The 44122-nt window shown below is 39.1% G+C and carries 38 protein-coding genes and 1 other annotated feature; of the genes, 24 read left to right on the top strand and 14 right to left on the bottom strand.

Annotation, left to right across the window (positions count from 1 at the left end):
• Nucleotides 1-158 precede the first annotated feature (158 nt).
• From JOD14_RS08580 to JOD14_RS08620, 9 genes are all read left to right on the top strand, one after another.
• Nucleotides 159-731 carry a TraX family protein gene (locus JOD14_RS08580; protein WP_204654413.1) on the top strand — a complete coding sequence of 191 codons (573 nt, stop codon included), beginning with the start codon at nt 159-161 and terminating at the stop codon, nt 729-731.
• A gap of 122 nt (nt 732-853) precedes the next feature.
• Nucleotides 854-2518, top strand: a complete 1665-nt coding sequence (locus JOD14_RS13555) for a metallophosphoesterase (RefSeq protein WP_204654414.1) — start codon at nt 854-856, stop codon at nt 2516-2518.
• Between the two features lie 249 nt (nt 2519-2767).
• Entirely contained in the window at nt 2768-4165 is a 1398-nt protein-coding gene (locus JOD14_RS08590) for a pyruvate carboxylase subunit B (RefSeq protein ID WP_204654415.1), read from the top strand.
• 47 nt (nt 4166-4212) lie between these two features.
• The gene (locus JOD14_RS08595) at nt 4213-4491 is read left to right on the top strand and encodes an OadG family transporter subunit (protein WP_204654416.1); all 279 of its coding nucleotides are present in this window, start codon (nt 4213-4215) and stop codon (nt 4489-4491) included.
• 18 nt (nt 4492-4509) lie between these two features.
• Entirely contained in the window at nt 4510-4863 is a 354-nt protein-coding gene (locus JOD14_RS08600) for a DUF2118 domain-containing protein (RefSeq protein ID WP_239576149.1), read from the top strand.
• A gap of 12 nt (nt 4864-4875) precedes the next feature.
• Complete coding sequence (locus JOD14_RS08605; RefSeq protein ID WP_204654417.1) at nt 4876-6006, top strand: sodium ion-translocating decarboxylase subunit beta; 1131 nt, start codon at nt 4876-4878, stop codon at nt 6004-6006.
• 30 nt (nt 6007-6036) lie between these two features.
• On the top strand, nt 6037-6849 hold the full coding sequence (locus tag JOD14_RS08610) for an aldo/keto reductase (RefSeq protein WP_204654418.1): 813 nt from the start codon (nt 6037-6039) through the stop codon (nt 6847-6849).
• Between the two features lie 46 nt (nt 6850-6895).
• Nucleotides 6896-7128 (top strand) — a binding site (T-box leader).
• A 62-nt stretch (nt 7129-7190) separates the two neighbouring features.
• Nucleotides 7191-8375 carry a MalY/PatB family protein gene (locus JOD14_RS08615; protein WP_204654419.1) on the top strand — a complete coding sequence of 395 codons (1185 nt, stop codon included), beginning with the start codon at nt 7191-7193 and terminating at the stop codon, nt 8373-8375.
• A 21-nt stretch (nt 8376-8396) separates the two neighbouring features.
• Nucleotides 8397-9494 (top strand): PLP-dependent transferase, encoded by a 1098-nt coding sequence (locus tag JOD14_RS08620; protein WP_204654420.1) that lies wholly within the window; start codon nt 8397-8399, stop codon nt 9492-9494.
• A 75-nt stretch (nt 9495-9569) separates the two neighbouring features.
• Here the strand turns inward: JOD14_RS08620 and JOD14_RS08625 are convergent, their stop codons facing one another.
• The gene (locus JOD14_RS08625; RefSeq protein ID WP_204654421.1) at nt 9570-11666 is read right to left on the bottom strand and encodes a cellulase family glycosylhydrolase; all 2097 of its coding nucleotides are present in this window, start codon (nt 11664-11666) and stop codon (nt 9570-9572) included.
• Nucleotides 11667-12258: 592 nt separating this feature from the next.
• Nucleotides 12259-12867: a TetR/AcrR family transcriptional regulator gene (locus tag JOD14_RS08630; protein ID WP_204654422.1), complete on the bottom strand. Its 609-nt coding sequence runs from the start codon at nt 12865-12867 to the stop codon at nt 12259-12261.
• Between the two features lie 224 nt (nt 12868-13091).
• Between JOD14_RS08630 and JOD14_RS08635 the strand changes: the two genes are divergently transcribed.
• Nucleotides 13092-13724 (top strand): ECF transporter S component, encoded by a 633-nt coding sequence (locus tag JOD14_RS08635; RefSeq protein ID WP_204654423.1) that lies wholly within the window; start codon nt 13092-13094, stop codon nt 13722-13724.
• 92 nt (nt 13725-13816) lie between these two features.
• Here JOD14_RS08635 and JOD14_RS08640 read toward each other — a convergent pair whose 3' ends face one another.
• Nucleotides 13817-14986 carry a SulP family inorganic anion transporter gene (locus tag JOD14_RS08640; RefSeq protein ID WP_204654424.1) on the bottom strand — a complete coding sequence of 390 codons (1170 nt, stop codon included), beginning with the start codon at nt 14984-14986 and terminating at the stop codon, nt 13817-13819.
• Between the two features lie 182 nt (nt 14987-15168).
• On the opposite strand from JOD14_RS08640, the gene JOD14_RS08645 reads away from it, so the two are divergent.
• Together JOD14_RS08645 and JOD14_RS08650 are read left to right on the top strand one after the other, a co-directional pair.
• On the top strand, nt 15169-15375 hold the full coding sequence (locus JOD14_RS08645) for a DUF1659 domain-containing protein (RefSeq protein ID WP_204654425.1): 207 nt from the start codon (nt 15169-15171) through the stop codon (nt 15373-15375).
• A gap of 29 nt (nt 15376-15404) precedes the next feature.
• Complete coding sequence (locus tag JOD14_RS08650) at nt 15405-15626, top strand: DUF2922 domain-containing protein (RefSeq protein ID WP_204654426.1); 222 nt, start codon at nt 15405-15407, stop codon at nt 15624-15626.
• A 77-nt stretch (nt 15627-15703) separates the two neighbouring features.
• Here JOD14_RS08650 and JOD14_RS08655 read toward each other — a convergent pair whose 3' ends face one another.
• The 9 genes from JOD14_RS08655 to JOD14_RS08695 form a co-directional block, all read right to left on the bottom strand.
• The gene (locus tag JOD14_RS08655) at nt 15704-17194 is read right to left on the bottom strand and encodes a nucleotidyltransferase domain-containing protein (RefSeq protein WP_204654427.1); all 1491 of its coding nucleotides are present in this window, start codon (nt 17192-17194) and stop codon (nt 15704-15706) included.
• Nucleotides 17195-17284: 90 nt separating this feature from the next.
• Nucleotides 17285-18571, bottom strand: coding sequence for a Glu/Leu/Phe/Val family dehydrogenase (locus JOD14_RS08660; protein WP_204654428.1), 1287 nt, complete (start codon nt 18569-18571; stop codon nt 17285-17287).
• A 244-nt stretch (nt 18572-18815) separates the two neighbouring features.
• On the bottom strand, nt 18816-19916 hold the full coding sequence (locus tag JOD14_RS08665) for a mandelate racemase/muconate lactonizing enzyme family protein (protein ID WP_204654429.1): 1101 nt from the start codon (nt 19914-19916) through the stop codon (nt 18816-18818).
• A 27-nt stretch (nt 19917-19943) separates the two neighbouring features.
• On the bottom strand, nt 19944-20627 hold the full coding sequence (locus JOD14_RS08670; RefSeq protein ID WP_204654430.1) for a rhamnogalacturonan acetylesterase: 684 nt from the start codon (nt 20625-20627) through the stop codon (nt 19944-19946).
• Nucleotides 20628-20675: 48 nt separating this feature from the next.
• On the bottom strand, nt 20676-21395 hold the full coding sequence (locus JOD14_RS13245; RefSeq protein ID WP_204654431.1) for a prolyl oligopeptidase family serine peptidase: 720 nt from the start codon (nt 21393-21395) through the stop codon (nt 20676-20678).
• Nucleotides 21396-21419: 24 nt separating this feature from the next.
• Nucleotides 21420-22808, bottom strand: a complete 1389-nt coding sequence (gene uxaC, locus JOD14_RS08680) for a glucuronate isomerase (RefSeq protein WP_204654432.1) — start codon at nt 22806-22808, stop codon at nt 21420-21422.
• Nucleotides 22809-22906: 98 nt separating this feature from the next.
• On the bottom strand, nt 22907-24412 hold the full coding sequence (locus tag JOD14_RS08685; RefSeq protein ID WP_204654433.1) for a UxaA family hydrolase: 1506 nt from the start codon (nt 24410-24412) through the stop codon (nt 22907-22909).
• A complete protein-coding gene (locus JOD14_RS08690; protein WP_204654434.1) occupies nt 24413-25834 on the bottom strand; it encodes a tagaturonate reductase in 1422 nt (473 codons plus the stop codon).
• 68 nt (nt 25835-25902) lie between these two features.
• Nucleotides 25903-26910, bottom strand: a complete 1008-nt coding sequence (locus JOD14_RS08695; RefSeq protein ID WP_204654435.1) for a LacI family DNA-binding transcriptional regulator — start codon at nt 26908-26910, stop codon at nt 25903-25905.
• Nucleotides 26911-27171: 261 nt separating this feature from the next.
• On the opposite strand from JOD14_RS08695, the gene JOD14_RS08700 reads away from it, so the two are divergent.
• The gene (locus JOD14_RS08700) at nt 27172-29433 is read left to right on the top strand and encodes a helix-turn-helix domain-containing protein (protein ID WP_204654436.1); all 2262 of its coding nucleotides are present in this window, start codon (nt 27172-27174) and stop codon (nt 29431-29433) included.
• Between the two features lie 216 nt (nt 29434-29649).
• Here the strand turns inward: JOD14_RS08700 and JOD14_RS08705 are convergent, their stop codons facing one another.
• Nucleotides 29650-30546 (bottom strand): carbohydrate ABC transporter permease, encoded by an 897-nt coding sequence (locus tag JOD14_RS08705; protein WP_204654437.1) that lies wholly within the window; start codon nt 30544-30546, stop codon nt 29650-29652.
• A gap of 272 nt (nt 30547-30818) precedes the next feature.
• Here JOD14_RS08705 and JOD14_RS08710 point away from each other — a divergent pair, with 272 nt between their 5' ends.
• The 10 genes from JOD14_RS08710 to JOD14_RS08755 all read left to right on the top strand — a co-directional run bounded on the left by JOD14_RS08710 (nt 30819) and on the right by JOD14_RS08755 (nt 41958).
• The gene (locus JOD14_RS08710) at nt 30819-31784 is read left to right on the top strand and encodes an ABC transporter permease (RefSeq protein WP_204654438.1); all 966 of its coding nucleotides are present in this window, start codon (nt 30819-30821) and stop codon (nt 31782-31784) included.
• A gap of 19 nt (nt 31785-31803) precedes the next feature.
• Nucleotides 31804-32427, top strand: a complete 624-nt coding sequence (locus tag JOD14_RS08715; protein ID WP_204654439.1) for a YesL family protein — start codon at nt 31804-31806, stop codon at nt 32425-32427.
• A 27-nt stretch (nt 32428-32454) separates the two neighbouring features.
• The gene (locus JOD14_RS08720) at nt 32455-33555 is read left to right on the top strand and encodes a glycoside hydrolase family 88/105 protein (protein WP_204654440.1); all 1101 of its coding nucleotides are present in this window, start codon (nt 32455-32457) and stop codon (nt 33553-33555) included.
• An 84-nt stretch (nt 33556-33639) separates the two neighbouring features.
• Nucleotides 33640-34893, top strand: a complete 1254-nt coding sequence (locus tag JOD14_RS08725) for a glycoside hydrolase family 28 protein (protein WP_204654449.1) — start codon at nt 33640-33642, stop codon at nt 34891-34893.
• 6 nt (nt 34894-34899) lie between these two features.
• The gene (locus tag JOD14_RS08730) at nt 34900-35799 is read left to right on the top strand and encodes a dienelactone hydrolase family protein (protein ID WP_239576150.1); all 900 of its coding nucleotides are present in this window, start codon (nt 34900-34902) and stop codon (nt 35797-35799) included.
• Nucleotides 35769-36686 (top strand): pectinesterase family protein, encoded by a 918-nt coding sequence (locus JOD14_RS08735; protein WP_204654441.1) that lies wholly within the window; start codon nt 35769-35771, stop codon nt 36684-36686. The genes JOD14_RS08730 and JOD14_RS08735 overlap by 31 nt, the downstream gene beginning before the upstream one ends.
• Nucleotides 36670-37065: a DUF4064 domain-containing protein gene (locus tag JOD14_RS08740; RefSeq protein ID WP_204654442.1), complete on the top strand. Its 396-nt coding sequence runs from the start codon at nt 36670-36672 to the stop codon at nt 37063-37065. Before JOD14_RS08735 ends, JOD14_RS08740 begins: the two co-directional genes overlap by 17 nt.
• Nucleotides 37066-37094: 29 nt before the next feature.
• Nucleotides 37095-38666, top strand: a complete 1572-nt coding sequence (locus JOD14_RS08745; RefSeq protein WP_204654443.1) for a glycoside hydrolase family 43 protein — start codon at nt 37095-37097, stop codon at nt 38664-38666.
• A 59-nt stretch (nt 38667-38725) separates the two neighbouring features.
• Entirely contained in the window at nt 38726-40240 is a 1515-nt protein-coding gene (locus JOD14_RS08750) for an extracellular solute-binding protein (protein WP_204654444.1), read from the top strand.
• A gap of 209 nt (nt 40241-40449) precedes the next feature.
• Nucleotides 40450-41958: a type 2 periplasmic-binding domain-containing protein gene (locus JOD14_RS08755; protein ID WP_204654445.1), complete on the top strand. Its 1509-nt coding sequence runs from the start codon at nt 40450-40452 to the stop codon at nt 41956-41958.
• Nucleotides 41959-41987: 29 nt separating this feature from the next.
• On the opposite strand, the gene JOD14_RS08760 is transcribed toward JOD14_RS08755, so the two are convergent.
• On the bottom strand, nt 41988-42818 hold the full coding sequence (locus JOD14_RS08760; RefSeq protein ID WP_204654446.1) for a sugar phosphate isomerase/epimerase family protein: 831 nt from the start codon (nt 42816-42818) through the stop codon (nt 41988-41990).
• 179 nt (nt 42819-42997) lie between these two features.
• Here JOD14_RS08760 and proC point away from each other — a divergent pair, with 179 nt between their 5' ends.
• On the top strand, nt 42998-43810 hold the full coding sequence (proC, locus tag JOD14_RS08765) for a pyrroline-5-carboxylate reductase (protein WP_204654447.1): 813 nt from the start codon (nt 42998-43000) through the stop codon (nt 43808-43810).
• The last annotated feature ends 312 nt before the right edge of the window (nt 43811-44122 follow it).

Raw genomic sequence — 44122 nt, forward strand, 5'->3', positions numbered from 1 at the left:
AATTTTCTGGAAAAAGGTCATCCTCTGCGCGAGCACTCTTCGTTTTTAACATTTTTTTGAAAAGTAAATTATCTGAATATTCTTATTTTATTTACACACCATTAGTGACTCGTAGTAAGAAAAAGTACTTCTGGCGCCTCTTTTTGGGTGGGGTATTCATGTATGGCATCAATATTAGTCACAATTTATGGAGTGGTCGTGATTTGACGCATCCGATTACCGGAGAATTTGATTTTTTCCTCTTATTACAAGGGCAAAATATTTTAACGACTTTGGCTTTATTATTGCTCCTAATTTGGGGGATTGATACGATCCGTAAAGGGCAGATCAGTAAGTTTCAACGTGTAGGTATCATTTTCGGTTTGATCGTGTTATTGCCATTTTTAGTGATTAGTGAAGGCGGCCTCTATGAACTACCCATCGCCTTGATTTTCTATTTTTTTAGAGGCAATTTTAAACGGATTGCGCTGGCGGTGTCTTTGGTTTGTGGTTTACTTTTAGCGCATACGTTATTTAACTATTTCACGATTTCAGATATAGGCAGTCTCTACCAAGTTTTAACTTTTAGTAATGAGTACATGATGATTAGTGTTTTACCATTTATTTATTACTACAATGGTGAGCGCGGTGGTACGGGGGCTCGTTGGCAAAAAGAACTGTTTTATTATTTTTATCCGATTCACTTAGTGGTGATTTATTTGCTACAAGATTTTTTAATTGGATCTTTTTAGTAGAAAGAGAAGAGGGTAGGCGTTGCTTTTTGATTATTTGGAGCGAACGCCTGTCATCGTCTCTTTTTTGTTCATGGTATAATCAAAGCATTCAACTGAACGAAAAGAAGGGGGGATAGCCAGTGTTAGAAGAAGAAAAAAACGCCATCGTTCCTCAAAAAGACTGGCAAAATTGGCCACTTGAGTTAACGCCTTATTTCGCTCGTTACCCAGAAAATAAGCGACGTCCGGTCAACAAAACACTTTTTCGCGATGACGATTTTGAATTGGTCTATCATGTAAAAGAAAAGAAATTACAGATTCGTTCGCGTGGGGACTTGGTGTATTCCGCCATTCCTTATGATACGGCGCGTCATTATATTCAGCGAGCCGCGGTGCAATACTTGCTCCATCCAAATGAAGTGCGGCAATATATTGAACGGCATGAACCAAACGTGCGTAAGTATTTAGCCTTGAGTCTTTTTCAAGTCAGTCAGCAAGTGTTAGCAGAAAATTCGCTTGAAGTCAGCCAGGCGTATCACGCAATTTTTCAAGACCCGTTACTTGAGATTCAAATCTTAGGCCGCTTGCTGCAACACGATGAGACAGGTCCGTTGTCTGCCAATTTAGCAGGAAAATTTTTATACACTGAAAATGTTAAAACAGGTATCTCCGGGTATGTTTTTTCGTACTTAAATTTTTTATTAAAGCTCACACAATCGTTGCCGATTACTACGAATGGTAAAAAGATTGAATGGTTAGATTATACAGCAGACGGTGTCAAAACAGCGCAATTGCCGCAATTTATTTATGCCGATTCAGATGTCACACAAGCTTTGGCGTTATTGCCACGCGTGCAGCAACCACCGTCTAGTAAACCAAGCTTTCTTGCTCAAACTAGCCAGCCAGCGCCATTGCGTCGTTCGGTATTTGGGCGAGAGCTTTCAGAGGTTCGAAAAAATTACCTTGCTCATAGTGTAAAGCCAGCTAAGTTAGAAAACTATTTTGAAAAAGTTTTACCCAATGAAAATTTCAATGTGATCAATGTCGTTTCTGATTTGCATGTGACAAACGGAGAAATTCCTTTTATCAATCATAGGTTTAATCTTATCGCAGGTGATTTGACAGACGCACCAATGCAAAATGCTACCCTTACCGGTCTTTATGTCTTAGGCAATCATGAGTTAATCGCTGCTTTACCAACAGAAACAGCGACAAAAGAAGAAAGAGAAAAGTGGGCACCTTTTCAAAAGTATCAGTGGTTTCAGCAATTATTAGCAGAGCCAGAAGAGGCGTGGTATTTACTGCCAATTGGCGACCACCCTTTTTATCAAATGGTACAAGAGACCTTACAACCAAGGTTTCCGCAATTAAGAATTTTGCATAATCAAAGTTTCGTTCACGATGGGGTTCGTTATTTAGGCTTAACCATTCCGGTTGCCTCTGTGCAAAGGAAAAAGGATTGGCAACGTTATTTATTTCAGACGTTAACGCACTTACTAGGAGAAGATAAGCAAACGCCAACCGTTATCATTTCGCATGCGCCTTTATGCAATGAATTAAGCCGTCTATCACCAAGAAGTCCGGCCTATAACCCAATGTATACTTGTGCAGATAAACGAATTGAAAGCCTATTTCAAGCGTATTCGATAATTGGCGTCATCCATGGCCATCACCATATCCCTGCCTCGTTTGGTCGGTACAAGCAAGTGGAGTTTGGGGGCAAAGAATTATTTGTTGTGTGTTCCATTTACTCAGACATGAATACGGGATTTGATTTAACCGAGCTTCTTCCAAAAACAAACTAAAATTAGCTAACGCATCAATGGTTATTTATTTTCGTTGATGCGTTTTTTTAGTTGTGGACAAATTATTTTTAGCTTTACTTTTTATTTCCATGATTTTAAGATAAGACAGTTCTAAACCAACAAATGTAAGCGCTTGTGTTATAATTAGCATATAAGAAATAGACTCGTTTCGATCATTGCTTTCATTTATAACAGCAGTCATTTTGATTGCTTAAAAGAATTGAAAAAATAAAAAAGTGAGGTGAGAACATGGAACAAAGAAGAATTGGCTTTACCGAAACAGTGCTACGTGATGCCCACCAAAGTTTGATGGCAACGCGTATGCCACTTGCCGATATGTTACCGATTTTGCCAGTGTTGGACACGATTGGCTTTGATTCCATTGAATGTTGGGGTGGAGCGACTTTTGATGCGTGTATTCGTTTTTTAGAAGAAGATCCTTGGGAACGGCTACGACAAATGAAGCAAGCCATGCCAAAGACGCCACTCCAAATGCTTTTACGCGGTCAAAACTTATTAGGGTATCGGCATTATGCGGATGATGTCGTTGAAAAGTTTGTTGAACGCTCGGCTGAAAATGGGATTGATATTTTCCGGATTTTTGATGCCTTAAATGATGTTCGCAATTTAGAGACCTCGTTAAAAGCAGTGAAAAAAACTGGGAAAGACGCCCAATTAGTCATTGCCTATACAATTAGCCCCATCCATACAATGGATTACTACGTAGCTTTGGCGCAAGAGATGGTGGCAATGGGGGCAGATTCTTTGTGCATTAAAGACATGGCGGGTATTTTAACCCCAGCGCGAGGCAGTGAGTTGGTCCAACGGTTGAAAGAAGTCGTAACCTTGCCCATTATTATTCATACGCACGGAACAAGTGGTGTAGCGTCCATGACCTATCAAGCCCTTGTTGCAGCTGGTGCGGATCGAATTGACACGGCCTTATCACCGTTTAGTGAAGGAACGAGTCAACCGCCAACAGAAGCGTTAGCCATCGCTTTTAAAGAAATGGGCTATCAAGTAACGCTAGACTTGGCAGCGCTAGAAGTAGCGGCGAGTTATTTTCGTCAATTAAAAGACCGCTATTTGGCAGAAGGGTTACTAGATCCTAAAATGCTATCGCCCGATCCAAGAGCCTTAATTTACCAAGTGCCTGGTGGGATGTTATCGAATATGTATGGGCAATTAAAAGAGGCCAATGCGCTGGATCGCTATGAAGAAGTGTTAAAAGAAGTCCCTCGTGTCCGCAAAGATTTAGGCTATCCACCATTAGTGACCCCGCTTAGTCAAATGGTCGGGACACAAGCGGCGATGAATGTCATTACGGGTCAATCTTATCAGATGGTTTCAAACGAAATTAAGGCTTATTTAGCTGGTGAGTATGGTCGTTCGCCGGTGCCCATTGCGCCTGCATTTCGCCAGGCAATCATTGGTGATCATCCGGTGCTAACCGATCGCCCAGCCAATCATCTAGCCCCAGAATTCCAGCGCTTAACCGCCGAAATTGGCCCGCTCGCACAAAATGAGGAAGATGTCTTAATTTATGCGTTATTTCCACAAGTGGGGAAACAATTTTTGGAAAAAAGGCAACAAGCTCCTGTTTTAAAACAATCTGAGGCCATCATTGAAGTGACAGGAATTTTCTAATCGCTGAATCAAGGTCGCTAGAATTAGTAGAAAGAAAGGTGGACGCGATGCAATATTCATTAATGGAGGTTTTGACGTTAACGCTGTTTTCAATGACGGTAGTTTTTCTAGTCTTACTAGGTTTAATGGTTTTAATGATGGTGAGTGCCAAGTTTTTTGGTGCAAAAGAACCAGAGCCCTTACCGACACCTGAACGAGTAAAAAACAACGCTTTATTTCAAACAGATCCGTTAGCAAAAGTTGCAGCGATTATTGCTTTAGCACAAGCAAGTGAGGGAGCTAGCGGAAAAACTTTTAAAATAAAACAAATTGAAAAAATGGATTAGGCGAAAGGGGCAAAGAAAATGACGATTAAAAAGTATGCAGTAACAGTTGATGGTCAAACGTATCAAGTGACATTAGAAGAGTTAAGTGACAGCGCAGTCCAAGTGTACGAAAAAGCATCGAATCAGGCAAGTCACACCAGTCAAAGGGCGATGACCTCAAATGAACACCCTGTTGTTGCCCCTATGGCAGGCACGATATTAGAAATAACCGTAAAAGTTGGTGATTCGGTAAAAAAAGGCGAAACGCTTTGCTTGCTAGAAGCGATGAAGATGGAAAATCAAATTGTGGCGCCTGTCGATGGTGTGGTGACGAGTGTGCATGTTACGAAAGGTCAAGGAGTTGAATCGAATCAGTTGCTCATCGTGATTTAGGAGGGAGCGCACATGGGTGAAATTATACAACAAATAATAGAAACGTCTGGTCTTGCCAATTTGACTTTTAATAATGTTTTTATGATTTTACTAGCCTGTTTATTTTTATACTTGGGAATCAAAAAACAATATGAACCTTATTTAATGATTCCAATTGCCTTTGGGATTTTACTAGTGAATTTACCACTAGCGGGCATGATGGCCAATCAAACCAGTGAAAATCCAGGCGGTTTACTGTATTATTTATATCAGGGAACGACACTAGGTATTTATCCGCCGCTAATCTTTTTATGTTTAGGTGCTTCAACCGACTTTGGTCCGCTACTAGCAAATCCCAAGACCATTTTACTTGGCGGCGCAGCGCAACTAGGTATTTTTGTCGCGTTTTTTTTAGCGATTGTATTGGGGATGACCCCACAAGAAGCGGCTTCAATTGGGATTATTGGTGGCGCAGATGGTCCAACGGCGATTTTTTTAACCACTCGTTTAGCCCCAGAGTTACTGCCGCCAATCGCTTTAGCTGCTTATTCGTATATGGCGCTCGTTCCGATTATTCAACCACCAATTATTCGCCTATTAACAACAAAAGAAGAACGTCAAGTCGAAATGGCTCAAATTCGTAAAGTTAGCCAGAAAGAAAAAATCGTATTTCCGATTATCGTGACGATTTTTGTCAGTTTGCTCGTTCCTAGTGCCACGACTTTAATTAGTATGTTAATGCTAGGAAATTTGATTCGAGAAAGTAAATTAGTCCCTAAATTAGCCGAGACTTTGCAAAATTCGATGATGTATATGATTACAATCCTACTTGGCCTAACTGTCGGGGCAAAAGCAGATGGCGATTTGTTCTTATCAGCGACAACTTTAAAAATTATTTTCTTAGGATTGGTTGCTTTTTCAGTTGGAACAGCCGGTGGGGTCTTATTAGGGAAAGTGATGCATCGTTTAAGTGGTGGAAAAATTAATCCAATGATTGGTGCAGCGGGTGTTTCCGCGGTGCCCATGGCTGCTCGGGTCGTTCAAATTGAAGGACAAAAAGAAAACCCAAATAATTATCTACTGATGCATGCAATGGGGCCAAACGTGGCAGGCGTGATTGGTTCAGCGATTGCGGCGGGGATTTTACTCGCGTTCTTCTCTTAAAGAAATGAAAAATAGAAAAGAGGTTAAATAGTGGAATATCTTACGTTAAATACAGGCATCAAAATCCCGATAATCGGGAGTGGCACCAATACTTTTGGGAAAGAAAATCGTGATTATATGGGCGAAATTAATCACGATACGAAAGAACTATTAGTCGCGATTGCTTTAGGTTATCGTCATTTTGATACGGCGATTGCTTATCGCAATGAAGCAGTGGTTGGCCAAGCTATTAAACAAAGCGGAATTGCCCGGGAAGAATTTTTTATCACTTCTAAAATTCCAGGAAAAGCTGAATACACGAATAGTGCGCATGCAGTAGAGCAAGCCGTCCAAGAAAGTTTGTGGGCGCTTGGAACGAAAGATTCGATCGATTTATATTTAATTCATCATCCGTGGGAAAACTTAGAAGAAATGTTAGCAGTCTGGCGCGTCTTAGAATCTTTTGTCGATAATGGGGTATTAAAAGCAATCGGCGTGTCAAACTTTACCGAAAAAGAATTAGGATTTTTAGTGGAACATGCGCGAATTCAACCAGCCGTCAATCAAATTGAATCACATCCAGGCAAATGGAACCAAGCATTAATCGATTATACGAAACAACAAGGAATTGTACCGGAAGCTTGGGGGCCTTTAACGCGAGTTAGTGAAGAAGCGAAGAGTATTTTAACAACCATTGGTGAAAAATATGGCAAAACTTGGGCGCAAGTGATCTTACGTTATCAAATTGAACAAGGCGTAATCGTCATTCCTAAATCCCATCAGCCTGAGCGTCAAGCGCAAAACTTAGAAATTTTTGATTTTGCTCTAACGAAAGAAGAACGAGCAAAAATCGGACAATTATAAACAATAAAGCCATTGACATTCGTTTTTCACTCAAGCTATAATAGTTGTTACAACGAAGAAGAGAAGAGTAGTTTAGTCAATCAGCCAAAGAGACCCTGATTAGGTGAAAGCAGGGACTGAAAAGCTAAATGAAGATGAACTCAGAGTTTTTAGATCGTTCACGCGGTCTAAACGGGCGTAACCGTTATCTTACTAGGTTTATTTTTAATGAACCGATGGAGGCATTGTTTGTAAAGACAATGCGAATTTGGGTGGTATCACGGAGATTTCGTCCCTTTAATGGCAGTATTGTGCGGTCATTAAAGGGGCGTTTTTGTCTTATTTTAAAAGGAGGGAAAAAATTGGATAAAGAGCAATTCATTCAACAATATGCCGTTGAGCGTCAAGGGACCAATGCCGTTAAATGGGACGCTTTAAAAGAACGGTTTGGTGCCGATGATTTATTACCGATTTGGGTAGCAGATATGGAATTTTCAACACCTGAAACGGTTAAACAAGCTTTAATTCAGCGAATCGAACATGGGGCATTTGGTTATACGCAGGTTGCGCAAGGATATTTTGAAGCTTACCAAGGTTGGCAAGACCGTCATGAACAGACGAAATTTGAAAAAGATTGGTTATATTTTTCAACGGGTGTTGTTCAATCTTTTTATGATTTAATTGCGTGTTTTAGTGAAGAAGGCGAGGGTGTCTTAATCCAGCCACCTGTTTACTACCCGTTTTTTCATGCGATTCAAGATCAAAAACGAGCACTTATTTCATCAGAGTTAATTTTAGTAGAGAATCGCTATGTGCCAAATTTTGTCGATTTTGAAGAAAAAATCAAAACCCATCGCCCGAAAATCTTCCTCTTATGTTCGCCACACAATCCACTCAGTCGTGTTTGGCATAAAGAAGAAATTGCCCAATTATTAGAGATTTGCCATCGTTATCAAGTGCTAGTCATTTCAGATGAGATTCATTCAGATTTAATTTTACCAGGGCATGCCTTTGTTTCAACGGTAACCGTCGCTAAAGAACTCGGTTACTTAGATGAAGTTTTCGTGTTAAACGCGCCTTCAAAAACTTTTAATTTAGCCAGTTTATTAAACTCGCATGTCTGGATTCCAGGCGAAGAAAAGCGCAATCTTTATGAGAACTGGGTCAAACGTTACAAACAAACAGAAAATAGTTTACTTGGTCAACTCGCTGCAAAAACAGCTTATGAGACAGGTGATGAATGGTTAGAAGGTTTACTGGCTGTGGTGGCTAGTAATTATGCATACGTAAAGGAAACCTTTGCCAAAGAATTACCCAAAATAATTGTCACCCCACTTGAAGGCACGTATTTAGCTTGGATTGATTTACGAGCGTACGTTTCAGAACAAGAGGTGAAAAAAGTGGTACAAGACACGGCCAAATTAGCCGTTGATTTTGGTGAGTGGTTCTCACCAAATGCCCAAGGGTTTATCCGGTTAAACTTAGCGACGATTCCACAAAATGTCGAACAAGCCGTTCAGCAACTCGTGGCAGCCATTAAAAAATAAACAAACAAAAAGGAGAACAACATGACAAATAAAAAGTTAGCAACCTACTTAGCCCAACTTGGCAATCGCCGGGATTTTCAAACCGGAGCGGTCAGTGCCCCAATCTATTTATCGACCACTTTTGCACACCCTAAATTAGGAGAGAGCACCGGTTATGACTATACGCGGACGAATAATCCGACGCGAGAGATTTTAGAAGAAGGGCTTGCTTTGTTAGAAAATGGCGCACGAGCCGTGGCGACTAGTTCAGGTATGAGCGCGATACAACTCGCTTTTAACTTATTTCCTGCTGGTAGCCAATATTTAGTTTCACGTGATTTATATGGTGGTAGTTTCCGCTATTTTGCAGAATTAGAGGCTCAAAAAGTGGCGCAATTTCATTATTTTACCGATTTAGCTAGCCTTAAAACACAACTCAATGACCAGATCGCTGCGGTTTTTATTGAAACACCAACGAATCCTTTAATGAATGAAATAGCAATCCGTGAAGCAGCAGAACTTGCGCATTCATTTGGTGCTATTGTGATTGTTGACAACACTTTTCTAACGCCATTAAGGCAAAAGCCACTAGACGAAGGAGCGGATATTGTTGTTCATTCTGGGACAAAATATTTAAGTGGGCATAATGATCTTTTAGCTGGAGTAGTTGTTGCAAAAGACGCACAAGTGGGTGAAAGATTGGCTTGGTTAGCCAATACGACCGGCCCGACGCTAGCGGCTTTTGATAGTTGGTTATTTATTCGAAGTTTAAAAACGTTTGAGTTGCGTTTTAATCAACAAGAAAAAAATGCTTTGAAAGTCGTCGCAGCATTAAAAAATGCAACTGGGGTGAAGGAAGTTTTATACCCAGAAAAAGGGGCCATGATTAGTATTCGAGTAACTGATGCAAGTAAAATTAGTGATTTTTTAAGTAAACTAACCGTATTTAGTTTTGCGGAAAGTCTAGGTGGCGTTGAAAGCTTAATTACTTATCCAACGACCCAAACCCATGCGGATATTCCTGAAAGCTTACGCGAATCATATGGTTTAACCCCTGATTTGTTACGTTTATCGATTGGCCTAGAAGATGCGGACGACTTAATTTTAGATTTAGAAACAGCCTGTAGTGTTTTTAATTAACATGAAAAACCACGTTCTATTTTAAGAGCGTGGTTTTTGCATTTATATTTTTTTAAAATTAGCGAGGTAGCCAATTTATTTTGTTTGGCGAATGATTAGGCCAATAAAAGCACTTAGGCTAATGAAGACGCCGATTGTTATCAAGAAAACCGTTCCTTGCTTTGAGCCAGTTTGGGGCAGCTTTTTTTGTTTGTTATTTGTTTTGTCTTTTACCGAAGCCCCTTTTGTAGATGATTCATTGCTAGAACTGCTCGAGCTTGTTGTATCAGACTGATTGCTAGAACTGCTAGACTCAGTAGTATCGGACTCATCGCTAGAGTTGCTGGATTCCGTAGTAACGGATTCATCGTCGGCTTGCTTTGAGTCGGTTGTTGTAGAAGTATCAGTTGAGTCACTAGACGAGTCAGAATCTGAAGAGTCATTTGGTTCAGTTGGATTTTCAGGTAATTCAACGAGGCTCGCACCACTGATCTTTTGATTATCATCAACAACAATCTTATATTCAATTTGTGTACCAGCAAATGTTTCAATTGTTAAAAAGTAAGTCCCCTCAATTAATAAATGAGTCATTTTTTCTGGTAAAGTTAGCGATTGTTCTTCGTAGTTAGGATAAAATTCATCGCGGAAAGTTAGATATTTCCACCAGCTATTTGTTGAGACGACTTCACCAATATCGTTTACCAATTTGGCACGTCGAATAAGTTGGCCATTTGATTGAATCGGAATAACAAAGCTCTCTCCAACGATACCTGTTGCCGGTAGAAATTCAAAATTTGCTGCTAAGTATAATTCTTGTATCCAAGAGGCGCCTTGATTAAATTGCAAAAGCAACTGTCCTTTATAACCAAAATCATTGAACTGTAAATCTTGTAAAAAAGTAGAAGAGAGTACAATTCCCTCTGTAACCACTTGATAATCGACTTCATTTGTTAACGTTTTTGTTATAGAAAGATCAGATGCAGCGGCCTCTTTAAATTGAATTGCTTCTAAAGAATTATTTTGCCATTTAATTGGGATAAAAAGCGAAGTTGTTTCTTTTGTGATAAATGATTTATCGTGGATAGGGCTATAAGAAGAACTAGCTTGCATTGATTGTTGAATTGCTTGTCCTAAGTAAGGGACTTTCCATTGATAAGTGTGACGATCAAAATGTTGACCATTGTCCCATAACATAAGGGAAATACCTGTTTCACGCGCTTTCTCAGACATGTAAGCGACGTATTTTACCAATTCCCCTAATTCATTTACATCATCCCCACGATCATAGCCCAATAAGCCATACTCACCAATTACGACCCCAATTCCTTTTGTTAGAAAAGTTTGATTTAATTTTTGATATAAGTCATCGACACTTGTTCGCGCACTAGCAGAAGAATCATCATATAAAGGTTCATCGAAATTAGTAATGCCCATGTTATTGCTAAAAACCCATTCGCTATAGTAATGAACCGTTGCAAGAATATTTTCATCTTGATAACTAGCGATTTCATTCGCAGTTAGATCAAGTTCGTTTTGATCGGTTTGTGTAATTAAAGTAGGTAAGATTAACATACGGGAAGAGTTATTCCCACCAGAGTTTCTAACAATTTGGTAAAAAGCCTTGTTAATTGCTTGTAATTTTTTATGGGCATCTCCTTCATTAAACAAAGGTTCGTTAATTGATTCAAAAGAAATGAAAGAACTAAAGTCTTTGAAGTGATCTGCTAGTTGTTGCCACAAAGCAAGGTAGCGTTGATATTCTTTTGAATTTAAATTACCATCCCAGTACTGTAGCCATTCCCAAGAATCATGATGTAAGTTAATCATCACATAAAGCCCATTTTCTTCTGCTTTTTTTACAACAGCAGTATAACGATTTAAAAATTCAGAATCAATATTATTTGACTCATCTTGTCGATCAATCACCGAGAAAGGTAAGCGAATACTCGTAAAGCCTTGTTCTTTAATTGAATGAATCAGTTCATCTGTTACTTGAGGATTTCCCCAAGATTCTTCGTAAAGGTTTTGGTTTAGATCAAAACCGTCAAAGGTGTTTCCGAGATTCCAACCAAACCCCATTTTTTTCATATAATCAACGGAAGGGAACTCACTTGCCTGTGCGACGCCGCCATTTGCTAAGAAAATTGTACAACCAACCAATAACGTCAAAATAACCTTAGAAACTTTACTCATAACTTCCTCCTTTAAGCGCTTTCATTTTGTGAACGTATATAATTTACCAAAGATAGAAAGTGATTAAACTAGATAAATTAGTCACGTTTCTGTAAAAATTATAGATTTCTTATGCAGATTAGCATTTTCTTGAAAAATAAAATAAAAGAAATTATTAAAAATTGATTGTAAAAAAGGGCACAACTACCATCATTTTATTGGTGAAAATAAAATGATGGTAGTTGTGCTCTCTTCATGTGATTGTTAACAATCCTCTTAATCTTTCTACAATCTCACTTTACCAAGAAAAATTAAAAAATAAAACAAAAAAGATAACGATGCAAGTAACGCTAAGGTCAATGCTATTTTCTAAACGCCTAGTCGCACGCTTCAATATCAAACCAGGGTCCGTTGAAAAAAAGTTAGAACGATATTGAATTGGCAGTAAATTTCCTAACAAGATACCAATTAAAACAAGATAAAAAGGCCAGTTTGTTGAAAGATGAGGGTACAAAAAAGTCAGTATAATTGCAACCAGATAAATGCTAAACTGCATCGTTTTAATGCGGTAGAATTTTTTAAGGTCCATGTTGTATATGCTCCTCTTGAAAAATTATTTGTTCACTTTTTTAGGCAATAACGACTTCATAATTTTAATTTGATTGTTAATTTGCTCTTTTGTGACTGCTCCGGTAATCGCTAAAACGCCCAAACCTTCAATGACAAACATATAATTTTCAGCGATTTTGTCTAAATCATCATCAACAATGACGCCTTGTTTGACACCGAGCTTCAAAATTTCATAAATGGTTTGTTTGGTCGATTGCAGTTGTGATTGCTGAAAAGCGTGATCCTCTTCAGTTTTGTGCGTGTAGTAGTATTCATAGGTTGCGCGTAACATGCTGTGGCCCACGTGGTTTAACAATCGGTCTTTGTGTTCGGCAAAGTACTTATCTAGTAATTGTTCAAAAGGTTCATTGGCCTGAACCGCTAGTCGAATGCCATCAAATTTACTACTCGTTCGTTGTTTTAAAACCTCAATAAAAATTGAATCCACGGAGTCAAAATATAAGTAGATTCCTCCACGGCTAATTTGACATTCTTCGATAATATCTTTCATAGTGACATCAATGAAGCCTTTTTGGCGAAAAACACGTCGGGCACCATCTAAAATTAATTGCCGTTTTAAAGCTTTTCGTTCCTCATTTGTAAGAATTTCCATAAAAAATCACCTCTTTTTCTAAAAAAAGTAATGACACGCATGTCAATAAAGTGTATAATCACCATAATGACACGCATGTCATTAGAGTGCTTTTGACTTTTGTATTTGTAAGATTCAACCAATTAAGCGCAAACGATGGTTAAATTGTTCGTCTTTCATTATACACTATTTTAGAGAGTAAGCTAAGGCAGTCATAAAATGAATCCAAAAAGGTGGAGAAAAAAATGCAAGAAAGTTTAAAAACGAAAAAATTTGTTTATACCGCAATATTGTTAGCTATTATGTTTATGCTTTATTTAACGCCCCTTGGTTTTTTACAAATTGGCCCTTTTGCCATTACGACGATGCATATTCCCGTAATTGTTGGGTCAATCATTTTAGGCTATAAGCGCGGAGCCTTTTTAGGCCTTGTTTTTGGTTTATTAAGTGTCTATCGTTCAACGGTCTTAATTACCCCAACGAGTTTTGTTTTTTCACCATTTATTCCCGCACCAGGGAGTGAACATGGCAGCTTGTGGGCTTTGGTTGTGGCGATTTTACCTCGTATTCTAGTTGGGATTACGCCGGCATTAGTCATTGCTTTTTTCCCTAAAACCAATTTAAAACGAACAGTTGGTTATGGCTTAGCTGGTTTAGTTGGGTCTTTAACAAATACCATTTTTGTCTTAGGTTTAATGGGAACGATCTTTGGACAACAACTTGGTTATGAGTCTTTGCAAGCGGTCGTATTATTAATCGGTGGTGTGATTGCTTCAAATGGGATTGTTGAAATGCTTGTGGCGATGTTTGTGACGGCTTCATTAGCCAATGTCTTTTTAATTGTTGATAAGCGCTTAGTCAATCCGACAGCGCTCTAACCTTTAGACTGTTAAAAATAGAGATAAATAAAAAAAGCGGTAGACAAAAATTTGTCCACCGCTTTTTTTGAGGCATTTCAACTTAGAATGAATTACTTATTTCGTTCTTTTTTGAAAAAGAAATAAGCCAGGCCACTTAAAGCAACACCTAATAAAATACCGACGGCTAAGTTTCGAGTGTAAACAATGCTGGCCACGGTTAAAAGCATAATGGTGCTTTCAATCAGTTCAAACGAACGAAACAATCTTAAGCTGTCCCATTCAAAGGTCGCAACAGCAACAGTCATCATAATACCAATTAAGGCGGCTGTTGGAATGACGAGCATTAGATCTTTCAAAACAAAAATAAACAATAGCAGGGTTAGACCAGAGACAAGCGTGGATAGGCGTTTACGTCCGCCAGATTTCACATTGATGACTGCTTGTCCAATCATTGCACAACCGGCTTGGCCACCAAATAAACCCGTTACAAGATTGGCGAGTCCTTGAGCTTTGACTTCGCGTTGACTGTCACTTGTACTATTCGTCATCCGATCAACAATTGGGATGGTGAGGAGCGACTCAATGAGACCAACGATGGTTAAAGCAAAAGCAGTTGGAAAAATGATTCGCAAAGTCTCAAAAGAAAAAGGTACATTTGGCAACATCATTTTTGGTGTGATTGTTTGCATCTCGCCTAAATTACCCACTGTTTGTAAGTGGTCTTTAAAAAAGAAAGAAAGAAGAGTCATGATTAAAATAACAATTAAAGCAGGAGGTACAACCGTAATAAATTTAGGAATTAGATAAATTAATGCAATACTACTAACTACCATGAGATAAGACCAAATCGTTTGGTTAGGTAGTTGCTGTACTTGGGCTAGAAAAATTAAAATGGCCAGGGCATTTACAAAACCAAACATCACCGTCTGAGGGATATAACGAATTAATTTGTGTATACCAAGATAACCGAATAATAACTGGAGCCCTCCAGTTAAAATCGTTGCCGCTACCATATATTCTAGGCCATGTGATTGAATTAAAGCCGCCATCACTAAGGCCATCGATCCGGCAGCTGCTGAAACCATGGCTGGACGTCCACCGGTAAACGTAGTAACTAATAATAACAGTGCGGAAGCAAATAACGCTGAAATGGGGTTTACCCCTGCAATAATTGCAAAGCCAATGACTTCAGGTAAAATGGCTACAGAAGAAACAAGCCCAGCAAATAAATCACTTCTTTCATTACCAAGCCATTCTTCTTTTTTTAAATGAAACAACATTTCTTAAAATCGCTCCTTTTCTATGACAAAGTGACACAACAATTCTTTCATAATAACACAAAAAAACGTAGATAAATAAAATTAAAAATTTTTTCAAAAAAAGTGAGACATTCTTTTTGTTCGACTCGTTTATAGAGATGTAAGGCGCGCGACTTACCAAACAACACGAGGAGGAAACAAACATGAAAGTACATAAGCAAACAAAATTAACGGTGCAATTAAACGTCGATGGAGAAGAAAAATTACAAACACAAACTTTTGCAAATGTGAAACCTGACGCGGAGGCAGAAAGTATTTTAGCGTTAGGAGAAGCCGTAGCAAGTTTTAATCCAGAGGACAGTACTTTTGAAAGTGTCATCGAAACGGTTCAATTTGAGTATAGTAAATAAAAACTAAAAAATAGCTGGAGGCAATCAATATGAAAAAATTACATTTAACTTTTTTAAACGAAGAAGGAAAAAAACACAAATTAATTCCTAAAACAGCAGCAACGAATTTAAGTGCCGAACAAGTCGAAGCGGTGATGAATCAGTTCACCAATTTAGACTTGTTTGAAAAAGAAGGGGTCGGCTTATTCCGAGCAGTCGCTAGTGCAAAGTATGTAGAAACAATTGAAACACCACTTTTTGAAAAAGAATAAACCAAAACAAAGACTCGTACTGTCTTTTTAAAATAAATAAATCCAGGACCGCCAGTTCGAAGGGTGGTCCTGGATTTTTAACCTATTTTTTGTGGTTGTGCTAAACGTAACGTCTCTGGAGGATCAATGATAGAGTGGATTTTAATCGCAAAAGAATCGCCTTGCCGAATATTTTCATCTGTTACCAAATGGATATCTAACAATCGGTCTAATTGATAACCCGTTTGTAAATAATTCATGCTGGCCAATGCTTGGCTCCAACCGTCTAGCCAATCTTCCAGACTACGTTTTTGAGTTGCTGTCTGCTCTCCTACATGAATCAACAAGTCAATATCACTTCCCATACCAGCTTCTCCGGTGTTCGTACTGCCAAATAAGTAAAGACCTTTGACACAAAAAGCGTCCATATCTAAAGCATTTGCGACTTGCTTGGCCATGTAGTGTCGCCACTGCCAATGACTTGTTTTGTCTTGTTTTTGGCGGTCTTTGTTTGGTAAGAAAGAATCGCTTACCGTTGGCGGTGCTTCGGTAAAAAAAGCAATCGCTTGATCAATCACGGTATTCATATGCAAGGAAAGTGTTTTTCCAGCAGAATTTGCCGGTATTTCAATGACTTTAATAATATCCGCTAACCAATCAAATGTTGGCAACAAAGTCGAAAGTAAGTTCTGGCTGTGGCGCAAGTAACTTTCTTGAAAGGTATTTCCTTGATTGCTTAAATCAAGGGAGAAGCGAGCAACTTGTTTGTCTGTTAATTTTTGTGAAAAAAAAGCCGGTAAATAAGAATCTGTCGTCGTTTTTTGTCTTTCTGGTATCATTTCAATTAGCGCTGCCGCACTGGAAAAATTAACCGTGGAAGAATCTTTTTTAGCCTGTAAGGCAATTTTTTGAAAACAAGTATTGCGCGCGATAAAAAGAAAGTGTCGCCACGGTAAAAGGTCGTTTAAGCGTTCGAGGACCTCTTCGATTGCCGAGAACTCGGCATCAATGAGTGGGGCTAATTCTTTCGTTTCATTAATATAGACGAGGTGGGTAATTCCGTCGATTAAGCGATTCGCCGTAACCGCGTTTCCAGCAAACAAAATATTTTTTGATTTGAGATTTTTAGGGATGGGGGCGGGCTGTTCATCAGAAACGTCTCCTAATTTAGGCGATTGTTCTTGAATCCATTGACTAAAGAGTGTTCGCTGTTTATCAAGCGCAAAAATTGAAATTCGATTGGCAATCGTATCAAGTAATTTCACTTCATTGATAAGTAATTCACAATCGTTTGGTAAAAGCGCTTGAATATATCCCATCGTAATTTCACCAACGCAAACATATCCAGCCATCAGAGGCGAACGATGCAATACTTTAGCGCGTGCAAAATCTTCTGTAAAATAAGCGTCTGTCCCAATCGTAATTTTAATGCGGCAAGCAGTAGGTAGCATAAAACCTTGAGGGATTAACTCGGTCAATTCTTTCATTTGCTCAGGAAATGGTTGTTGTGTCTTTTTTAATATTTCTTCTACTTGATAGATACATTCGAGCTCTTTGGCGCGCTCATATAACTGGGTGTTGTCATCCATCAAAATAACCTCCATCATTTTCGAATTGTGTTCTTTTTTTAGATAATAGAGTAGAAAGGAGATGTCAGCCTGACATCTCCTTCGTATTATTTAGGCCCAACCACGTAAGCGAACGGCTTCAGCCACTCGTTGAATCGCGATCGTATAGGCTGCATCACGCATGTATAGATCTTTTTCTAAAGAAAGTTCATAGACCGCATAAAAAGCTTTGGTCATGGCACTTTCTAACTTTTCAAAGACCTCTTCAATCTCCCAGAAATAGTTCATGCCACATTGTACTTGTTCAAAGTAGCTACAAGTAACCCCACCTGCATTACAAAGAAAGTCAGGTAAGAGGGTAATGCCGCGTTCACGAATAAGAGGATCACAATCTGGGGTGGTTGGTCCATTGGCTGCCTCGCAAATAATTTTCACTTTTTCAGAAATATTTGGGAAAACAGCAGGCGTAATTTGATTTTCTAATGCTGCTGGAATTAAAATGTCGACTTCTTGTTTTAACCAATCTTCGCCTGGTAAAACTTCATAGCCTAAATCAATCGCTTTTTCTTTATCAATCCCACCAAAATCATCTTTGATTTGAGCGAGTTGCTCAATGTCACAACCTGCTTGTTTTTTAAAGGTATAAGCTTGATTATCGGATTGATTCCAACAAGAAACAGCAATCACTTTTCCGCCTAATTCCGTATACATCCGAGCCGCATACTCTGCCACATTACCAAAACCTTGGATACTGGCCGTTGTTTCTTGGGTCGGAATATTTAATTCTTTTAATAGATTTTTTAAGACATAAACCACGCCATAGCCAGTCGCCTCTTTACGGCCAAGGGAACCACCCATACCGACAGGCTTACCTGTAATCATACTAGGAAAGCGGCCATTGTTAATGGTTTCATACTCATCAAGCATCCAAAGCATGTGTTGACCGTTTGTCATCACATCGGGTGCAGGCACATCTAGATTCGGTCCAACTTGAGTAAAGAGTTGGCGAATATAACCACGACATAAACGTTCTTGTTCAGTCAGAGAAAGATGATGTGGATCGCAGACGACGCCACCTTTCCCACCGCCAAGGGGAATATCGACAACGGCACATTTCCAAGTCATCCACATCGAAAGAGCCCGAACCGTATCGGCTGTCTCGTGCGGGTGAAAACGAATGCCGCCTTTACCTGGCCCTCTAGCATCGTTGTGTCGAATTCGATAAGCCTTAAAGACTTGTGTCGTTCCGTCATCCATTTTTACTGGAATCGTAAAATGGATTTCTTGCATCGGTTGCCGTAGTAATTCACGCGTACCGCTATTTAATTCAAGTAAGTCTGCTACTTGATCAAATTGGATTTGCGCATTTTCAAACGGATTGTAAGCAGTTGTAGCCATGATTTACATTAACCTCCAATTGATACCTTTTTCTCAATATCATCCTTTTTATATAGCAATAGTCGCAAAATTGCGACTATTGAGTTTTAGAATAGCATTCTTTTTAAAATAGAGCAAATATTATTTTTTATTTATTTAAAGCGGTAACATTCGTTTTTTATTAAACAGATGTTACCGCCTCGTTGTGTATACTTTTTTTTGTGAATAAGCAAACTTTTTTTAATTGAAAAGAACAATGATTTGATTAAAAAGGCATGCGGTGAGGGGCGAGTTTTTCCCAATCAAAAGTGACGCCAGTTCCAGGTGTCTCTGGGGCAACTGCTAAGCCGTCTTCTTGATCAATTACAAGTGGGCGCGTCGTGTATTGATCAATTGGGAAACTATGCATTTCTAAGTAACCCGCATTTGGCATTGCTGCGAGTAAGCTAACATGTAGCTCTTGCATGCCATGCGTTGAAATCGATAAATTATGGACTTGTGTTAATGCCGCCACTTTTAGCCAACCTGTAATCCCGCCACAGTTGGAAGCATCTGGTTGTGGGAAGTCAACGTGACCATATTGAATCATATGCATAAATTCAATGGGTGTTCGTAAATTCTCACCACCAGCAACGGCGATATGGCCTTCTTCTGCAATGCGTGCGTAGCCTTCATAATCTTCTGGAATAGTCGGCTCTTCTAGGAATAAAATATCATAAGGCGCCATTAATTTAGCTGCTTTAATCGCTTTTTCAACAGACCAACTCATATTGGCATCAACCATAAAGACGACATCTGGACCAATTAATTCGCGAACAGCCTTAATTCGTTCGATATCTTCGGCTAAAGTTTTTTGCCCAAGCTTAATTTTAACGGCTTTTAAGCCCATATCTAAGTATTTTTGATTATTTGCAAGCAATTTGTCTAATGGGAAGTTTAGATCAATTGCCCCACCGTAACACTTCACTTTATTACTGTGTCCACCAAGTAGTTTATAAAGTGGTTCACCGGCTTTTTTCGCTCGTAAATCCCAAAGCGCGATATCACAAGCGGCAATCGCAAAACTTGCTAGACCACCACGAGCAACGTAGTGGATGCCCCAGTTCATTTGATCCCATAAAGATTCGATACAAGCGGCATCTTTGCCCATTAAAATATTTTTTAATTCTTTATCAATTAATTTTGCAATGGATTCTCCGCCAAATCCTCCTGTATAAGTGTAACCAACGCCGGTTCGCCCATCTTCTGTTGTGATTTTAACAATCGGTACTTCAAAATGAGTATGTAGTCCGTGTTTGGCATCTTCCATAATTTCAGGTAAAGGAATACGATAATACTCGGTAACAACTTCAACAATTTTAGACATAGAAATCCTCCTTAAAATTTGGGTTAATTAAATATCTTGTAAATAATGTTTTAATGGCAACGAGCTTTCACGAATCGCTTGTGCAATCAATTTGGCAATTTCTGTCGCACCGTTTTCATTTAAATGAGTATTGTCGGTAACGCCTGCTGGGTAAAAAGGCAGTTCGTTTGGTTGTCCATGTAAGAAAAATTTGACAGTGTCAGCGGGGGGGAATGTTTTTAACCAATTCTGTGTCTTCTCAAAAAGGTCTAATAAAACGACATCTTGTCTTTGCGCGAGCTGTTTCATCGCTTGTGGGTATTCGCCAAGCGTGTCCGGGTTTAACGTACCATCCGATAAATAATCTCGTCGACTAATTGAAGTGAGGAGTACAGGACAGGCGTTTTTCTCTTTGGCGGCCTCAATGTATTGGGTTAAGTAATTTAAATAACTACCATAAGGGAGCGTCCCACGTGTTTCGTCTTCGATTTTTTGATCGTTGTGACCGAATTGAATGAAAAGGTAATCACCTGGGGCGAGGCGGTTTTTAATCGTCTCTAATCGCTTTTCCTCAATGAATGATTTTGTGCTACGTCCATTCACAGCATGGTTTTCAATCTGAATCCTTTGCTGAAAGAAAGGGGCTATTTTTTCGCCCCAACCGGTTTCTGGTCGGCAATCGTCAGCTTTTTTAGCTGCCGTTGAATCACCGGCGATAAAAATTGTTGGCATAATTTTCTCCTTTTTGGCGTCAACTTGTATGAAGCGAAGTAGCGTCATTTATTTTCGCTGTTTTTTCAACCAATTCTCAGCAAGCCCTTGCCACTGTAAGACGTGAGGTTCTTCTGGTAAAATACCTAAACCGTGGCGACCTTCAGGAAATAGGTGGCATTCGACGGGGACTTGCTGCGCTTTTAATGCTTGCACTAGACAAAGACTATTTTCAACCGGCACTGCTTGATCGGCAATGGTATGCCAAATAAAACAAGGTGGGGTTGTTTTCGTAATATTTCGTTCCAAAGAATAGTTTGTACGATCTGCAAAATGAGCGTCTTCGCCTAAAAAGTTTTGCCAACTTCCTTGATGACTAAAAGGTTCTACAAAGCTTACAACTGGATAAGCGAGTAAGAGTCCGTCAGGTTGGTGGTCTAATTTCGTCCCAAAGAGTCCGGCGACGTGTGCACCAGCCGAAAAGCCAAGGACAAAAATTTGGCTAATTTGTGGTTGTTGTCGCAACGCCATCATCACGTTTTTTAGGTCATTTAAAAAAGTTGTTGGTTGAATATTTTGAACTTGGTAAGCTAAAATGCCAGTATGGTAGCCTTTTTGTTGCAACCAAGCTTGGATTGCCAAGCCTTCTTTTTCATAAGCCAAATGTGTATAGCCACCACCAGGACAAATAAGGATTAGTGGACGGACCGCTTCATCGATTAATTGCAGGCGGTATGTCGTTTTTTTTGGTTTTTCGAGCAAGGAATCAAAGGTTGTTTTAATTTTCACAAAAATTCATCCTTTACAAACATTTTAAAAGTTGAAGTAATGAGCGGCGTTATTGTAGCTAATGTCTTCAACAATTTTCCCTAAGTAAGCTTCATCAGCCGGTGCTTCGCCTCGTTCAACAATCTCACTAATAAACCCACATAAAACTCGACGGAAATATTCGTGGCGTGTATAAGATAAGAAGCTACGAGAATCGGTTAACATACCGACAAAGTTTGCAAGCGGGCTTCCATCTGCAAACATGGTTAATTGTTGGCGCATGCCGGCTAAAGTATCGTTGTACCACCAGCCGGAGCCTAGTTGTAATTTTCCAGGAGTATCTTTTTGGAAACAACTCATTAAAGCAACAATGACAGGATAATCGTTTGGATTTAATGAATAAAGAATCGTTTTTGGCAATTGATCGGTTGTATCGGCCCGATTTAATAATTGTTGCAATGGAATCGTTAGCGATAAATCATTGATGCCATCATAGCCAGTATCTGGACCTAATTGTTTAAACATGCGGTCATTGCAATTACGATAAGCGTGGATATGTAATTGCATCGTCCAATTGCGGGCGTGATAGAAATGGAATAAGTGTGTTAACGTTTCTGTTTTATAAGCGGCGATTTCATTTGCGGTTAGCGCTTCTTGTTTTAAAGCTTTCGCAAAAATCTGTTCTAGTGCTTCAGGGCTAGCTTCTTCATATTGTAAAACGTCTAAGGCATGGTCAGATAACCGGCCACCCTTGTCGTGGAAGTACTGCACGCGGGCTTCTAAAGCTTGAATTAGCGCTTGATAAGAATCAATGGTTGCACCGTGAACGTGGCTTAGTTGAGTAATCCAAGCGGGAAAATCAGTTTTTTCTAAGTTTAATGCTTTGTCTGGTCGGAAAGTCGGTAATACTTTAAAAGCTGTTTCTTCTTTGGCTAAAAGTTCATGGTAGGCTAAATCATCAACGGGATCATCGGTCGTACAAACAACTTTGACGTTTGAATTTTTAATAATCTCACGGCGATGAAAAGCGTCGGTTGCTAATTTTTTATTCGCAGCTTCCCAAATTTGGGGCGCATTTTCTTCGTTAATGATTAGATCAACCCCAAAAAAGCGTTTCAATTCAAGGTGGGTCCAAGTATACAGAGGGTTGCCAATTGTTTTTGGCATCGTTTGACACCAAACGAGAAACTTATCGTAATCAGAAGCGTCTCCGGTAATATGGGATTCAGGTACACCACAAGCACGCATCAAGCGCCATTTGTAATGATCGCCTCCTAGCCAAGCTTCAGTTATATTTTTAAAAGGTTTGTTTTCATAGATTTCTTTTGGGTCTAAGTGGCAATGGTAGTCGATAATCGGCATTTTAGCGGCATGATCATGAAACAATGTTTTAGCCCAGTCGTTGGTTAGTAAAAAATCATCATTTAAAAACATTCGTATTCGTCTCCTAACAAGTTGTGTTTTTTATTAAAGACTTTTTCGCTTCGTAAACATGAAAATATGAAGCGAAAAAGTCAGGGGAAGTGGGTCTTTTATAAAGTAACGCCGGTTTTAAAGATAGCAATTTCACGGACGTCATTTTGTTCGTTACGTGTTTCTTCGCCACTGGCAACCGCGATAATTTTATCAATGAATTCTTCTAATACTTCTTCCATTGGTCGTTTTAATAAAGTGCCTGCGTTGAAGTCCATCCAGTGCCCTTTGCGTTCGAAGATATCAGAGTTTGTTGCGACTTTGATTGTTGGCACATAAGCACCAAATGGCGTTCCGCGTCCGGTTGTAAATAAAACAAGCTGACAATCAGAAGAAGCTAAAGCTGAAGAAGCAACAAGGTCATTTCCTGGTGCTTGCAGGAGACTTAAGCCTTTTTTGCGTAATTTTTCGCCATATTGTAAAACATCGACAACGGGAGCTGTTCCGGCTTTTTGCGTACAACCAAGTGATTTATCTTCTAAAGTTGTGATTCCACCGGCTTTGTTTCCTGGAGAAGGATTTTCATAAACAGGTTCGCCAAAAGATAAGAAATATTGTTTGAAGTCATTGATTAAATGCACAATTTGCTCAAAGACTTCTTCATTTTCTGCCCGGGCCATTAGGACTTCTTCCGCGCCAAACATTTCTGGCACTTCGGTTAAGATCGTACTACCACCTTGTGAAATTAAGAAATCTGAAAAAGCACCAAGTAAAGGATTCGCTGTGATCCCTGAGAAGCCATCTGAACCACCACATTTCAAGCCCACGTTTAGTTCACTAATTGGGACATCTTCACGACGATCATCTTTGGCTGCAAGATAGAGTTCTTCAAGTAAATCAACCCCTTGTTGAATCTCATTGAAGACTTCTTGTGCAACTAAGAATTTCACACGACTTTCATCGTATTCGCCTAATTTTTCGATAAATTCCGGCACCGTGTTGTTTTCACAACCTAAGCCAAAAACAAGCACACCACCAGCGTTTGGATGTTTAACCGCATCGATTAAGATTTCACGTGTATTTGAGTGGTCTGTTCCTAATTGAGAACAACCATACGGATGTTTTAAAATGGTAATATTATCAAAAGGTCCTAAGTCAGGGTGGTTGGCCTTAAATTCTTTAATGATTAGTTCAGCGACACCATTGACACAGCCAACTGTTGGGACAATAAATAAATCGTTACGGATTCCAACTTTCCCATTGGCCCGACGGTAACCTTTAAATGTTAAATCTTTTTTAGGATACGTTCTTTGGTGTAACTCAGGTTCATAACGATACTCGAGTTCACCCGCTAAATTGGTTTTGACATTGTGTGTATGTAACCACTCACCAGGGGCAACGTCTTCCAACGCGTGTCCAATCGGAGAACCGTATTTGATGATATGTTCTTTTTCTTTAATCGGTGCTAAAGCAACTTTGTGTCCTTGAGGAATATCTTTTAAAGCAGTGACGGTATGGTCATCAACGGAAATTTCTTCACCTGCTAAGATTGGGCGTAGAGCAACCGCGACATTATCGCGAACATTTAATTTTAATAAATCAGGTGCTTGAACTGTAGTAGTCATTTATTTTTCTCCTTTCAAACTTTGAACAACTGCGCGTGCGCCACGGTTTTCAATGGCTTCTAATTGGGTTTGTACAACGGCTTGTAAATCGGGTAACGTGGTTAAATCTTGACCCCAAAGGTCTGTATTTGCGAGTGCTGTTGCGACAACACTTGCCGGGGTTTGCCATGCTTTTTGGAAGAAGGTAACAATGGCCTCATCATCAGCCGGAGTTACTTGATCACCGCGATAAGATAAAATTAAAGCGGCCAAAGAAGCGGCAAGATGCACAGGGACGTCATTTTCTGTTTCAATGTAACGCGTAAGAATTGGTAATAAACGTGCAGTAAATTTTGAGACGCTATTTAACGAAATGGCACTTAATTGGTGGTGCGCAAAAGGGTTTAAGAAGCGCTCTTTAATTTGTTCCGCGTATTCATCTAATTCAGCTTTTGGTAAGTTCAACATTGGGATAAGTTCTTTGGCAAACAGGTCGTCAACGAACGGGCGGAAATCAACGTCATTCATCACTTCGTCAACCGTATTTAAACCAGCCAATAAAGCTAACGGCACCATTGCAGTGTGTGGACCATTTAATAAATGGACTTTGCGCTCTCGGTAAGGCGTCATATCGCTTGTAACAATTACGTTGAGACCAGCTTCAGCTAAAGGCAAAGTCTGGGTTAAACTTTGAGGTCCTTCAATAACCCAAAGCATAAACGGTTCGGCTTTGACCATTAATTGATCTTCGTAACCAAGTTTTTCAGCCCATTCTTTTGCGGTATCGCGTGGATAGCCAGGTACAATTCGGTCAACTAAACTACAACAAAAAGTATTCTCATTTTCTAACCAAGCTTTAAATTCACTTGGTAATGCCCAAAGATCGGCATACTGTAAAACAATTTCTTTGAGTTTATCGCCATTACGATCAATTAATTCACAGGGAATAATGGTTAAACCAGCTAATTTTGCTTGGTAGCGCTTATATAAGAAAGCCGTCAATTTTCCAGGAAAGCTTTGTTGAGGCGTATCTTCTAAGCAATCATTTGGGTTAAACTGAATCCCAGCTTCGGTTGTATTTGAAACGACAAATTCTAAGTCTTTATTTTCTGCTAAAGCGAGGTAAGCTTCATGAGATTGATAAGGATTCGTCACGCTATCTAAGACGTGAATGATTTCGCTTGTTTCAACGAGTTGCCCGTCCAATAAGCCTTCTAAAATAACCGTATATAAATTGTCTTGTGCTTGGAGCATGTCACCTAAACCTTGATTAATTGGTTGGACAACGGCGACTTTTCCATTAAAAAGTCCTTGTGTATTCATTTGTTGGATCTGCCAGTCAACAAAGGCACGCATGAAGTTGCCCTCTCCAAACTGGAGAACTTTAACGGGTAAGTCGTTTTTTGTTTCAGGGAAATGTTGAAGCGAGAGTTTTTTTGTCATAATATTTTTTCCTTTCCTGTGTTTGCACACGTGAACATTTTATTTTAAAACAAAGAAAAGCTCTTTGTTTAAGTAATCTTTTGTAAGTTTTCAACCGATTGTCGGACGACCAAAGTGGTTGGAATTTCGTAGCGTCTAGGTGTAACTTCTTTGTGCTCGATTTGTTCTAAGAGCAATTTCGTTCCTAGACGACTAATTTTCTTTAGTGGTTTATGAATCGTTGTTAATGGTGGATTCAAGTATGACGTAATCGGTGTGTCATCAAAGCCGATAATAGAGATATCAGCAGGGACCTTTAAACCAGCGGCATCAATGGCGCGCATCGCACCAATCGCCATGTCATCATTTGCACAAAAAATGAGCGTTGGAAACTCGGGATTTTTTAATAATTGAATCATTTGTTGAAAACCACTTTCCAAACTGTAATTTCCCGAACGGAAAAATTCAGGAATAATGGGCAACTCGTGTTTTTCTAAGCTAGCGACAAGAGCCTTGCGCCGTTCATTTGAAGAATGGAAAGATTCAAAACCGCCGATATAACCAATTTTTTGATGCCCAAGTGTAATTGCGTATTCAATACCCGTGGTAACTCCTTGCGCGTCATCAGCGACAACATTGATAATTTCAGGATCATCGACTAAACGATTCACTACGACAAAGGGTAAATTTTGTTGTTTTAAATGTTCAATGAATGCTTGGTCTGTTTCACTTTGGCTCATTACTAAAATCCCATCGTAGCGTTGGAAATTAATCTCAGCTAGTTGTTTAATTTCATCAATTCCTTCAACAGATAAAGAATAAGTCGCATCTAAAACAGAGCGGATACCGGTAATCGTATCAACGAGAAAACTAGAGCTCGTTCCTTGACTAATACTGGAAAAGAATAAGCCAATCATATAATTTTTTTGATTAACGAGGCTTTTCGCATTGAAATTCGGCACGTAGTTTAATTCTTTGGCCACACTTTGAATATGTGCTCGTGTTTCAGGTTTCACAAGGGGGCTGTTATTTAGCGCTCTTGAAACGGTCGTGTGGGAAATCCCCAATTGTTTTGCAATGTCTTTAATGGTAACCATAGAGGGCTCCCTTCGTTGTTGTAAAATAAACATTTGATTGTTTACGGTTACATTGTATAATAGAAGAATCTAACTGTCAACAAGAATATTGTTAAATCAACGATGCACACGTGAAACGTAAAAGCCTAATTCAAGATGTAACATCGTATAAAATAAAAAAATAAGAGTAGCGAAGGGCCCTTAATCAATGCACACGTGAAAATAAGTAACATTCTTGTTTTTTTATGCTAAAATATTTACATGTGAAAGGTGTGGTAAAACATGTCCAAAATAAAAAGGTTACGGTTATTTTTTAAAGAACGTTTATTTAATCGTTCGAACTTTTTTTATAGCATTTTTTTCCCCATGATTTTAGTTGGGACCGTTTTAATTGTTGGTTTTAGTTTATATACGTATCAAAAAACATATAATAATTTACGAGAAAATCTGATTGCTGATCGAAAGAGTTCAATCAATCAAGTCAAAGGCAATATTGAACAAAAAATTCAAACGATTGAATATTCATTTACGACTTATAGCAATACAACCTCATTTAAAAATTTGATTCGTCGGCCACTGACCTATCAAGATTATATTGCCGTCCGTGAGATTAGTTCCGAACTGGCTTACATAGGGGCAATCGGCATCGGTAATGCTTCTTACCGCCTAGTTAGTTTGTCACATGGTTGGGAGATTAGCAATGGTTCTTTAAAGCAACTCCCCGAAGAAGAAGTGACGCAAATTAGTGATTTCATGCGTGCGTCGGACCAATACATTCTTTGGAAGCCAGATAAAAAAAGCATTAAGATGTATGTTTTATTGCCAACTTTTAGTACGGAACGTTCCGCAGTTGGGATTGCTAGTATTAGTCAGCAAGCCTTTACGAGCCTATTTGATGAGAGCAAGAAAGAGTTCTTAGCAATCTATGATCAAAAAGGTGCACTTTTATTTTCGAATCAAGCAGAAAAAGCACAAGCGATTACACCAAAAATCGAAACAGTGGATCAAAAAGTGGGTAGTTTTAAACAAGGCAATCAAAATACCTACATTTACTCTCAATCAGATTACAATCAATGGGTTTATGTGACGTCACTTTCACAAGCGAGTGTTCGTCAAACCATTCTTGGTTTAGGTTCTGGCTTGGCTTTGATTACGCTAGCGTTGTGGCTTCTTTTTGTGATTGTTACTTACTTTGTTGCCAATGCCGCTGCCCAACCGATGCGTAAAATTCGTGCGCTATTAGCCGTAGACACGCCATCGAAAGGTCGAAAAGCGGAAATTAATCAAATTTTAGTTGGGATTGATTCTATTGTTGAATCAAATTTAAATCTTTCAGCTAAAATTAAGCATCAAATACCGGAACTTGAAAGCCTTTTTTTATTGAATCTTTTTCGTGGTCGAGTTTCGTCCAGTGATTTAAAGGAAAAACTGCAACAGTTAAATTATCACTTTACAGGTGCGGAACATTTTTTAGTTCTCCTCATTCAAATTGATGATTTAGGTGGGCGTGATTCAACGGCGGAAGATTTATTTTTAGTTTCATTAGAAAATATCGTTTCTGAAATCATTCCAAAAGAGCAACGTTTTCAACCAGTGATTTTAAATCAAGATACCCAAGCAACGATTTTATGCTTGCCACCAACCATCGACAAGCCCCAAGTAATCGAATATTGTCAGGCGATTCGTCAAGCGGCATCGGATTATTTGAAAATAAAAATTAGTTTTGGAATTTCAATGGACTATACGGATTTAACCAATAGTAAACAAGCCGTCGATACCGCCAAAGAAGCCTTACATTTCCGGATTCATTTAGGGCAAGAAGCGATGATTTTTTACAATGAAATCGCGGCCCAACTTGATGAAAAATCAGTTATCAAATACCCGAAAGAAGCCGAGCAAATCTTTTTAGATGCGATGCGGAGTGCGGATCAAGCCGAAACGAAAAAAACTTATGAACAAGTGATGCGACTCATTTGGCAAGAAAATAAAAATCCAATCACCATTGAAAATGCCTTGTTTCAATTAATTAATAGCATTATGCAACTCGGGCAACTGTTAGGTGCCGACCATGAAATGTTGCTAAACAACCGCAAAGTTTATCTGGATGTCTTAAGTAAAGACAATCCAAGTGAAATCCAACAAATTATTTATCAAAATTTAATTGAGCCAATTGTTGAAACGATCCAAAAAACAACGGATCGTCAAATGCGCAACTTATCCGATCGTATGCTTGCTTTATTGCATCAACAATACGACCAAGATATTTCACTAGAAAGTATCGCGGATCAACTGCATTACAATTCTAACTATTTAAGTAACGTCTTTAAAAAAGAGATGGGCTGGAATTTCACCGATTATTTACAAAATTACCGTTTAACAATTGCAAAAAAATGGTTACTTGAAACAGATATGACCGTCAAAGTAATCTCAGAACGTCTACAATACAATAACCCACAAAACTTTATTCGCTTCTTTAAAAAGAAAGAAGGCATCACGCCAGGTGAGTATCGCAAACAACAATCTGAAGAACAAAAAAGAGAATAAAATAAAGATAAAACAGATAATCATCTTCTCAGATAACCACTAACAAACCTTATTACACGTGGGTTTGTTAGTGGCGAAGGAAACGGTTATACCTCATTATTTATAAAAATATCCATGAAGAGAAGTCTCCATGGATGTTTTTTTTAAGGGGAGAGGAAAGGACCTGAGAAAAGTCCTTCCCTGCTATCGGTTAAGTGGTTTGGTTGCCAAAAGCGTTTAACCTTTGACAGAACCAACCATCGCACCTTTAACAAAATATTTTTGCACAAATGGATAAGCAATTAGCATTGGGATAGTTGCTACCACAATGACTGCCATTTTAATCGATTGTGCTGGAGGAACAACGTCTACGCTTGCCGCATCGGCATTTAAGCCGCTTGAAACAATCACGATTTGACGTAATAACACTTGGATTGGCCATTTGTTTGAATCATTAATATATAAAATGGCGGATTGATAAGTATTCCAGTAAGTCACTGCATAAAATAAGGAGATGGTCGCAATGGACGGTAAGGAAAGTGGTAAGATAATTTTAAAGAAAACGCCCCAATCCGAACAACCATCCATTTTTGCGGATTCCTCTAAACTATCAGGAATTCCTTGGAAGAAGTTTCGCATAATAATCATGTTATACGCACTGACTGCCGATGGTAAAATTAATGCCCATAGAGTATCAATGAGTCCTAAGTTTTTGACTAAAATAAAAGCAGGAATCATACCACCACTAAAAAGCATGGTGAATACAACGAGAAAGTTAAAGAATGATCGACCATGTAAGTATCTTCTTGATAATGCGTAGGCCATAAATGAAGTCAAGACCATACTAATAAAAGTTCCGAAAATTGTAACATATAAAGAAACACCGATACTTTTAAAGATGGTTGGTGTTGATAAGATGTAACGATACGCATTTAAGGTAAACGTGCGTGGGATTAAAATAAAGGTCCGCGTTGAAATTTCAGCAGATGTTGCAAATGAACTACCAAGAACATTTAAAAAAGGGAGTAAACACAACAAGGTAAATAAGGTTAAAAATAGAACAATGAACACATGAACGATTTTTTCACTGGTAGAGACTTTGATTTTATTTTTTTTAAGGGCTGGTGCTTGCATTAGATTTTCCTCCTAATTCGTTTTATTGATCATCGTTACTTTAGCATGGGCAAGATGTAACGTATATAATCATTTTCGCATGTGCATTTTTTATCATATTGAGGAAAATGTTGATATGAAAGGGTTTTACTTATTTTCGTCTTGAAAAACAAGAGAATTGACTTGAAAAGGTTGTATCCGTTTTCTCAAGTGCGGAAATGATTATATACGTAATTTCACATGAACGATATGATTTGGGTGTGATAAATAACAAAACGGAGGAATCAGTTCATATGGAAACAGCTGGCGTATTAACAAACCAAACAGATGAAAAAGAAATCAAAGCCAAAAAGCGTCGTAAAAAGTGGGCACAAATAAAAACAAACCGAGCATTGTATTTAATGCTCTTCCCTGGGATTTTATATTTTATTGTTTTTAAATATATTCCAATGGGAGGGTTAGTCATTGCCTTTCAAGACTATCAACCTTTCTTAGGTATTTTAGGTAGTCCATTTGTCGGTATGAAACATTTTATTCGTTTATTTACAGAAGATACCTTTTTAATGTTAATGAAGAACACGTTAGTTATTTTCGGTTTAGACATTGCTTTTTCATTTCCATTTCCGATTATCTTAGCTTTAATGTTAAACGAGTTACGTGGCGCAAAATTCAAAAAATTTGTACAAACAGTTATCTACTTACCACACTTCATGTCTTGGGTAGTTGTTGTCTCAATTTTCTATGTGTTACTAACGACAGAAGGTGGCGTCTTCAATAATATTATTACTTATTTTGGTGGCGAAAAAGTTTCTTTCTTAACAAGTACCGATTGGTTACGTCCTATTTATATCTTCCAACAAATGTGGAAAGGTGCTGGTTGGGGAACGATTGTTTATCTAGCGGCCATCACAAACGTAGATGAACAATTATATGAAGCAGCTGACATGGATGGTGCAGGGAAATTACGTAAAATGTGGCACATTACGTTACCATGTATTCGACCAACGATTATTACTTTGTTTATCTTAAAAATTGGTCACGTTTTAGATATGGGCTTTGAGCACATGTTCTTATTAATGAACCCAATGAACAAAGAAGTTGCCCAAATCTTTGATACGTTTGTCTACACGGCTGGGATTCAAAATGGTCAATTAAGTTACTCAACGGCAGTCGGATTATTCAAAGGATTAGTCGGCCTAGCATTAGTTGTTTTAGCCAATAAACTCGCACGTAAAGTTGGCGAGGACGGTATCTACTAAAAACGAAAGGAAACAAAAAATGACGATTGAGAAAATTAGTAAGATCAATGATTACATGACGACGATTTTAACTATTGCCTATTTGAGTTTTTTATGGGGTTGCTTTACGTTACTAGGTCTTGGAATTTTCGGAGCAGGTCCGGCAACATATGCAATGATGGCTTATTATGATCAGTGGTTACGCTTAGGAGAACAACCGCCTGTGGCTCAAACGTTTCTTGCTTCATTTAAAGCACGCTTTCGTCAATCTTTACTGATTAGTTGGTTCGTCATGGCCGCTTTAGGGATTGTCATTGTCAATTTATTTACTTTAAGCGAATGGTATTACCAAGTCGCAAACGTACTTGTTTTGGTCATTGTTTTATTTGCGACAAGCCACGTGTATACCGTGATGGCAGCAACCACTTTTAAGACGATGAAAGAAATTTTACGGGGTTCAGCCTTGCTTGGTTTAGGTTATTTACACTATTCGATTTTAGCTTGGACAGTGATTGTTATGGGATATATCTTGGCTTCAAAAGTCTCACTAGCCATCTTATTAATTTGGGGTGTGGGCTTTGTCGGTTTTGTCCTAGGGTATGCCGGCAAATTGATTTTAAAAGAGTACACACCAACAAAAGTAGAACACGAAGCAATCATTTAGTTATGTAAAAAAGGAGGAAATCGCTTCATGAAGCTTTCACAAGTAGCTTTGATGACTTTGTTTGAAAGGTATCCAATCTTACCAAAAACAAAAGTTTATCACGGAAAATGGTCATATGATATTGGGGTAGTTTTGCAAGGGGTGAAAGAGGCGTATCATCAAACAAAAGATCCCGTCTATTATGATTACATCAAGGAAACGATGGACTTTTATATTCAAGACGATGGTTCGATCAAAGGGTACCAATACGAGTCAATGAATATCGATTACGTGAATAATGGGAAATTATTGTTTCTATTATATAAAGAAACAAAAGAGGAAAAATATAAACAAGCGTTAGATTTATTATTTCAACAGTTAGAAAATATGCCACGCACGTCAGAAGGTGGTTTTTGGCACAAGAAAATTTATCCGAATCAAATTTGGTTAGATGGTTTGTATATGGGGACTCCTTTTTTGGCTGAATACCTAATTACATTTAAAAATGGTCAACGCCTAGAAGAAGTCATCCATCACTTTGAGTTATGTTATAACCGTACGCTGGATCAAAAAACGGGTCTTTTATACCACGCATGGGACGAGAAGAAAGAACAATTTTGGGCGGATCCTGAAACGGGCTTGTCTCCAAACTTCTGGGGTCGATCGATGGGCTGGTATATGATGGCGCTCGTCGATACGATTGCGCTTTTACAAGGCCATATCGATACAAGTAAACTAGAAAGTATTTTTGAGCAATGTTTAATTGCCTTGAAAAAAGTCCGTGATGAAAATACACACGTGTGGTATCAAGTCCTCGACCAAGGCGCTCGACACGGGAATTATTTAGAAGCTTCGGCCTCGAGTATGATTGCTTATGCAACAGCTAAAGCCTTACGCCTCGAAGTGTTAAGCAAAGACTGGCAAGCTTTTAGTCAAGAGACTTATCAAGGCGTTGTGGATGAATTTGTTTTCTTAACGAATGAAGGTTGGTTGAACTTAACTAGAAACTGTGAAGTTGCTGGCCTTGGTGGTGAAGATCGTCGCGATGGTTCGTTTGTCTACTATATTAGTGAACCAATTATAACCAATGACTTCAAAGGTTATGGGGCATTTTTACAAGCAACTCTTGAAAATGAGCCGCTACTTTAAGAAGTAAAATAATAATTTTTCTAAGGAGGAAAAAAGTTGCAAGTCTTAATTACAGAATTTGGGGCAAAACCCAATGGTCAATTGATGACCCAAGAGATTCAAAAAGCAATTGATACGGTTGCTGAAAGTGGTGGTGGACGTGTAAGTGTGCCGGCAGGAGAATTTTATACGGCTGCATTAATCTTAAAAGACCACATTGAATTGCACTTATTGCCTGGTAGTATTTTAAAATTCTCTGATAACCAAGAAGATTACCCAGTCGTAACTTCGCGTTGGGAAGGAGTAAAAAGAGAAGTTTATGCTTCTTGTTTATACGCAGAAAACGCAAAAAATATTTCAGTAACTGGTTTTGGGTTGTTAGATGGGAACGGTCAGAAATGGTGGCATGTTTTCCGGAATGAACGTGAAATGCTAAAATACCCACGCCCGAAATTAATCAGTTTTGATTCATGTGAGCAAGTAACGATTAAAGATATTTCAATGATTGATTCACCAAGTTGGACGGTCAATCCGATTTTATGTCATGGGGTAACCGTAGATAACGTAAATATTAAAAACCCCGCCGATTCGCCAAATACGGATGGGATTGATCCAGAATCATGTAAAAACGTTCGAATTAGCAACTGTCAAATTGATGTAGGTGATGATTGTATTGCAATTAAAGCAGGAACCGAAGATACAAAAGAGCGTGTTTCTTGCGAAAACATTACCATTACCAACTGCCAAATGATTCATGGACATGGCGGTGTTGTTTTAGGTAGTGAAATGAGTGGGGACATTCGGAATGTCACGATTAGCAATTGTACTTTCCAAGATACGGATCGTGGCATTCGCTTGAAATCACGGCGCGGTCGTGGTGGAACAATCGAAGATATTCGCGTAAACAACATTGTCATGGATAATGTCAGCTGTCCTTTTATTTTAAACTTATATTATTTCTGTGGACCACGCGGAAAAGACAAGTACGTGTGGGATAAAGCACCTTACCCAATTACAGAAGAAACACCAATGTTTCGTCGGATTCATTTTGCCGATATTACGGCGCGTAATGTGCATGCGTCGGCCGGCTTTATTTACGGGCTAACGGAGCAACCTGTCAGTGAGATTACTTTCCATGATATTTCAATTTCAATGGCAGAAGAAGCCATTCCTGGCAAGCCAGCCATGATGACGGGGATTGAAGACATGACGAAAAGTGGTTTTTACATTGGTTGTGCAACGGATGTTCGTTTTGACCGAGTGACACTAGATGGCGTTGAAGGAGAAGTCTTCCATATTGAAAATAGTGAAGGCATCGAAATCAATCAATGCCGTGCCAATCAAGAAAAAGTTGGTTAAGTGTATATGAAGATTGATATTAAAGAAGAAATTTTGACTTGCTTAGGGCCGGCGCTTTCTGTCGTGCCCAAAGCAACCCTTCTTACGACGGTTGAAACAAAAGACTATATTTTAGAGACTTTGCAACTTGATCTCAATCAATTAGAAAGTGTTCCGGCGTATTTTGCCTACCCTAAAAGAGCGTTAGACAAACCGTGTCCCCTCGTATTATTTAATCATTCACATGGTGGTAACTTTGAAAGAGGGAAAGAAGAGCTAATCAATAGTAGCGATTATTTACAGCCAACTAGCTTTTTGCAAACGTTAACAACAGAAGGTTATTCCGTTGGTGTCATTGACATGTGGGGCTTTGGTGAACGACGCGGTAAAAAAGAAAGTGAATTGTTTAAAGAATTTCTCCTGCAAGGGCAGACGTTGTGGGGGATGCGCATTTACGATAACCAACAGTTTTTAACTTACTTACTTACCCGACCAGAAGTCGATCGTAAAAGAGTGGCGACAATGGGGATGTCAATGGGTGGTTTAATGAGTTGGTGGTTAGCGGCATTGGATGAACGTATTCAAGTCGTCGTTGATTTAGCTGGTCAAGCGGCCTACGAAACATTAATAGCCGAACGACAATTGGATCGTCATGGTTTTTATTATTACGTTCCAGGTATTTTACGCCACCTCACGACCTTTGATATTCAACAATTGATTGTGCCTCGTGCACGTTTAAGTTTGGTTGGTCGCCATGATGGCCTTTGTCCGACTGCAGGGGTACAAGCTTTAGCTGAACAACTTACGCAAAGTTACCAAAAACAGCATGCAAATGATCAGTGGGCTTGCCATCTCTTAACCGGTGGGCACCAAGAAACCAAGGAGATGCGCGAGTTATGGAAACAATTTTTACGCAAACATCTCTAACCGTTGCCAAAGACGGCAGTGGGGATTATCGAACTTTGCAACAAGCGCTGGATCAAGCGACTTGCAATCAACAACCTACCACCATTTATATTCAAAGTGGTACTTATCAAGAAAATATTAAAATTTATCAAGATGACCTAACCTTGATTGGCCAAGGCCTTGTTGTGATTGAAGGTGCTTGGTCAGCAAAAGAAGTCCTGGCAAGTGGCGATAAGCGCGGCACTTTTCAAACGGCCACCGTTTTTATCAATGCCAAGGCGGTGACGCTAGCAAATATTACGATCAAAAATATCGCTGGACCCGATCAAATTGCCGCTCAAGCTGTGGCGCTTTATTTAGAAGGAACCCAAATCACACTGAAAAATTGTACCTTAGATGCCTATCAAGATACATTGTGTTTAGGGCCGTTACCGCCGACACAAAAAGATGGCAGCCCCTTATTGAGTCCGTGGTGTCAGCGCCATTTCCCGCAACAACAATCGCTTTTTCTTGATTGTCTTATTTTAGGGACGGTTGATTTTATTTTTGGTGGCGGTCAAGCAACTTTTCAACACTGCCAAATCCAAAGCCGTAAACGAACAGCGGTCAATTATTTAACTGCGGCATCAACCCCAATGGGCCAAGCAGGTTTTGTTTTTATCAACTGCCAAATAACTGGCCAAAGCCCTTATTATTTAGGGCGTCCCTGGCGCAACGAGGCAAAAACGCGTTTTGAAAACTGCACGTTTGACGACTGGTTATTGCCGACTGGCTGGCACGATTGGGATAAAAAAGCTGCACATGAAACGACTTGTTATGAAGAAATAAATAATACGTACCAAACGGCGCCTAAAAGAGCTCGTTGGATAAAACTGGAAGGAGCAAGCCTCGATGAAAAGAAAACTTGAATTATGGATTGGTTGGGTGAGTGCAGGTTTAGTAACGGTCATTTTAGGGCCACTGTCTTTGATTATGAACCAGCTCACACACGCTCAATACCAGGAAATCTTTCTACCAGTCTTTGACAAAAAACTTGCAGGTATTCCTGTTGAAAAAGGAATCGAGTTTTTCCATCGCTTAGGCGCCTGGTTTGGTGTAACGCTAATTTTAGTCTTAATTTTTACGGCTTTGGCTAGTTTGTTTTTAAACAGTCGTTATGATCGTCGGATTGCGAGTGCTTTTTATTTTATGGCCGGCTTAACGACTTTATTTGGAAGTCAGTTTTTGGCTTTCATTCTCGCTTTTCCTTTTTTTGTAGCGGGTGTCCTCAGTTTTAAAAAACGCTAAAATAAAATGATAAGGAAGTCAATAAACAAATGGTACAAACAAAAATTCACAACCCTATTTTAAGGGGCTTTAATCCAGATCCAAATATATTAAAAGTAGGCGACACTTATTATATCGTTGTTTCTTCTTTTGAATGGTTGCCAGGTTTGCGCGTGTATACGTCAAAAGACTTAGTCAACTGGACCCATGAAACGGACCTTTTAACCGATCAAGTAGCTTTAAAAGGCAATCCGAAAGATGCAAGCATTTGGGCACCCCAACTGAGTTATCGTGACGGGCTGTTTTACTGTATTTATACAGACGTCAAAAACACGACACGCCCATTTAAAGATACGCATAACTATTTAATTACGGCCGAAACAATTCACGGCCCGTGGAGTGATCCGATTTATCTAAATTCGAGTGGTTTTGATCCGTCAATGTTTCATGACGAAGATGGCCGTTATTGGTTTTTAAATGAGATTTGGGATTATCGCCTAACAACTAGTAATAAATCGGCCGGGATTGTTTTACAAGAATATGATCCAAAAAGTCAAAGATTAGTTGGTGAGGTCTATAAAATTTTCGACGGTACACCACTCGCTAAGACGGAAGCCCCGCATCTTTATAAAAAAAATGGCTATTATTATTTAATTACAGCAGAAGGTGGCACAGGGACGAACCATAGCGTTACGATTTGTCGCGCGAAAAAAATTACGGGTCCGTATGAACTAGACCCCAATTACCCAATGTTAACGGCTAGTGATAAACCGGATTCACCCTTACAGTGTACCGGGCACGGCAGTTTAGTGGAGGGGATAAATGGGAAGTGGTACATGGTTTACTTAACGACCCGCCCGCTAGAAGGAAAGGCCATCTTAGGTCGCGAAACGGCGATTCAAGAAGTCGTTTGGACACCAGACGGCTGGTTACGTTTGGCGAATGGCACCACTCAACCAGAAGAATTTACTTTCATTGAAACAAAAGAAGAATTAACGCAACAAATTCAAACGGCTTTTTATGATGATTTTAGTCAGCCGACTTTAAACAAAGAATGGAACGCGCGGCACTTGATGCCAGATGCGAGTTGGTGTGATTTAACGAGTCGTCCGGGCTATTTACGCCTTGTTTCAGGTGAGTCACCGCAATCGCATTTTGATCACCATTTGCTGGCGATTCGTCAAAAAGACTTTTCTTTTACCGCAGCGACGCAATTGACGTTTTCAGCCAAAACTTTTAATCAAATGGCGGGCTTGTTCTTATATTTAAATGAAAGCAACTACTTATATGCGTACGTCACGTTTGATGAGGAGAAAGGGCAAGTTTTACGTTATATGCGCTGTGAAAATGGCGAACATACTTTATTTTCAGATATTGTTGCAATTGAACCTGGCGCGCTTGAGTTAAAGGTAGTCGTTGAAGAAACAAAAGGCCAATACTACTGGCGCCAAGATCAAACAAAACCGTGGTCGCCCTTTGGTAATGAGCAAAATCTATTATTTCTAGCAGGTGGTTTTACCGGTAACTTTATTGGAATTGGCGTGCAAGACTTAGATTTAAAAGCAGGTAGTTTTGCTGACTTTGCCTATTTCCGTTATTCACCAGCAACCAATAAAAAATAATAATGGTTTTTAAAGATTCACCAAATAAATCAGTAATTAAAACTGGAAGGATGAAGAAAATGAAAAACAAAAAAATGATGAGCGTGTTATTATTATCAGCTGTTATCTTAGGAGCTTGCGGAAAAGGCAGCACAGATGGATCAGCTGCTGAAAACGGTGGCAGTGAGGCAGCGGTTTCAACGAAAGATACCATTTCTTGGATGGCGATGCTTCATACGGCCGCTCCTCCTTCAGGCGAGATTGAAAATAAATTAGAAGAATACACCGGCGTTAAAGTTGATTTTAGTTGGGTACCAGACGCATCGAAATCGGAACGAATCAATGCAGCTTTGGCATCAAACTCTTTAACGGATATTGTGACGTTAGCGGATATTAAAAATACAACCGTTCGTAGCTCACTTTCATCAGGCATGTTCTGGGATGTCGAACCTTATTTAAAAGAGTATTCAAATTTAGCGAATATTTCAGAAGATCGTCTCCAATCTTCACGTATTAATGGTAAGATTTATGGCGTGCCGTTCCAAAAACCGATCGCGCGTTACGGAGTCGTTGTACGAAAAGACTGGTTAGACAACTTAGGTTTAGAAGTCCCTCACACGGTAGAAGAGTTGGCGAAAGTGGCACAAGCTTTTACAGAAAATGACCCAGATGGTAACGGTCAAAAGGATACGGTTGGTTTTGTTGAACGGAATGAATCTTTCAACGTCGGTTTCCGTTCATTAACGGGTTACTTTGGCGCTGGCAACTGGTTTACGGTAACAAAAGATGATGAAGTGGTGCCATCATTTATGCAAGACGAATACAAAGAGGCAATGGAATGGTTCCGTAACATTTACAAAAATGGCTGGATGAACTCTGACTTTGCAGTAATGGCAAAAAATGACCAAAAAGATTATATTATTCAAGGTAAAGGTGGTATCGTCATTACTGGGTTACAAGAAGCACGTAACTATGTAGATGGCGCAAAAGGAACAGACCAAGAAGGCATGGAGTGGGAATTAATCAATGACATTACTTATGGTGATGTTGATCGCCGTATTTTATCTGATACGAACGGCGGCATGGGCGGCTGGTTAGCTATTCCAAAAGAAAAAGTGAAAACAGAAGAAGACTTGAAAGTCGTGCTTAAATTTATCAATGACCTAATGGATGAAGAGCCTTATACTTTAATGACACAAGGTTTAGAAGGGGTTCATTACGAAATTAATGCAGATGGCGCTTACGAAAAAATTGATGATACAAAATGGCAACAAGAAGTACAACCATTTTCTTCTTCTCGTCCTTCTGAGTTAGTCAAAACATTTAAATCAACGGATCCACTTGTTAACTTAGCGAATGAAAAAATCGCAGAAAACGAAGAATTTGCGGTAATCGATCCTTCACAACCATTGACTTCAGAAACTTATAACACCCAATGGTCAACATTAATTGAAGGAATTAGCGATGCTTATTACAAATACATGATGGGTGAAATTGAAATGGATGGTTTTGATAAAGCGATTGAAACATTCAAGAAAAATGGTGGACAAACTATTATTGACGAATTCACTGCAAGTTACAAAGAAACAAAATAAGTAATCAAGCATTCGGATGAGCCTTGATCAAAGCGTGTTATTTTGCATCATCCAGATTCTTAAGGAAGAGCTAAAAACTCTTCCTTTTTTTCATGCTTCTATTCGTTGTGAAAAAATCGCTTGAACGACGAGGAATCGTTTTCTTATTGTAGTTCATGGTAAGATTCCTTATGATAAGAAGAGTGAAAAGAAAATAGGAGGAAAGTTAAATGAAAGAGAGAAGAAACAGGTGGCTTCTTTTAATGACCTTATTTTTTTTGAGTGCGTGTGGTTTATTAAAAAAAGATACGGATTCAGCCGTCAAGAAAGAAACGATATCCTGGACAGTCATGCTACACACCGATGCTCCCCCGTCTGGTGCGATTGAAGAAGAATTAGAAAAATATACCGGTGTGAATCTTGATTTTCACTGGATTCCAGATAGTTCTAAGAATGAACGAATGAGTGCCGCATTTGCCTCCAATTCCTTGACGGATATTGTAACACTCGCAAGTTTTAAAAATAGCGCGATTCAAAGTGCGTTGTCTGCGGGGGTGTTTTGGGATGTGGAGCCTTATTTAGCGGAGTATTCAAACTTAGCAAAGCTTACGAGCCAGCAACTGGACCGAATTCGGATCAATGGTAAAGTTTATGGTGTACCCATCCAAAATCATACGGCACGTTACGGTGTGATTGTTCGAAAAGATTGGTTAGAGACTTTAGGACTTGAAATACCAAAGACGATTGCTGAGTTGGCGAAGGTTGCTCAAGCTTTTACAGAAGAAGACCCTGATGGTAACGGACAAAAGGATACGATTGGTATTGTCGAACGCAATGAGTCTTTTCGCGTGGGCTTTCGTTCCTTGACGGGATATTTTGGAGCTGGCAATGAATTTTTTATTAGCGAAGATGGCACGGTTCAACCGACCTTCATGCAAGAAGAATATAAAACCGCCTTAAAATGGTATCGAGAAATGTATCAAAATGGTTGGATGAACCAAGATTTTGTTGTTACTTCAAAAGAAGAACAGCGAGAAATGATGCTTCAAGGAAAAGGAGGCATTATGATTACTTCTCTTCAAGATGTTCGTTATTTTGTTGATCAAGATTCTGATCTTGTGAATGAAAAAGGTAACCAGACATGGGCGCTGGTGGATGATTTAACTTATGGCGAAGTTCCTCGTCGAATTTTATCAGACACAAATGGTGGTTTGAATGGTTTATTAGCAATCCCCAAAAGTAATGTTCCGACAGAAACAGCGCTTCGGGTCGTCTTACAATTTATTAATGACTTAATGGATGAAGAGCCGTTTACACTCATGACTCAAGGCATCGAAGGCGTCCATTACGTCATCAATGAACAACAAGAATACGAGAAAATAAATCAAACCAAATGGCAAGAAGAAGTTCAACCGTACGCCGCGTCTCGCCCGAGTGCTTTAGTTGCCACTTTCAAATCAGCCGAAACCGCCATTAACCAGGCAAACGAAAAAATTGCAGAAAATGAAGCGTATGCCATTTTAGACCCTACACAAACACTCAACTCTGCAACCTATATTGCTCAGTGGCCGGATTTAATGGAGGATATTAGCCGAGCCTATTACGAATATATGTTAGGTGAAAAAGAGCTCGCTTATTTTGAACAAGCCGTTGCGTCATTTAAAGCCGGGCCTGGCCAAAAAGTTATTGAAGAGTTCACGCAAAGTTACCAAGAACGTCAACAAAAAAAGACACCTTGAAATTTTTCATTCATAGTGTCTTTTTTTTGTTAAATTTTAGCAATTAATTCATTGGCAGTGATGATGTTTTGGTCTTGTGTTTGTTCTAACACAATATAGCAATAAGGTTTATACTTTTGCACAATTTTTAAAATCGCGGGATAGTCAATTAACCCTTGTCCTAAAGCAATTGGCTTCACTTTTCCATCGCTAATAATGAAATCTTTTAAGTGGATAGCACAAATTTTTGAACCATATTGCGCAAAAGCTTCTTCAACCATTTCGACCATTGAACCATAGTTGTCAACGGTAATCAAATTCGTCGGGTCTAAAATAATACCCAAGTAATCAGAATCGATCGCCTCCACGAGTTGCTTGGTTCGTTCAATCGAATAAAGAGGGTGGTTTAACCCCGCTTCAATACCAACGAGGGTTTTATACTCTTCACCTGCTTTGACGAGTCGTTGAATCACTTGAACTAAATCGGCAAACACTTCATCGCTAAAGTTATCTTCGGTATAGCCTAAGTTAGGAATGACAGAACCCGTTTCACTGGCAACCATGGAAGCACCAAAAAATGAAGCGTAACGTAAATACGTTTCAAATTTATGCAAAATTTCTTCGCGTGCTTGTGGATCAGGATGAATAAGATTTGAATAACAGCTTAACAAAGCAATTTGAATCTCATGTTTTGCAAATAAGTTTTTGAAATATGTGCCCATTCCGGGGTTTAATGCTGACGCAGAAGAATCCATCTGAGGAAAAGAAGCCCCCATAGCAAACTGTAAATTATGAATTCCTACTTTTTGTGTCTCTTGTGCGAGTTGTTCCGGGGTCGTAACGTTTGTTAAATCGTGTCCACGAATGACTAAATTATACATTTTATTCTCCTTTTTTTTTGCTTTTTTGAAAAAATAACCGCTTACAAATAGTGTACCATAATTCGCATAAGATAGGGCTTTTTTTAGAAGAAAAGCGGGTATAAAAGCCTGTTTTGGTACTATTTCTTTTTCGAAAGTTGTATAATAAACCAATAACGAAAAAAGGCGGGAGAAAGAATATGAAAATTGGATTTATCGGGGTCGGTAATATGGCCAGTGCGATTATAAAAGGAATCATTACCAAAGAGTTTGTCGCAGCAAATGAGGTTTACTTATTTGACTTAATGACAGAAAAAGTGACGGCTTTTGCTAAAGAACACGGTTGCCAAGTCAGCGCAACGACAGCTGAATTAATCGAAGCAGTAGATACAGTACTCTTAGCAGTCAAACCAAATGTGATTGAAAGTGTCTTACAAGAAAATAAAGCGCTCATTACCACCAAAAAACCATTATTGATTTCAATTGCAGCGGGAACGCCTTTAAAAAAATTAGCGAACTTTTTACAAACCGACGAAGAAGTGCCAATGATACGGGTCATGCCGAATGTGAATGCGATGATCGGTGAAGGAGCGGCGGCGATTTGTGGCAATGAATTTGCGACGAAAGAACAAATTCAAACCGTCGTTGCACTTTTTGAAGCAGTCGGATCGGCTTGGGAATTACCAGAAAAAGATTTTTCGAACTTTACCGCGTTAGCCGGCAGTTCACCCGCTTATGCGTACCTTTTTATTGATAGTATCGCCCGTGCAGGGGTCAAACATGGCTTACCAAAAGAGTTATGCAACCAAATTGCCGCTCAAGCAGTCTTAGGCAGTGCCAAAATGATTTTAGAAAGCAAGGAAAATCCATGGACTTTAATTGATCGCGTCTGCTCACCTGGGGGGACAACCGTTGCGGGTTTACTAGCCTTAGAAGAAGAAAAATTTATCGCAACGGTTGTGAAGGGGATCGATGCTACGATTGCCCGCGACCAAGAAATGAATCAACAATAAACAACCAAAGCAGGCCTCTTAGATAAACTGAATCTATCTTTTTTTATTTTAGTTTGTGTAATATACTATTTTTCCTGAATTATTCATACTTTTAGAAAAAGAACAATCCAAGGGTCAAAATGACTCGTTTTGACCCTTGAATATAAAAAAATAAAACTTTTAAAAGAAAATAGAGAAAAGATACAAGAAAATTGAGTAGTAAAGAAAAATTTCTGCTTAGAATGGCCAAAAATAGACAGACTCCCCCCTTGGTGCTAAAAACGATTTTTTTTCATAGGGAGAAGGTCATTTTGCTAGTAGGAATACAACCGC

This window comes from Enterococcus lemanii (assembly GCF_016909125.1).
Lineage (GTDB): Bacteria > Bacillota > Bacilli > Lactobacillales > Enterococcaceae > Enterococcus_I > Enterococcus_I lemanii.

Bases quoted from the DNA above. Each gene is read 5' to 3' on its own strand.
- JOD14_RS08580 (WP_204654413.1), top strand. From the start codon at position 159: ATGTATGGCATCAATATTAGTCACAATTTATGGAGTGGTCGTGATTTG.
- JOD14_RS08590 (WP_204654415.1), top strand. From the start codon at position 2,768: ATGGAACAAAGAAGAATTGGCTTTACCGAAACAGTGCTACGTGATGCC.
- JOD14_RS08595 (WP_204654416.1), top strand. From the start codon at position 4,213: ATGCAATATTCATTAATGGAGGTTTTGACGTTAACGCTGTTTTCAATG.
- JOD14_RS08600 (WP_239576149.1), top strand. From the start codon at position 4,510: ATGACGATTAAAAAGTATGCAGTAACAGTTGATGGTCAAACGTATCAA.
- JOD14_RS08605 (WP_204654417.1), top strand. From the start codon at position 4,876: ATGGGTGAAATTATACAACAAATAATAGAAACGTCTGGTCTTGCCAAT.
- JOD14_RS08620 (WP_204654420.1), top strand. From the start codon at position 8,397: ATGACAAATAAAAAGTTAGCAACCTACTTAGCCCAACTTGGCAATCGC.
- JOD14_RS08625 (WP_204654421.1), bottom strand. From the start codon at position 11,666: ATGAGTAAAGTTTCTAAGGTTATTTTGACGTTATTGGTTGGTTGTACA.
- JOD14_RS08630 (WP_204654422.1), bottom strand. From the start codon at position 12,867: ATGGAAATTCTTACAAATGAGGAACGAAAAGCTTTAAAACGGCAATTA.
- JOD14_RS08635 (WP_204654423.1), top strand. From the start codon at position 13,092: ATGCAAGAAAGTTTAAAAACGAAAAAATTTGTTTATACCGCAATATTG.
- JOD14_RS08640 (WP_204654424.1), bottom strand. From the start codon at position 14,986: ATGTTGTTTCATTTAAAAAAAGAAGAATGGCTTGGTAATGAAAGAAGT.
- JOD14_RS08645 (WP_204654425.1), top strand. From the start codon at position 15,169: ATGAAAGTACATAAGCAAACAAAATTAACGGTGCAATTAAACGTCGAT.
- JOD14_RS08650 (WP_204654426.1), top strand. From the start codon at position 15,405: ATGAAAAAATTACATTTAACTTTTTTAAACGAAGAAGGAAAAAAACAC.
- JOD14_RS08655 (WP_204654427.1), bottom strand. From the start codon at position 17,194: ATGGATGACAACACCCAGTTATATGAGCGCGCCAAAGAGCTCGAATGT.
- JOD14_RS08660 (WP_204654428.1), bottom strand. From the start codon at position 18,571: ATGGCTACAACTGCTTACAATCCGTTTGAAAATGCGCAAATCCAATTT.
- JOD14_RS08665 (WP_204654429.1), bottom strand. From the start codon at position 19,916: ATGTCTAAAATTGTTGAAGTTGTTACCGAGTATTATCGTATTCCTTTA.
- JOD14_RS08670 (WP_204654430.1), bottom strand. From the start codon at position 20,627: ATGCCAACAATTTTTATCGCCGGTGATTCAACGGCAGCTAAAAAAGCT.
- uxaC (WP_204654432.1), bottom strand. From the start codon at position 22,808: ATGTTTTTAAATGATGATTTTTTACTAACCAACGACTGGGCTAAAACA.
- JOD14_RS08685 (WP_204654433.1), bottom strand. From the start codon at position 24,412: ATGACTACTACAGTTCAAGCACCTGATTTATTAAAATTAAATGTTCGC.
- JOD14_RS08690 (WP_204654434.1), bottom strand. From the start codon at position 25,834: ATGACAAAAAAACTCTCGCTTCAACATTTCCCTGAAACAAAAAACGAC.
- JOD14_RS08695 (WP_204654435.1), bottom strand. From the start codon at position 26,910: ATGGTTACCATTAAAGACATTGCAAAACAATTGGGGATTTCCCACACG.
- JOD14_RS08700 (WP_204654436.1), top strand. From the start codon at position 27,172: ATGTCCAAAATAAAAAGGTTACGGTTATTTTTTAAAGAACGTTTATTT.
- JOD14_RS08705 (WP_204654437.1), bottom strand. From the start codon at position 30,546: ATGCAAGCACCAGCCCTTAAAAAAAATAAAATCAAAGTCTCTACCAGT.
- JOD14_RS08710 (WP_204654438.1), top strand. From the start codon at position 30,819: ATGGAAACAGCTGGCGTATTAACAAACCAAACAGATGAAAAAGAAATC.
- JOD14_RS08715 (WP_204654439.1), top strand. From the start codon at position 31,804: ATGACGATTGAGAAAATTAGTAAGATCAATGATTACATGACGACGATT.
- JOD14_RS08720 (WP_204654440.1), top strand. From the start codon at position 32,455: ATGAAGCTTTCACAAGTAGCTTTGATGACTTTGTTTGAAAGGTATCCA.
- JOD14_RS08725 (WP_204654449.1), top strand. From the start codon at position 33,640: ATGACCCAAGAGATTCAAAAAGCAATTGATACGGTTGCTGAAAGTGGT.
- JOD14_RS08730 (WP_239576150.1), top strand. From the start codon at position 34,900: ATGAAGATTGATATTAAAGAAGAAATTTTGACTTGCTTAGGGCCGGCG.
- JOD14_RS08735 (WP_204654441.1), top strand. From the start codon at position 35,769: ATGGAAACAATTTTTACGCAAACATCTCTAACCGTTGCCAAAGACGGC.
- JOD14_RS08740 (WP_204654442.1), top strand. From the start codon at position 36,670: ATGAAAAGAAAACTTGAATTATGGATTGGTTGGGTGAGTGCAGGTTTA.
- JOD14_RS08745 (WP_204654443.1), top strand. From the start codon at position 37,095: ATGGTACAAACAAAAATTCACAACCCTATTTTAAGGGGCTTTAATCCA.
- JOD14_RS08750 (WP_204654444.1), top strand. From the start codon at position 38,726: ATGAAAAACAAAAAAATGATGAGCGTGTTATTATTATCAGCTGTTATC.
- JOD14_RS08755 (WP_204654445.1), top strand. From the start codon at position 40,450: ATGAAAGAGAGAAGAAACAGGTGGCTTCTTTTAATGACCTTATTTTTT.
- JOD14_RS08760 (WP_204654446.1), bottom strand. From the start codon at position 42,818: ATGTATAATTTAGTCATTCGTGGACACGATTTAACAAACGTTACGACC.
- proC (WP_204654447.1), top strand. From the start codon at position 42,998: ATGAAAATTGGATTTATCGGGGTCGGTAATATGGCCAGTGCGATTATA.